46 protein-coding genes, 1 pseudogene and 1 other annotated feature are annotated in these 57,671 nt (G+C 65.8%); of the genes and pseudogenes, 31 read left to right on the top strand and 16 right to left on the bottom strand.

Annotation, left to right across the window (positions count from 1 at the left end):
- Nucleotides 1-9 precede the first annotated feature (9 nt).
- Nucleotides 10-846: an alpha/beta hydrolase fold domain-containing protein gene (locus ASE63_RS17515; protein ID WP_056804026.1), complete on the bottom strand. Its 837-nt coding sequence runs from the start codon at nt 844-846 to the stop codon at nt 10-12.
- Nucleotides 847-956: 110 nt separating this feature from the next.
- Between ASE63_RS17515 and ASE63_RS17510 the strand changes: the two genes are divergently transcribed.
- Nucleotides 957-1,934 carry a LysR family transcriptional regulator gene (locus ASE63_RS17510; protein ID WP_056804023.1) on the top strand — a complete coding sequence of 326 codons (978 nt, stop codon included), beginning with the start codon at nt 957-959 and terminating at the stop codon, nt 1,932-1,934.
- Between the two features lie 57 nt (nt 1,935-1,991).
- On the opposite strand, the gene ASE63_RS17505 is transcribed toward ASE63_RS17510, so the two are convergent.
- Together ASE63_RS17505 and ASE63_RS17500 are read right to left on the bottom strand one after the other, a co-directional pair.
- The gene (locus tag ASE63_RS17505; RefSeq protein WP_280137449.1) at nt 1,992-2,231 is read right to left on the bottom strand and encodes a hypothetical protein; all 240 of its coding nucleotides are present in this window, start codon (nt 2,229-2,231) and stop codon (nt 1,992-1,994) included.
- Entirely contained in the window at nt 2,197-3,498 is a 1,302-nt protein-coding gene (locus tag ASE63_RS17500) for an MFS transporter (protein WP_056804019.1), read from the bottom strand. The genes ASE63_RS17505 and ASE63_RS17500 overlap by 35 nt, the downstream gene beginning before the upstream one ends.
- A 391-nt stretch (nt 3,499-3,889) precedes the next feature.
- Here ASE63_RS17500 and ASE63_RS17495 point away from each other — a divergent pair, with 391 nt between their 5' ends.
- Both ASE63_RS17495 and ASE63_RS17485 read left to right on the top strand, forming a co-directional pair.
- On the top strand, nt 3,890-5,023 hold the full coding sequence (locus ASE63_RS17495; RefSeq protein ID WP_056804016.1) for an MlaD family protein: 1,134 nt from the start codon (nt 3,890-3,892) through the stop codon (nt 5,021-5,023).
- A gap of 551 nt (nt 5,024-5,574) precedes the next feature.
- Nucleotides 5,575-5,838: a PIN domain-containing protein gene (locus tag ASE63_RS17485; RefSeq protein ID WP_082610058.1), complete on the top strand. Its 264-nt coding sequence runs from the start codon at nt 5,575-5,577 to the stop codon at nt 5,836-5,838.
- A gap of 474 nt (nt 5,839-6,312) precedes the next feature.
- Here ASE63_RS17485 and ASE63_RS17480 read toward each other — a convergent pair whose 3' ends face one another.
- From ASE63_RS17480 to ASE63_RS17470, 3 genes are all read right to left on the bottom strand, one after another.
- Nucleotides 6,313-7,392 (bottom strand): YihY/virulence factor BrkB family protein, encoded by a 1,080-nt coding sequence (locus ASE63_RS17480; protein WP_082610057.1) that lies wholly within the window; start codon nt 7,390-7,392, stop codon nt 6,313-6,315.
- Between the two features lie 229 nt (nt 7,393-7,621).
- Nucleotides 7,622-8,236 (bottom strand): hypothetical protein, encoded by a 615-nt coding sequence (locus ASE63_RS17475; RefSeq protein WP_056804003.1) that lies wholly within the window; start codon nt 8,234-8,236, stop codon nt 7,622-7,624.
- A gap of 143 nt (nt 8,237-8,379) precedes the next feature.
- Entirely contained in the window at nt 8,380-9,435 is a 1,056-nt protein-coding gene (locus ASE63_RS17470) for a LacI family DNA-binding transcriptional regulator (RefSeq protein WP_056804000.1), read from the bottom strand.
- A gap of 145 nt (nt 9,436-9,580) precedes the next feature.
- On the opposite strand from ASE63_RS17470, the gene ASE63_RS17465 reads away from it, so the two are divergent.
- The 5 genes from ASE63_RS17465 to ASE63_RS17445 are packed head-to-tail and all read left to right on the top strand — an operon-like array spanning nt 9,581 to nt 15,679.
- The gene (locus ASE63_RS17465; RefSeq protein ID WP_056803997.1) at nt 9,581-10,441 is read left to right on the top strand and encodes an N-formylglutamate amidohydrolase; all 861 of its coding nucleotides are present in this window, start codon (nt 9,581-9,583) and stop codon (nt 10,439-10,441) included.
- Between the two features lie 35 nt (nt 10,442-10,476).
- Nucleotides 10,477-11,973 (top strand): ABC transporter substrate-binding protein, encoded by a 1,497-nt coding sequence (locus ASE63_RS17460; RefSeq protein ID WP_056804546.1) that lies wholly within the window; start codon nt 10,477-10,479, stop codon nt 11,971-11,973.
- Between the two features lie 31 nt (nt 11,974-12,004).
- Nucleotides 12,005-12,964 carry an ABC transporter permease gene (locus ASE63_RS17455; RefSeq protein WP_056803994.1) on the top strand — a complete coding sequence of 320 codons (960 nt, stop codon included), beginning with the start codon at nt 12,005-12,007 and terminating at the stop codon, nt 12,962-12,964.
- A complete protein-coding gene (locus ASE63_RS17450; RefSeq protein ID WP_056803991.1) occupies nt 12,942-13,796 on the top strand; it encodes an ABC transporter permease in 855 nt (284 codons plus the stop codon). Before ASE63_RS17455 ends, ASE63_RS17450 begins: the two co-directional genes overlap by 23 nt.
- A complete protein-coding gene (locus tag ASE63_RS17445) occupies nt 13,796-15,679 on the top strand; it encodes an ABC transporter ATP-binding protein (protein ID WP_056803988.1) in 1,884 nt (627 codons plus the stop codon). Before ASE63_RS17450 ends, ASE63_RS17445 begins: the two co-directional genes overlap by 1 nt.
- Before the next feature lie 118 nt (nt 15,680-15,797).
- Here ASE63_RS17445 and ASE63_RS17440 read toward each other — a convergent pair whose 3' ends face one another.
- The gene (locus ASE63_RS17440; RefSeq protein WP_162261795.1) at nt 15,798-16,874 is read right to left on the bottom strand and encodes a GntR family transcriptional regulator; all 1,077 of its coding nucleotides are present in this window, start codon (nt 16,872-16,874) and stop codon (nt 15,798-15,800) included.
- Between the two features lie 111 nt (nt 16,875-16,985).
- Here ASE63_RS17440 and ASE63_RS17435 point away from each other — a divergent pair, with 111 nt between their 5' ends.
- The 8 genes from ASE63_RS17435 to ASE63_RS17400 all read left to right on the top strand — a co-directional run bounded on the left by ASE63_RS17435 (nt 16,986) and on the right by ASE63_RS17400 (nt 23,533).
- Nucleotides 16,986-17,738, top strand: coding sequence for an SDR family oxidoreductase (locus tag ASE63_RS17435; protein ID WP_056803986.1), 753 nt, complete (start codon nt 16,986-16,988; stop codon nt 17,736-17,738).
- A 32-nt stretch (nt 17,739-17,770) separates the two neighbouring features.
- On the top strand, nt 17,771-18,769 hold the full coding sequence (locus ASE63_RS17430) for a C4-dicarboxylate TRAP transporter substrate-binding protein (RefSeq protein WP_056803983.1): 999 nt from the start codon (nt 17,771-17,773) through the stop codon (nt 18,767-18,769).
- 60 nt (nt 18,770-18,829) lie between these two features.
- Entirely contained in the window at nt 18,830-19,324 is a 495-nt protein-coding gene (locus tag ASE63_RS17425; RefSeq protein ID WP_056803978.1) for a TRAP transporter small permease, read from the top strand.
- Nucleotides 19,325-19,336: 12 nt separating this feature from the next.
- Entirely contained in the window at nt 19,337-20,620 is a 1,284-nt protein-coding gene (locus tag ASE63_RS17420; protein ID WP_056803975.1) for a TRAP transporter large permease, read from the top strand.
- Nucleotides 20,621-20,738: 118 nt separating this feature from the next.
- Nucleotides 20,739-21,380, top strand: coding sequence for a MarR family transcriptional regulator (locus ASE63_RS17415; RefSeq protein WP_056803971.1), 642 nt, complete (start codon nt 20,739-20,741; stop codon nt 21,378-21,380).
- Nucleotides 21,381-21,417: 37 nt separating this feature from the next.
- Complete coding sequence (locus ASE63_RS17410) at nt 21,418-22,134, top strand: hypothetical protein (protein WP_056803968.1); 717 nt, start codon at nt 21,418-21,420, stop codon at nt 22,132-22,134.
- 92 nt (nt 22,135-22,226) lie between these two features.
- The gene (locus ASE63_RS17405) at nt 22,227-22,829 is read left to right on the top strand and encodes a redoxin family protein (protein WP_156410436.1); all 603 of its coding nucleotides are present in this window, start codon (nt 22,227-22,229) and stop codon (nt 22,827-22,829) included.
- Nucleotides 22,826-23,533 carry a glutamine amidotransferase gene (locus ASE63_RS17400; RefSeq protein WP_056803964.1) on the top strand — a complete coding sequence of 236 codons (708 nt, stop codon included), beginning with the start codon at nt 22,826-22,828 and terminating at the stop codon, nt 23,531-23,533. The genes ASE63_RS17405 and ASE63_RS17400 overlap by 4 nt, the downstream gene beginning before the upstream one ends.
- Before the next feature lie 278 nt (nt 23,534-23,811).
- Here the strand turns inward: ASE63_RS17400 and ASE63_RS17395 are convergent, their stop codons facing one another.
- The 3 genes from ASE63_RS17395 to ASE63_RS17385 all read right to left on the bottom strand — a co-directional run bounded on the left by ASE63_RS17395 (nt 23,812) and on the right by ASE63_RS17385 (nt 26,313).
- Nucleotides 23,812-24,438: a ferric reductase-like transmembrane domain-containing protein gene (locus ASE63_RS17395; protein WP_056803962.1), complete on the bottom strand. Its 627-nt coding sequence runs from the start codon at nt 24,436-24,438 to the stop codon at nt 23,812-23,814.
- Nucleotides 24,439-24,443: 5 nt separating this feature from the next.
- Nucleotides 24,444-24,944 (bottom strand): hypothetical protein, encoded by a 501-nt coding sequence (locus tag ASE63_RS17390; protein WP_056803958.1) that lies wholly within the window; start codon nt 24,942-24,944, stop codon nt 24,444-24,446.
- A 478-nt stretch (nt 24,945-25,422) separates the two neighbouring features.
- Nucleotides 25,423-26,313: a LysR family transcriptional regulator gene (locus tag ASE63_RS17385; protein WP_056803956.1), complete on the bottom strand. Its 891-nt coding sequence runs from the start codon at nt 26,311-26,313 to the stop codon at nt 25,423-25,425.
- A gap of 114 nt (nt 26,314-26,427) precedes the next feature.
- Here ASE63_RS17385 and ASE63_RS17380 point away from each other — a divergent pair, with 114 nt between their 5' ends.
- The 10 genes from ASE63_RS17380 to ASE63_RS28465 all read left to right on the top strand — a co-directional run bounded on the left by ASE63_RS17380 (nt 26,428) and on the right by ASE63_RS28465 (nt 44,254).
- Nucleotides 26,428-27,273 carry an oxidoreductase gene (locus tag ASE63_RS17380; RefSeq protein ID WP_056803953.1) on the top strand — a complete coding sequence of 282 codons (846 nt, stop codon included), beginning with the start codon at nt 26,428-26,430 and terminating at the stop codon, nt 27,271-27,273.
- 28 nt (nt 27,274-27,301) lie between these two features.
- Nucleotides 27,302-27,703 (top strand): heme-binding protein, encoded by a 402-nt coding sequence (locus tag ASE63_RS17375; protein ID WP_056803951.1) that lies wholly within the window; start codon nt 27,302-27,304, stop codon nt 27,701-27,703.
- A 56-nt stretch (nt 27,704-27,759) separates the two neighbouring features.
- Nucleotides 27,760-28,566 carry an SDR family oxidoreductase gene (locus ASE63_RS17370; RefSeq protein ID WP_056803948.1) on the top strand — a complete coding sequence of 269 codons (807 nt, stop codon included), beginning with the start codon at nt 27,760-27,762 and terminating at the stop codon, nt 28,564-28,566.
- A gap of 305 nt (nt 28,567-28,871) precedes the next feature.
- Nucleotides 28,872-29,507: an aldehyde dehydrogenase iron-sulfur subunit PaoA gene (gene paoA / locus ASE63_RS17365; RefSeq protein WP_082610054.1), complete on the top strand. Its 636-nt coding sequence runs from the start codon at nt 28,872-28,874 to the stop codon at nt 29,505-29,507.
- Nucleotides 29,504-30,454: a xanthine dehydrogenase family protein subunit M gene (locus tag ASE63_RS17360; RefSeq protein WP_056803945.1), complete on the top strand. Its 951-nt coding sequence runs from the start codon at nt 29,504-29,506 to the stop codon at nt 30,452-30,454. The genes paoA and ASE63_RS17360 overlap by 4 nt, the downstream gene beginning before the upstream one ends.
- 3 nt (nt 30,455-30,457) lie before the next feature.
- Nucleotides 30,458-32,665, top strand: coding sequence for an aldehyde oxidoreductase molybdenum-binding subunit PaoC (gene paoC / locus ASE63_RS17355; RefSeq protein ID WP_056803942.1), 2,208 nt, complete (start codon nt 30,458-30,460; stop codon nt 32,663-32,665).
- An 8,302-nt stretch (nt 32,666-40,967) separates the two neighbouring features.
- Nucleotides 40,968-41,627, top strand: a complete 660-nt coding sequence (locus ASE63_RS28745) for an autotransporter outer membrane beta-barrel domain-containing protein (protein WP_056803936.1) — start codon at nt 40,968-40,970, stop codon at nt 41,625-41,627.
- The gene (locus ASE63_RS28740) at nt 41,546-42,115 is read left to right on the top strand and encodes an autotransporter domain-containing protein (protein WP_280137450.1); all 570 of its coding nucleotides are present in this window, start codon (nt 41,546-41,548) and stop codon (nt 42,113-42,115) included. Before ASE63_RS28745 ends, ASE63_RS28740 begins: the two co-directional genes overlap by 82 nt.
- A gap of 433 nt (nt 42,116-42,548) precedes the next feature.
- Complete coding sequence (locus tag ASE63_RS17335; protein WP_056803930.1) at nt 42,549-44,042, top strand: hypothetical protein; 1,494 nt, start codon at nt 42,549-42,551, stop codon at nt 44,040-44,042.
- Nucleotides 43,997-44,254 (top strand): hypothetical protein, encoded by a 258-nt coding sequence (locus ASE63_RS28465; RefSeq protein WP_056803927.1) that lies wholly within the window; start codon nt 43,997-43,999, stop codon nt 44,252-44,254. The genes ASE63_RS17335 and ASE63_RS28465 overlap by 46 nt, the downstream gene beginning before the upstream one ends.
- A gap of 40 nt (nt 44,255-44,294) precedes the next feature.
- Here ASE63_RS28465 and ASE63_RS17325 read toward each other — a convergent pair whose 3' ends face one another.
- The 6 genes and pseudogenes from ASE63_RS17325 to ASE63_RS26705 all read right to left on the bottom strand — a co-directional run.
- Nucleotides 44,295-44,864: a hypothetical protein gene (locus ASE63_RS17325; protein WP_156410435.1), complete on the bottom strand. Its 570-nt coding sequence runs from the start codon at nt 44,862-44,864 to the stop codon at nt 44,295-44,297.
- A complete protein-coding gene (locus tag ASE63_RS27350; protein ID WP_162261794.1) occupies nt 44,851-45,615 on the bottom strand; it encodes a carboxymuconolactone decarboxylase family protein in 765 nt (254 codons plus the stop codon). The genes ASE63_RS17325 and ASE63_RS27350 overlap by 14 nt, the downstream gene beginning before the upstream one ends.
- A gap of 12 nt (nt 45,616-45,627) precedes the next feature.
- Nucleotides 45,628-46,017: a VOC family protein gene (locus ASE63_RS17315; protein WP_056804532.1), complete on the bottom strand. Its 390-nt coding sequence runs from the start codon at nt 46,015-46,017 to the stop codon at nt 45,628-45,630.
- 84 nt (nt 46,018-46,101) lie between these two features.
- On the bottom strand, nt 46,102-47,271 hold the full coding sequence (locus ASE63_RS17310; RefSeq protein ID WP_244491437.1) for a 3-keto-5-aminohexanoate cleavage protein: 1,170 nt from the start codon (nt 47,269-47,271) through the stop codon (nt 46,102-46,104).
- Nucleotides 47,272-47,361: 90 nt separating this feature from the next.
- Nucleotides 47,362-47,661 (bottom strand): hypothetical protein, encoded by a 300-nt coding sequence (locus ASE63_RS17305; RefSeq protein ID WP_056803919.1) that lies wholly within the window; start codon nt 47,659-47,661, stop codon nt 47,362-47,364.
- A gap of 181 nt (nt 47,662-47,842) precedes the next feature.
- Nucleotides 47,843-48,416 (bottom strand): annotated as a pseudogene (locus ASE63_RS26705) (transposase); the annotation flags it as partial.
- Nucleotides 48,017-48,133, bottom strand: a sequence feature (AL1L pseudoknot). Its footprint overlaps the pseudogene before it by 117 nt.
- An 884-nt stretch (nt 48,417-49,300) precedes the next feature.
- Here ASE63_RS26705 and ASE63_RS17290 point away from each other — a divergent pair.
- The 5 genes from ASE63_RS17290 (at nt 49,301) to ASE63_RS17260 (ending at nt 57,421) form a co-directional block, all read left to right on the top strand.
- The gene (locus ASE63_RS17290) at nt 49,301-51,961 is read left to right on the top strand and encodes a glucosidase (protein WP_200962585.1); all 2,661 of its coding nucleotides are present in this window, start codon (nt 49,301-49,303) and stop codon (nt 51,959-51,961) included.
- Nucleotides 51,962-52,018: 57 nt separating this feature from the next.
- Complete coding sequence (locus tag ASE63_RS17285) at nt 52,019-52,786, top strand: glucose 1-dehydrogenase (protein ID WP_056803916.1); 768 nt, start codon at nt 52,019-52,021, stop codon at nt 52,784-52,786.
- A gap of 2 nt (nt 52,787-52,788) precedes the next feature.
- Nucleotides 52,789-53,679 carry a GMC family oxidoreductase gene (locus ASE63_RS17280; protein WP_200962584.1) on the top strand — a complete coding sequence of 297 codons (891 nt, stop codon included), beginning with the start codon at nt 52,789-52,791 and terminating at the stop codon, nt 53,677-53,679.
- A gap of 1,163 nt (nt 53,680-54,842) precedes the next feature.
- Nucleotides 54,843-56,027: an MFS transporter gene (locus ASE63_RS17265; RefSeq protein WP_056803906.1), complete on the top strand. Its 1,185-nt coding sequence runs from the start codon at nt 54,843-54,845 to the stop codon at nt 56,025-56,027.
- A 365-nt stretch (nt 56,028-56,392) separates the two neighbouring features.
- Nucleotides 56,393-57,421 carry an IS110 family transposase gene (locus ASE63_RS17260; RefSeq protein ID WP_056803903.1) on the top strand — a complete coding sequence of 343 codons (1,029 nt, stop codon included), beginning with the start codon at nt 56,393-56,395 and terminating at the stop codon, nt 57,419-57,421.
- The last annotated feature ends 250 nt before the right edge of the window (nt 57,422-57,671 follow it).

The raw sequence follows: 57,671 nt of genomic DNA, 5'->3' as shown, positions 1-57,671 counted from the left end.
CCGGTGGCGCTAGGGCGGCGCGGTCTGCGCGTAGAAGGCGGCAATTGCGCCGCGCGTGTCGCAGAGGCAGGAGCCTTCCCTCGCCGCTTCCGAATAGGCCTGCGGCCAGCGGGTTGGAGCGGCGAGTTCGACATGGCGGACGGCGACCCCGGCCTTGCCGAGGCGGGACGCATATTGCGCCGCCTCGTCGCGCATCGGGTCGTCCTGCCCGCTGATCAGCAAGGCCGGCGGCAGGCCGGCGAGCCGTGCGGCCTGGAGCGGAACCGCGTAGGGATGGGCGGCGCGCTCAGGGCTGCCGAGATAGTCCGCCCAGCCATCGGCCCAGCGGCAGCCGACCGGCCCGGCCTGTGCCTCGCGCAGCGAGGCGGTGCCGAGGCAGGCGTCGAGCATCGGCGAGAGCAGTATCTGGCCGGCCAGCAGCGGCCCGCCGCGATCGCGCGCCATCATCGCCAGAGCCGCAGCGAGATTGCCTCCGGCCTCTTCGCCCGCGACGTAGAGCGGCGCCTTGCGGGCGGTCCAGCGCGAGCGCCCCCTGTAAAGCGCCTCGAGCGCGTCATAGATGTTGTCGAGCGACTGCGGGAACCCTTGTTCCGGCGCGAGCGGATAGGCAAGCGAGAACACCACAGCGCCCGCTTCTGTCAGCGCCGTGGCAACGGCCTGCCCTTCCGCCGTGGATCCGCTGTTGAAGTGCCCGCCATGCAGATGCAGCACCAGCCCGGCGCTGTCCGGCACTTCGGCGGGAACGTAGAGGCGGCCCGCAAAGCTCTCTCCGCGCAGCGTCAGGCTCTCGTCCCGCCAGAAGACGGAGAGAACCGGCCGGAGTTTCTGCAGGGCGATGGCGGGCATGGCTACCCCTCGATGTTGCGTTGCGACATGGAGATAGGCAATGGCAATTCCGGAATAAATAGGTTATCCGCTCATTCATTATTCACAAACAGAAACAATCACGAGGCGAGATGGACCAGCTTTCCGCGATGCGCGCCTTCGTCAGAGTCGTCGAGACGGGGACCTTTAGCCGTGCCGCCGATCTGCTGGACATGCCGAAGCCGACGGTGACCAAGCTGATCCAGCAGCTCGAGGCGCATCTGCGTGCCCGGCTCCTGAACCGCACGACGCGCCGCGTCACGGTGACACTGGACGGCGCCGCCTATTATGAACGCGCGCTGCGCCTGCTCTCCGACCTCGATGAGCTCGACGGCAGCCTGACCTCGGCGCAGGCGCGCCCGAGCGGCCGCCTGCGGGTCGACTGCAGCTCCTCCCTGGCGATCACCGTGATCATTCCGGCCCTGCACGAGTTCCACGAGCGCTATCCCGACATCCAGCTCGATCTCGGGCTCAGCGACCGGCCGGCCGATCTCGTCGCGGAGAACCTGGACTGTGCGGTTCGGGCCGGCGAAATCGCCGACCAGAGCCTGATCGCGCGGCGCATCGGCGAGATGCAGATCATCACCTGTGCCGCGCCGGACTATCTCGCACGCCACGGCACGCCCCGCCATCCGCGTGAGATCGAGGACGGCCACCGGATCGTCGCCTACCGGCCGGCGCTGGGAGGGCGGGTGCTGCCGATGATCTACCAGAACCATACCGAGACGATCGAGATCGCCGGCAGTTACATCATCTCGCTGAGCGACGGCATGGGCTATCTGGCAGCCGGGCTGGCGGGCCACGGCATCCTGCAGCTACCGACCTTCATGGCCCGGCAGGCGATCGCCGATGGCAGGCTCGTGCCGATCCTTCTGGACTGGTGCGCGGGTCCAAAGCCGCTCCACATCGTCTATCCGCCGAACCGGCATCTCTCCAACAAGGTGCGCGTCTTCGTCGACTGGCTGGCTGAGCTGTTCGCCAAGGGCGGCCTCGACTTGACGCGCGCCACGCCCGAAGGGGCGTGCGCGATGACGCCGGTGCCGGGAGCGGCCGAAGCCAATGCCGCATGACAACGGCCCCAGTAGACAGGCTGCCGGGCCCCCCGCCCGCCGGGGCCCGGCAGCCGGCTATTCCGGGTGGCCTGAGGGAATATAGCTCGCGAGCTGTCCCATCTCCTCGGCGTCGCCCATCATCACCGCCACGTGCTGGTGGAGAGCGCTCGGCTCGACATCCAAGATAGGCTGACGACCGTCAGTCGCGATGCCACCGGCTTGCTCGACGATCATGGCGAGCGGGTTGCCCTCGTACATCAGGCGAAGCCATGAGCGCTGCCTATTCGCTCGTCGTCGCCAAAGCGGCGCGGTCATTCATCGACGGCCGATAATCTCGCGTCTCTGGCATCGCAACGAGGTAGATGACAAAGCCGGCGGCGGCGATCGCGGCCAGCGTCAGGAAGGCGGCCGAATAGCTGGCTTGGACGATGATGATGCCAGCGAGCGAGGCCGAGATCGAGGCGCCCAGGCCTTGGCATGTCGCGACCGCACCCTGGGTGACGTTGAAGCGCCCGGTGCCTCGGGTCAGATCGGCGACCACAATCGGAAACAGCGCCCCGAAAATGCCAGCACCGACGCCGTCGAGCATCTGCACTGCGACCAGCCAGAACGGATTGTCTGAAAGCACATACAGCGCGCCGCGCCCGGCCAGGACGCCGAAGGCGATCAGAAAGAGCGGCCTGCGGCCCCAGGCATCGACTTTCGCGCCAACCAACAGTGCCATCGGCACCATCACGCATTGTGCGGCGACGATGCACACCGCGACCAGCGAGGTTGCCTGCTCCTTTCCGACGACTCGGGTCAGCAGTTGGCCTACCGAGGTGAGCATCGCCGCATTGGCGAGATGGAATATGGCGCACAAGCACGCGAACAGCATCAGATGGCGGTTCTGCATCAGCGCCTTCAATCCGGAAGGCTTGTCATGATCGGCCGCATCGTCGAGCCCACGGGCGAGGTCGTCGTCGATCTCTTTCCCCGGCACCATCAGCATGGCGCCGATGCTGAATACGGCGAGCACCGCCATGAGCCAGAACACGACGACCGGTCCGAAGAAGTAGGCCGTGGCACCTGCAATGGCGGCCGAGGCGGCGTTGCCGAGGTGGTTGAACGCTTCGTTGCGGCCGATGCGCTTCGCGAACATCTTCGGTCCGACAAGACCGAGCGTGATCGCGGCCAGTACCGGGGGAAAAATAGCTCCGGCGATCGCGGCAGCCGACTGCGTACCGACCACGAGATAGAAATCGCTGATGAAAGGCAGCACCACGCAGGAGGCTGTCACGGCAAGCGCGGCCGCGATCAAGATGGCGGGCTTGTGACGGCCTCGGTCGATGAGCGCCCCAGCCGGGGTCTGCGCGAGGAGCCCTGCGATGCCGGCGATGGTCATGACCAGTCCGATCGTCGCCTCGTTCCACCCCTGCTCGGGGCCGCGCACGGCAATGAGGTAGATCGCAAGATAGGGTCCAAGGCCGTCGCGCACATCCGCCAGGAAGAAATTCAGAGCATCGAGCCCAAGAAGCGCCCGTCGGCTTGGTGAGCGTTGTCCTGATTTTGCTGCAATGGCTCTTTGGCTTCCCGATCGCATTGAGCGCTCTTCTCGATCAGAACGGAGGCTGCACGCGACAGCCAAGGGGATGCCCCATGCCACCGAAAGGTCTGGCGGGATTGATCTTCGCGCCGGGTCGGCCAAGAGCTCAATCGCTAGCCCCGCCTCAACATGGCGATCGCGCAATGGTTCCGATCAGCGCCACTTCCGGACGGTCGCGCGTTGCCGGACAGCGGACATCCTTGCCTTAGGCCGAGCTGTCAACTGCAGTGGTTTCGTTTAGCGCGAACACATGGACCGGCTCGACGACTACCTGAAGGGAACACTGGGAGGAACGGACCGGGTGGTCATCCCTCCCACCGTCCGGCTCTCGCGCAACGGGAGGACGACAGCCGGGGCCGATCAGCTCTTCTTGTGCTAGATATCAGGAATGGAATCGAGAGCTAAGCATGCACTGATTGGGTTATTCACGCTGGCAGCTCTCGCGGCGCTGCTCGGGTTCGCTTACTGGTTCAGCAGTGGCGGCAGCAGCACGGTCAATGTCCGGCTCATTTTCAACGACAAGGTGTCAGGTCTCGGCCGCGGCGCCAGCGTGCTCTTCAATGGTTTGCGCGTCGGCGAGGTGACGCAGATCGAAATGAACCCTGCCAATCCCCGCCAGATCCTTGCAGTCATCAAGGTCGACCGCTCGACGCCGTTACGCACCGATACAACCGCCCGCCTTGAAGGACAGGGATTGGCCGGAGTTGTTGTCGTTCAACTCCGCGGCGGCGACAATCAAGCAGCTGCCTTGACCCCACAGGCCGGCTCATCCTTGCCGACAATTATTGCCGAAGCGTCTCAAGACATCTTCGAAACCGTTCGCACCTTCACGAAGAATGCTGATGACGCGCTTGGCGGCATCGAAACGGCGCTCAAGCAGAATGCAGGCTCGATCGACGAAACGGTCAAAAACCTGGAACGGTTTTCGGGCTCGCTGAGCGACTATTCCAGCAGCGTCGACAAGCTGATGCAAAGCATCGGCACAGGCGCCGAATTTATCGCCCCCCTGACCGCCAAACTGGGTGTTTTCAGCCAGCAGCTTACCGAGACTATCCGCTCGGTCGACGAACAATATGTCATCGGCATCGTGGACAGCACCGAGAAATTCACTGCGACGTTGGGCGCTAAAAGCGGGGACGTTCGGAACGCAGTGAAGGACGTCGCCTCAATGAGCGAGAAGCTCAACAGGGCGGCCGAACAGGTGGAGGACGTACTGAAGGGCGCGCAAGCCTTTCTCAACACAGCTGCCGGCCAAGACGGCCGCAGTGCCTTCGACGATGTTGCCGATGTTGCAAAATCCATCCGCGTACTGGCAGACAATCTCGATAAGAGCACGCAAGGCATAACCGCGGAAATCAGCCGCTTCACGCGAAATGGCCTGCGCAGCATCCAAACCTTCACGACTGACGGCCAGCGCATTCTCAACGGCGTCGGACGCTCATTGCGGCAGGTGGAACGCAACCCTCAAGGGCTGATATTCGGCACCAAGCCCGCGCTCCCTCAATCCGATGTCCCACGCTAGCGCACGAGCACTGCAGGCGGAGCGCGGGACGTTAGGGGCATGTTGGGCGCAGAGCCGAACCTGGCCGAACTGGAGGCCTATGGGGTTTGCGCGATGGTGCTGCAGACTTCCGGGGCCAAGGGTGGGCGTCTGTCCGCAGACCGTAAGAAACCTGCGCCGGAGACGTGCAGCCCGGCCGTGAAGTGATTGAGAGCCAACCGCTTACATCGGGTTGGTCGGAAAGGCCGCCAAGGTGACGCGCCTTCGTCAGGCACCGCCGACTAATTCCGAGGGGGCGCCCTCCCCAGATCGTTCTCGCTCTGCGGGATACTCCGCGGATCAGGCTTGCCTGCCTGATCCTCGCGAAGCGATTTCGCCCCATCCATTGTCATGCCAAGGAACATCGCGACAGCCACCACCACCATGATAACGGCTATGATGGCTCCCGCCTTAGCGGCCCCTCGCGGAGCCTTTTCGTTCTCGGACATGATGGTTTCCATTGGCGCCACACTGATCAGCACAAACTTGGCGCCCGTCTTATCGTTCCCCCTTACAGCTTTGATACCGATTGATTGTTTTCAGAGCTGCGCTACGGGTGCGCCAAAGCAGGCTCCCTTCACTTCTTGGACGAGTTGAGGCCATCCCTGCCGCATTGCCGGTTCTTCCGTTGCATATTCGGCGGCCTCCGGGCCGAGCTCGAGGCCGCCGGGCGAACGATGGGGCACAACGACCTCTGGATCGCTGCTCATGCCTATACTCTGGGGCTGACGGTCGTGACTGCCGACAAGGCCTTCGAGCGCGTCCGCGGCCTTGTCGTGGAGAATTGGCTGACCTGACCCCATCGAGCTCGTAAACCCCAGAAGAAATCCGGCCTCTACGGCACCCGCGATGCTTGCGAAACGATACGTCCCCTCACGCGTTGATCCCTCAACTAGTCATCAAAGGGAGTAGACCGTGCTCAGAATCATTCTCCTCGGTGCCGCCGGCTATCTCCTGGCGACCCGCCCCGATCTGCGCCATCGGGTGTTTGCCACCGCCCGCGACGTCCTGGATCGTCTGACACTGCGATGATTGTTGAACAGTGATCCTCGCCGGCGCGGAGGACTAACGCGCTTCGTCACTCCCAGCGCTACGCTGGGGACCGCGACGTTTCGAGAGCATCTTACTCTGGCGTGTTGAGACGCTCATCAGGCTTTTGGCAACGAGATGGCGAGGTCGCCACGGTCACGCCTCCGCCAAGGCAGCGGGATCGCGGCTGCTGCCGGAGGAACTTCGCGACGGGTCCCGACGCGCTTCCTTTCCGGCGGGGGTCAGCCCTTCCTGTCGGCGGCGTCGGCTCCTCTTAACCCGATCGGCATGGGCATCCCCTTGGTGGTGTCCTCGTCCGTCTGCCTCTCCGCCTCGGAGTTCAGCTCGGCGCCGACGAGCACGATGGTCGCAGAAAGCCACAGCCACATCAGAAGGCCGATGACGGCGCCGATAGCGCCATAGGTCTTGTTGTAGTCCTCGAAGTTCGCGACGTACCAGGAGAACAACAGCGAGGCGATCAGCCACGCGATTGCCGCGAATATCGCGCCGGGACTTACCCAACTCCATTGTGCCTCGTCGCGGCTAGGCCCGAAGCGATAGAGCACGGAGAGGCCAAGCACCAGAACCGCGATCAGCGCAGGCCATCGTCCGAGAGACAAGAGGAGTTCTGTCGCGTCTCCGAGATACAGATATCCGAGAATGACGGGCATGACGGCAATCGCGCCGAGAGCCAGGACGGCAAAGACCAGAATCCCGGTGGTAAAGGCGAGCGAGACGAGGTTCAGCTTTACGAAGCCTCTCTTCTCGTCTTCCCCGTAAGCAACATTCAACGCGTCGAAGATGGCCTTGACGCCCGAATTGGCGCTCCAGATCGCGAGCGCGACGCTGATCAGCAGCGCCAGCCCGAGCTTGGTGTCGCCCCCACTGATGATGCGGGTGATCTGATCGCGCAGGAAGTTCATGGTCTCGGGCGGCAACAGACCATTCAACAGGGCAAGTTGATCCGAGATGGTCGCCGGGTCAGCCAACAGACCGTAAAGCGAAACGAATGCGGTCAGCGCTGGAAACAAGGCGAGCAGGCCGTAGAAGGTTACCCCAGCTGCGACGGCTTGAACGCGGTCTCGATCCACTTCGTGGTAAGTGCGCCGAGCGATATCGATCCAGCCGCGAGGCGGGATCTGATAGGGCTCATCGGCGAATTTGCCTTGCTGAGTCCGATGCCGGGATTTCGCTTCGAAGTTCGCCTCGCGCGCGTTGACCGAGGCCGGCATTAGTCTGGCCGCCAGCAAGGCTGACCCCAAGCCGAGAGCCAGGGCAAGCGCGAATTCTGCCAGCAATCGAGGTGGGCGGGTGACAGCCATATCGGATATTGTCCTTCTCTCGCAGTTGCGAAAGCCGAACCAGCGGCACCGCCCCATGTTCCAAATGAGAGACGGCGGCGGACCAGGGAACGCGCTTCCGAACCTCGGGCATCAGGAATGCTCCTTCGGGATCGGCCGCCCGCTTGCCGTCGGGTATTTGTGGGCGGATCGGCTCTTTGAAGATGAAACGGCGCCTCGTAAGACAGCGGCATCGAAACGCTTCTCGGTCTCATCGCAGCAGACCGTCCGCTTCGAAGTCGTCCCAGCCTGCCAGGCTTGGCGGCTCCTCATCCGTCATTTCGCTCGTCGTCGCGCTTGGCTCCGAAGTATTTTTGCGGTTCCGAGCGCGGACGGCCTTAGCCGCGGCACGCCGACGGTTTTCGGCGCTCCTGATCGCATCTTCTTCTCGCCAGATAGCGGGTAGGTCACCGTCGAGGATTGTCTCGATGTGTCGCGGATCGAAGATGTGGAAGGTCACGGCACGCGCGCGTCCCCGAAGCGTCACGGTGCGTGTCCCCGCACTTTGGAGGCGACCGTCCTCCAGCCATTTGTGGCGCTCGCGCGAGGAGATCGCAAGGACGTCTTCGACCTCACTCGGAAGCAAGGGCAGTTCCGCGATGCCTTCGATTGCGTCGCCAATACGGCTCGCAAGCGTGTGCAGGTCCTGGGGGTCCGGTACGGCCAGGATGACGTGTCCCGCCTCGACGGAAAGGTGCTTGCGCATCGGCCAGGGAAGACGACGCCGCAATTCGCGTTCAATGCCCTTCGCCCTGACGGATGAACCCAGCGTCGTGGAGGATGGAAGCTGCCATTTCCAAGTCGACAGGGATGGAGTGGATTTCATGCCGGACAACCCGTACCCGAATTCGGCCCTCGGGTCCTCGAATGAACCGTCAAGTGACGACCACGTTCCGGTCAGCCTTGCGGATCCTGGGGCAAGCTAGGTTGAACAGGAAGTTACCAACGCGGCATAAAGCTTGCGCCCACTTAAGGAATATTGGTGGATGCACGCGCCGTCGTTTCCCTGAGACTTAGGCCGATTGGCGCCAGACGTTCGCTCAACGGATGAGGGGCATTTTCGATGAGATCGATCAGCCGCAGCACGGCACGACGTCCAAGTTCCTCAAACGGATACTGAATTGCTGTGATCGCCGGCACCTGCATGACCGACAATGCGGCGTCAAGGAGCGCGATTACCGAAAGATCCGCCGGGACAGAAAGACCTAGAGATCTCGCTCTAGCGATGACCCCGGAGGCGACGATCGTGTTGGCCGCGCAGATCGCGGTGGGGCGATCGACCGAAGAGTGCAGGAGGCGCGACAAGGCGTCGCCTGCCTCGTACCAGCCATAGTTGCACTCTTCGACGAGCGCGGGATCGAATGTCAGGCTCGCTCTGGCAAGCCCGCGCCGGAAACCCTCCAACCGCTTGCGCCCGGTATACTGGCGCAAAGGCCCCGAAATGAGAGCAATGCGGCGGTGCCCGAGATCAGCAAGATGGGCGACCGCCTGCTCCGTGCCATCGATATAGTCGACGATGATCGAGTTCGGCTCGCTCTCGATCTCGCGGTTGACCAGCAGGTACTTTACCGACCGCCGGCGTAACTCGGCGACGAAGGCCGTATCGCTGACGGTCGTCACCAGCACGCCGTCGACGCGCGAGCCTTCGACGAGCCGGCGGTAGAGGTCAGCATCAGGCTGGTCCTTGTCTGCGAGCGAGATGAACAGCGAATAGCCGCGCTCGATGGCCGCCTTCTGGGCGCTGCGGATGATCGCGCCGAAGGCAGGATTGTCGATCTCCGGCACCACGATGCCCAGCGTGTAGGAGCGCTTCAGGCGCAGCGCCCTGCCACGTGTATCAGGACTATATCCGAGTTCAGATGCGGCCTTGAGGATGCGCTGCCGCGTCTCCTCGCGGATCGCCAGCGTTGCCTCGCCGCTCATCACTCGCGAGACCGTGGATTTCGCGACGCCCGCCCGCGTCGCCACGTCATCCAGCCGTGCGGGACCGCCTTGGCGGGGCGAAAAGGTGCTCGACTCGTCCATTGCGTCGCCGACTCCGCCCTACAGGATACCCGCCCAACGAAGAGCACGGAGGGGCTGCCCTTGACAAGCCGCGTATGCTGCCGATAGCGATTAAGGAAATCGTTTTCCTTCAGCAGTAAATCGTTTTCGTTCGCAGGATGCCGACATGACCGTATCGACCCATCTCGTTCCCGGCGTGATGCTGCGGCGCGATCCCGCGACGCCGGCCCCGGTCGTGTTCGACGTCTGCCGGAGCGGGACCTGGTACCCTTGCGATTTCAAGCCGGCGGCCACCTTCCAGGAGGTCCATCGCTCGACCTCGATGTATCTTGGCGAACTCTACGACATCGTCCCCAGCCAGGGCGCGACGCTGCTCTATGCGCTTTTCCCCAACGCCTATATCGACGCCAACCGGCATGAGACGGATGTCGATCCCGATCTCCTCGCCGACGCATGGGCCGGTCCGGGCACGCTCAATCCGACGGTCAAGTCGAAGCTCGGCATCGGCCTGATCCACAGCCTCGCCGGCAACAGCCCGCTCTATGCGGAGAAGCTCACGGCGGCCGATGTCCGCCAGCGCATCGAGGGCTACTACCTGCCCTACCACAACGAGCTGGCGCGCATCATCGACGCCCATCACGCGGTCAGGAAGGTCAGCTACCACATCAGCTGCCACAGCATGGCCTCGATCGGCGGCCGCTCGACGCTGGATGCCGGCTCGCCCCGTTCCGAGATCGATATCGGCGATCTCAACGGCAAAAGCTGCGGCCCGGAGCTGACGGCGCTCGTCGCCAGGACCTTCGCCGATGCCGGCTACCAGGTGACCTCGAACTTCCACTACGCCGGCGCCGAATGCTGCACGCGCCACGGCCGCCCGGCAGAAGGGCGTCACAGCCTGCAGATCGAGATCAATCGGAAACTCTACATGGACGAGCAGTCCTGCACGAAACACGAGGGCTTCGGAAAGCTCCAGGCGGTGATCGCGGAACTCGCCCGCGTCCTGGCCGCGGATCTCGCGGCCCGTTGAACGACCGCGTCCAGAACGACCAAAAGGGGAAAAACATGAAGATCTTGCTCGGCCTCGCCCTCACGGTATCGCTGGCTGCGATGACGCTCCCGGCCCAGGCGCAGAAGAAGGACGCGCTGGTCGCGACCCTGAACGCCAACGTCAACAGCCTCTATCCCGGCCGCGGCACGACCGCGGAGGAGTACAATGTCGGCATGCTGCTCTTCAATGGGCTGGTGCGCATCACCGAGGACCTGAAGCTCGAGCCGGAACTCGCGACCGAATGGTCGGCCAATGCCGATGCGACCGAGTGGACCTTCAAGCTGCGCGATGGCGTGAAGTTCCACAACGGCAAGGCTTTCTCGGCCGAGGACGTCGTCCACACCTTCGCCTGGCTCGCCGATCCGCAGCTGGCCTCGCGCGCCCGGTCCACCGCCGAGATGGTGAAGTCGATCGAGACGCCGGACCCGCTCACCGTCAAGTTCGTGCTGAAGCAGCCCTATGGCTCCTGGCCCGAGATGCTCATCGAGCGCCACCTCAAGATCGTCCCGAAGGGCGTCGCGATGGACGACATCCTGGTCAAGCCCGTCGGCACCGGCCCCTTCGTCTTCGAGAGCTACACCCCCGGCGACAAGCTGACCGCCACGCGCAACCCGGACTACTGGGAAGCAGGCCTGCCAAAGCTCTCGCGCGTCACTCTGCGCATCATGCCCGAGGACGCTGCCAAGATCGCTGCGCTGAACGCCGGCGACATCGACATCCTCTGGAACGTGCCGCTCGAGGCCATCAAGGAACTGTCCGACTCCAAGACGATCAAGCTCGACTCGGTGCCCACCGGCACCTGGGACGGCATCGTCATGAAGAACGACCTGAAGCCCTTCGACGACGTGCGCGTCCGCCGCGCCGTGCTGAAGGCGCTCGACAAGGCGCAGCTCGTGCAGTTCGCGCTGTTCGGCCAGGGCGCGCCGACCCATTCGCCGATCCCGCCGAACCACCCCTTCTTCGACAAGGACACCCCGCTGAAGGCGGACATCCCCGGCGCCCGCAAGCTGCTGGCCGAGGCCGGCTATCCCAAGGGCTTCGAGATCACGCTCAACGTCCCCGTGGGGCGGCCCACCCGTGAGCGCGCGGCGGTCGCCATCCAGCAGATGCTGCGCCCGGCCGGCATCAACGTGAAGCTCGAGCGCGTGCCCTACAGCCGCTGGAGCGCGACGGTGGCCGGAAAGGCGCCGTTCTACATGGATGGCTACCTGTCGCGTCCGACGGTCGATACCGCGACCTACCCCTGGTACCATAGCGGCGGCTCCTGGAACCGCCAGATGTGGAACTTCAAGAGCGAACGTATCGATGCCGTGCTGGATCGCGGCCGCCTCGCGACCTCCGAGGCCGAGCGCAAGGAGCAGTACAAGCTGTTCCAGAAATACGCGGTCGAGGACGTTCCGGGCGCGGTGATGTACGTCATCAACTTCGCCACCGCCTATCGCGACAGTCTGAAGGACTACCGCACCCATCCCTATTCCTGGATGGATCTGCGCAAGGCGAACTTCCAGTAAGCCCGCCAGGGGCGAGTTGAGGCGGGCTGCCATGACCGGCTATGTCATCAAGCGCATGCTTTCCATCGTTCTGACGATGGCGGTCATGTCCATACTGATCTTCTGGATCACGCAGGTCATGCCAGGCAATGTCGCCTACATGATCCTTGGCGACTTCGCGTCGCCCGAGGACGTGGCCACGCTCGAGAAGAAGCTCGGCCTCAACGACCCTACCTATGTCCAGTATTGGCGCTGGGCGTCAGGCATGCTGCAGGGCGATCTCGGGCGCTCGCTTGTGATGGATCGCCCGATCGCGCCGGTCCTTTGGGATGCGGTCTCGAAATCGGCGATCCTGGCCGGGATCTCGATCGGCCTCGTCGCGCTGTTCGGCATCGTGGTCGGCGTCTATGCCGGCGTACGCCACGGCTCGCGGGCCGACCACGTCGTCTCGGTCGCGACCTATGTGAACATCGCGATCCCCGAATTCCTCTTCGCCATCGTCATCATCATGCTGTTCGCCGGCTACCTGAACTGGTTCCCGGCAACCGGCTACAGCGACCTTTCAAATGGCGTCGGCACCTGGGCACGCCATCTCATCCTGCCCGTCTTCACCCTCGCTACCGGCCTGATGGCGCATGTCTCGCGCCTGACGCGCTCCAGCATGATCGACACCATGCAGACGCAGTACGTCCGCGCGGCCCGGGCGCGCGGCTTGCCGGAGCGCCTCGTCATCCGCCGCCATGCTCTGCCCAACGCCCTGCTGCCGACGATCACCGTGCTCGCCATCGACGTCGGCATCATGATGGGGGGCATCGTCGTGGTGGAGACGATCTTCTCCTATCCCGGTCTTGGCCGGCTGCTGATGTTCGCCATCCAGAACATGGACGTGCCGCTGCTCCAGGCCTGCATGATCGTGATCACCTTCGTCTATGCGGCAGCCAACCTGATGGCCGACCTGCTCTATGCCCTCCTCAACCCACGGGTGCGTTATGGCCGTAGCAGCAGCGAGTAACAGCCAGGCGCGCAGGCGCCCCCTGCCGGCTTCGCTGAAAGTCGGCGCGGCGCTGCTTTTTTCCATTGTCGTCCTCGCCGCGCTCGGGCCGAGCCTCTCGCCCTACGACCTCGACGCGATGCAACTCGATGTCCGGCTCGTTGCTCCGAACGCGCAGCATTGGCTGGGAACCGACGAGTTCGGCCGTGACGTGCTCAGCCGCGTCCTGAACGGCGCGCAGAGCTCGCTGCTGATGGGCTTCGGCGCGACCGCGGTCAGCCTGCTCTTCGGCGTACCGCTCGGGCTCGTCGCCGGCTATTACCGTGGCTGGGCCGACGAGACCATCATGCGCGCGGTCGATGTCATGATCTCGCTGCCGCCGATCATCCTGGGCCTGCTGATCCTCTCGGTGACGTCTCCCAGCCTGTGGAAGACCGTGCTCGCCGTGGGCTTCGTCTACATCCCGATCATCACCCGGCTGACCCGCAGCATCACGCTCGAGGTCACCGGCGAGGAATATATCCAGGCGGCCCGGGCCCGCGTCGAAAGCGGCTGGTACATCCTGTTCAGCGAGATCCTGCCCAACGCCTGGGCGCCGATCATCGTCGAGGCCGCGCTGCGCGTGACCTTCGCGATGCTGCTGGCCGCGGCGCTTAGCTTCCTCGGCCTCGGCGTCCAGCCGCCGGCCTCCGACTGGGGCCTGATGATTGCCGAGGCCCGGCCCTTCATCAACCAGGCGCCCTGGATCGTCTGCTCCGCGGGCGCCGCGCTCTGCATCACCGTCATCGCGATCAACCTGTTCGGCGATGGCCTGCGCGAGGCGCTCGACCCGCGCCTGTCCCGGAGGCGGTAATGACCGATCTTGCACTGAGCGTCGAAGGCCTTTCGGTCAGCTTCGAGGGCGATGGCGGTCGCGTCCGCGTCCTGCACGATGTCAGCATGAAGGTCGAGCGTGGCCGGGTGCTGGGTGTCGTCGGCGAGTCCGGCTCCGGCAAGAGCACTGCGGCGCTCGCCGTGCTCGGCCTGCTCGACAAGGGCGCCGCGATCGATGCGGGCAAGGTGCTGGTCGGCGGCCGCGATCTCTACGCCGCCACCGACGAGGAGCGCCGGCAGTTGCGCGGAGGCAAGGTCAGCCTGGTCTTCCAGGACCCCTTCACAACCCTCAACCCCGCTATCCGCGTCGGCAAGCAGATTGCCGAGCCGCTGATGATGCATCGCAGCATGGACGAGGCGCAGGCGGAAGCCGAGACGCTGCGGCTGCTGGCGGAAGTCGGCATCGCCGATCCCGCGCGCATGGCGGCGAGTTATCCCCACCAGCTCTCCGGCGGCATGAAGCAGCGCGCGCTGATCGCGAGCGCGCTCGGCTGCGATCCGGACCTGCTCATTCTCGACGAGCCCACCACGGCGCTCGACGTGACGATCGAGGCACAGATTCTCGACCTGCTCGAGGACCTGCGTCGCACGCGGCAATTGTCGATCCTGTTCATCAGCCATAATCTCGGCGTGGTCTCGCGCATCTGCGACGACATCTGCGTGCTTTATGCGGGCCGCGTCGTTGAGCAGGGCCCAACCGATGTCGTGCTCTCCCAGCCGCGTCACCCCTACACCAAGGGCCTGCTTGCCTCGCTGCCGTCCCTGTCGGTCGAGCGGCAGCGCCTGCAGCCGATTCCGGGGCGCCTGCCCGATACGCGCGCCCAGCTCAAGGGCTGCATCTTCGCGCCGCGCTGTCATTTCGCGCAACCGCGCTGCTCCAGCGAAATCCAGGAGCTTCACACGGCGCAGAACGGCACGCGGAACCGTTGCTGGCGCTCGGCCGAACTCGCCGACACCCCGTGGCGCGCCGAAGTGGGCGAGGAAGTCGCGCGCCGCGCTCCCCCCTCCTCCGATGCCCCGATCATCGTCGACGCCGTCGATGTCGAGCGGGAATTCCGCAGTGGCGGTGTCTTCGACGCGCTGACGCTGCGCTGGAACGGGTGGCGGCCCGAGATGGCGTACAGGCCGCGGGTCGTGAACGCCGTGGACCATGTCTCGCTGACGATCCGGGAGGGCGAGATCGTCGGCCTCGTCGGCGAGAGCGGCTCCGGAAAGACGACCCTCGGGCGCTGCATGATCGATTTGGTATCGCCGACGGGCGGCGAGGTCCGCATCGAGGGGCAGACGCTTCTCTCCGCCTCTCGCAGCCGCAAGCGCACCTTGCTGCGCAACGCCCAGATCATCTTCCAGAACCCGGATTCCTCGCTCAACCCACGCAAGACCGTGCGCGAGATCGTCGGGCGGCCGCTGGCCCAGATCGGTCTCGGCGGTGCCGAGCGGGACAAGCGCGTCGACGAGTTGCTGGAACTGGTGCGCCTCGGCAGCCGCTACGCGGAGCGCTATCCGCACCAGATGAGCGGCGGCGAGAAGCAGCGCGTCGGCATCGCGCGCGCGCTGGCGACGAAACCGAAGTTCATCGTCTGCGACGAGGCCGTCTCGGCGCTCGACGTCTCGGTGCAGGCGTCGATCCTCAACCTGCTGGTCGATCTGCGCGATGAGTTCGGGCTCGCCTATCTGTTCATCACGCATGACCTCTCGGTCGTCTCCTACATCGCCGACCGGATCTGCGTGATGAAGAACGGCAAGCTCGTCGAGCAGGGGCGAACCGAGGATATCCTGGAGGCTCCGCAGCATCCCTATACGGCTGCTCTGCTCGCCGCGGTGCCACGCGTCAACCAGCACAGGCGCGCGGCGGGAGCTTGAGAAATTCCTGTCAGTACGGAGCCTTCGCTCTACTTGCTGACGTTGGAGCTTTGTCGAGAAGCGGACATTCGTCCAGTTGACCGGAGTAATGGTCACTTGTTCCGGGATTTCAGCGGTGTCAGTCGCGGCTAATCGACAATGCGAGTTTATCAAGCCGATACATGTAAGGCAGATCCCGCACTTCGAGGCCGCGTGCGATCACGTCAACGCGGGCGATGGCACGAGCGCAGGCCCCCCGAAGATGCTTCGCCAATGCCTGCGCCGCTCCGGTAACATCACCCGATACCAGGTGCTCGACGACTTCCATATGCTCCGGCAGGAACGGCTCGCTCGGGAACTGGCTTGACGAGGCGTCGTAGAGGAATGTGTGTGCAACCAGCAGCGACTGGTAGAGGCGAAGGGCCTCGAGCAGCGTGCGGTTCGTGCAATGGCGCAGCAGCTCGACATGGAGCTCCGCCTCCAGTGCGTCGAGTTCGCGGCCGGTCAGTGACGCAGCCCGCGCGATTGCATCCTCGAGACTCGCATGCATGCGACGGATCAGTGCCGGCGGCGCTCGCTCGCTCGCCTGTAAGAGCGCCAGCGGCTCCAGCGTCCAGCGCAGCTCGTAGAGTTCGGAAATATAGTCGGCGGTCAGAGCCGGAGCGTACCAGCGACTCTTGTCGTCGCGCTTGACGAGGCCCCGCTGGTGCAGCCGCGCCATGACCTCGCGCGCGATGGTGCGGCTGACGCCGAAATGGCGCGCCAGATCGACCTCGACGATGCGCCAGCCCGCGACCGAGATCCGCTCGACGATGGCTTTCTCGACCGCATCGTAGATTGGCTGCCAGCTCGGCTTTACGGTCAGGGCCGGATCTAGGCCGGTGCGATCGTGGCCCGCGGCGTCGATGCGAACGAGGCCGGGCGGCTCGGCGACAAGGCCGCCGCTCACCACCACGAAGCCGCGGCCCTGCGCCCGCCGGATCAGCCCCTCGGCCGCGAGAGCGGCCAAGGCTTGCCGTACTGGCGCGCGACTGACGCCGAGCTCGAGCGCCAGCGGGCTTTCCATGAGCCTCGCCGCGCCCGGCAGGCTTCCGTCCAGGATGCGCCGGCGCAGCATCTGCAGGATGCGCGCATGCAGCCGCGGCGACGCGCCGACCGGCGCGGCATGCTCATCCTCCGGGCGCGCTTCACCAGGCATCAGTTCGCCTCCATCCACGTCCTCTAGCAGCTGCCGGGCAAGAAGACACCGCTTGCCTGATCCACTTCTATCGTCCAATGTATGCATTGTACAAATACCGACGCCAGATCGGTTCAGGGAGGAATTTGCGTGGCAGGATCGGCCCGGTCAGCACCGCGCCTCGCGGGCAAGCGCGCGATCGTCACCGGAGCTGGGCAGGGCATCGGCCGTGCGACCGCGTTCGCCTTCGCGGCGGAAGGGGCCGAGGTGCTCGCGATCAGCCGCAGCGGCGACAAGCTCGCGGCGTTGCGCGCGAGTGGCATCGAAATCCTGGCGCTGGACCTCACCCATGCCGCCGCGGCTGCCGAGCTCGGCGCTGCCGGTGCGGCGGACATCCTCTTCAACGGCGTCGGCTGGGTGCATGACGGGACCGTTCTCGACTGCGAACCCGCGGACTGGGAACGTAGCTTCGCCATCAACGTCAGCACCATGTTCACGACCATTCGCGCCGTGCTCCCGGGCATGGTCGCGCGCGGCCGCGGCTCGATCATCAACGTCGCCTCGGTGGCCTCCTCGCTAACCGGCGTGCCGCGCCGGGCCGCCTATGGCGCCAGCAAGGCCGCGGTGATCGGCCTGACCAAGGCCGTCGCGCGCGACGTCGTCACGACCGGCGTGCGCTGCAACGCGCTCTGCCCCGGCACCACCGAAACGCCCTCGCTGGACGACCGGATGCAGGCGCAGGCCGATCCGGAGGCGGCCCGGCGCGCCTTCGTCGCGCGCCAGCCCATGGGGCGGCTCGGGCGGGCCGAGGAGATGGCCGAGGCCGCGGTGTATCTCGCCAGCGATCTCAGCGCCTTCGCCACCGGAACGGTGCTGACCGTCGATGGCGGACAGACGCTTTGAAGCGGAAGAGAACAGGGATCGGGAGGAAGACGATGGGCAGGAACTGGTTCGGCGCGGCGACGGCTGCGCTCCTTGGCCTCAGCTTCGCGGTTGCGGCAAGCACGGCGGCGCAGGCTCGGAAGACCCACACGCTGCGCTTCAACCATGTGCTGGGTCCGAGCGAGCCGTTTCACAAGGGCTTCCAGAACTGGGCCAAGCGGGTGGAGGAGCGCACAAAGGGCGGCTTGAAGATCCAGATCTTCCATAGCGCCCAGCTCGGCGTCGAGGAAGACATCATCGAGCAACTGCGACAGGGCGCGAATATCGGCCAGAACACCGACGCTGCCCGGCTCGGCACCTATGTGAAGGGGCTAGCCGTGCTCAACGGGCCCTATTTCGCGGAAACGCTCGACGATGTCGCCAAGCTCGCCAAGGCGCCGAGCATCGTGAAATGGCAGGACGAGCTCGCCCAGAAGCACGGGCTCAAGGTCGTCTGCTTCGACTGGGTGCAGGGCTACCGGCATTTCTTCACCAATGCCCCGGTGCGCAAGCCGGACGATCTTAAGGGCCAGCGCATCCGCACCCCCCCGGCGCCGATCTGGCAGGAATCGATCCGTGCGCTGGGCGCCGCGCCGACCGCCATGGCATTCGGCGAGATGTATCCGGGACTGCAGCAGAAGGCGATCGACGGGGTCGAGCTCGTCTACAACAACATCCCCGGCGGGCGCTTCTACGAGGTGCTGAAATTCGCCAACGAGACCAAGCACATCATGCTGGTCAATTTCCAGATCGTCTCGACCGCCTTCTTCGACGGCCTGCCGCCCGAGTTCCAGGCGGCGCTGACCGAGGAATGCGCGACGGCCGGGCGCGAGACCTCGGAGGCCATCCTGGCCTCCGAAAAGACGGTCCGCGAGGATCTGAAGAAGCGCGGCATGACCATCGTCGAGGATGTCGACCTCCCCGCCTTCAAGGCGGCCGGGGAGAAGGCCTATCAGGCGCTCGGCCTGAGCGAGGCCAAGGCGGCGGTGCACAAGGAAATCGGCAAGAACTGAGCCGGAGATCGGACGGCGCAGGCGAACCCTGCGCCGTCGCGCGAGGATGCGAGCCTTCTGATGAAACGAGCCTATGACGCCTTCTGCCGCATCGAAGCCCTGATCGCCGGCTCGTTCCTCGTCCTGATGGTGCTGCTGATCTTCGGCGGCGGCATCGCGCGCATGCTGCGGATGCCGCAGAACTGGACGACCGAGGCCGCGACCTGCCTCTTCGCCTGGGCCTGCTTCCTCTGCGCCGACATCGCCTGGCGCCGCAACAGCCTGATGGCGATCGAGGTGTTCACCGACAGGCTGGCGCCGAACCTGCAGCAGATGCTGCGCCTCCTGAACTACGCGCTGATCGCGGCCTTCCTCGCCTATCTGATCTGGATGGGCTTCAAGCTCACCTGGACCAGCCGCTTCCGCACCTTCCAGGGCATTCCCGGCGTCAGTTATTCCTGGGTAACGGCGAGCCTGCCTTTCGGCGCCGTGCTGCTGCTGCTGACGACGGTTCGCAAGGTCCGGGCCGAGCTTCGCGGCGAGCACGAGGCCAACCGCGCCGTCGACGTGATCTGAGGGGGCGAAGCCATGCTGCTCGTCCTCCTCACCTTTGCCGTCCTGCTCGTCATCGGCATGCCGGTGGCCTTCGTGGTCGGCATTTCCGGGCTCGTCTTCTTCTTTCAGAATCCCGACCTGCCGCCGACGATCCCCGTCCAGCTCACCGTGACGGAGACACAGAATTTTGCTTTGCTCGCAGTGCCGCTCTTCATCCTGGCCGGCAACTTCCTCAACGGCTCGGGCATCACCGAGAACCTGCTGCGGCTGGCCTCCGTGCTGACGGGCCGGATGTGGGGTGGGCTGGCCCAGACCTCGATCGCGCTATCGACGCTGATGAGCGGCGTCACCGGCTCGTCGATCGCGGATGCGGCGATGAATGCGCGGATCATCGGCCTCAAGATGCTCGAACGCGGCTTCTCGCGCGGCTACACGGCTGGCGTCATCTCCTACGGCTCGCTGATGGCGCCGATCATCCCGCCCGGCATCGGCTTCATCCTCTACGGCACGGTGGGGCAGGTCTCGATCGGCCGGCTCTTCGCCGCCGGCATCATCCCCGGCATCATGCTCTGGGCCTCGCTCGCCGTCGCGATCTCGCTGACCGCCCGCAAGCGCGGCTATGGCCCGGAGCGCGAGCGGATGCCACGGCCAACCGAGATCGGCAGTGCGGTGATCGGCGGCATCTGGGCACTGCTCTTCCCGGTCATTTTGCTGCTCGGCCTCCGCATGGGCGTGTTCACGCCCTCCGAAATCGGCGCCTTCGCAGTGGTCTATGCGGTGGTGATCGGCTTCTTCGCCTACCGCATGCTGTCGGCGAAGGGCTTCGTCGCGGCGGTGGAGAGCAGCCTGGTCGATATCGGCGCGGTGATGTTCCTGCTCGCGCTCTCGGCCGTGTTCGGCTACGGCATCATCTTCGAGCAGGTACCCGATGCGATCGCGCAGTGGATGCTCGGCGTCACCGACCATCCGCAGCTCGCGATGGTGCTCATCGTCCTGTTCATCCTGGTCGCCGGCACCTTCATGGAAGGCTCGGTGCTGATCGTGATGCTGACGCCGATCTTCATGCCGCTGCTGAAGCAGTACGAGATCGATCCCGTCCATTTCGGGCTGGTCTTCATCATCGCGGCGACGATCGGCAACTACACGCCCCCTGTGGGCGGCGCGATGTTCGTGGTCTGCCAGATCCTGCGCTGCCCGATCGGCGAGTACACGCGGGAATCGGTGCCGTTCCTGCTCGCGGTCTCGGCTGTCAGCCTGCTGCTGATCTTCCTGCCCGGCATTGTGCTGCTCATGCCGAATTGGCTCTTTGGCCCATGACAAGGCGAACCGCGCCCGAGGAGGCTGCGGTACGGTTGCGGCGAGAACGCCTGCCGAGCGGCCAGGATAGTGGATGCGTGCTCCTTGAATAAACATAGGAGTCCTATATATTGGGGTCATGGAAACACCGCAGGACCCCTCCCCGATCGAGCATCGCCTTCGCGAAGGGCTGTCGCGCCTGGCGCTCGTCCTGCGCGCCGACGACTGGAACCGCGCGCGGCATGTCGGGCTGACGCCGACCCAGCTCGCGATCCTCGAGATGTTGGAGGCGCGAGCCGGGCTGACGGTCAAAGAGATCGCTTCGCATCTTGGCGTCTCGCAGCCGACCGTTACGGATTCGATTGCTGCCCTCGAACGCAAGACAGCGGCCGTCAGGCGTACTGGCGAAGCTGACCGGCGCAGCACCATCGTCGTCGCCACGCCTGCCGGAATCGGGATGCTTCAGGCGAGCCGCGCCATCGACGGGGAAACCGGGCGCGCCGCCGGAACCTTGGCCTCCGACGAGCAGGAGGCCCTGCTCGTCACGCTGGTCCGCCTGATCACATCGCTGCAGGAGCAGCAGGCGATCCCGATCCAGCGCATGTGCGCGAGCTGCCGCTACTTCGCGCCCTTCGCCCATGACGACCAGGCGAAGCCGCATCACTGCCGCTTCGTCGACGCCGCCTTCGGCCAGCGCGAGCTGCGCATCGACTGCCGCGACCATGACACTGCCGATCCCGCTTCCCGGGCTGCCACCTGGGAAGCATTTCAAGCGGGATAGACCCGCCCCTCCAGGCAAGCAGAGAAGGAAAAAGACCATGTTCAGGAGCTTGATGGCCGCGGCCCTCGCCGCCGGCACGGCCGCGTTGTGGCTCGCGCCCGCCGCGGCGCATTCGGTGAAGGCGAAGCCCTCCGAAGCGGCGCAGGCTTCGTTCGACATCATCGAGACGACGATCGTGACGAGGGGCGACAAGGCCGTCTTCACCACGCGCGTGCGTGGAGAGGCCGGCAAGGACAAGCCCGACGCGACGGGCAAGTTCGAGGGCTCGAGCGTTTATGCCTATGTCTGGCCGACGACGCTCAACAGCGCCGAGATCGGCTTCGAGAAGGACCAGGGCATCGTCGCGCTCGCGGTGACCTTCCACCCCGATTTCGACGATGCGGCCTATGGCGCCAGGAACCGGCACATCTGGCACCCGCACCGGGTCGTGCTGGCGCAGGAGAAGGCCTGCGGCGCCGGGCTCAAGGTCATCGACATTCCCGCCGGCGCCAAGCCGAAGGTGCCGCCGACCTGGCCCAACGTGCCTCTGCTGATCGACAGCCCGGAATACCCGACGACCTTCAAGGGCGACAGCGTCGATGTCGAGATCCCGCTGGCGCTGATCGGCGGCATCAAGGGCGCGTCCTTCGACGGCGTCACCGCGGGGCTCAAGGTCAACGGCAACCTGCATGCGCCGCTGCTCTGCGTCAGCGACGTCTTCAAGGTCGCATCGGGCGATCTCAGTCTGCCCGGTAAGGTCGCGCCGGCGAAGTGAGCGCGGTCTGAAGCGCAAAGCGTTGCCGGTTCGCCGACTGCCATCGGCGAACCCGCCTATTCCTCCCCTCCAGGCAATCGAAGAGAAAGAACATGGACAGACCTAGCTTGAGTGTTCCAGGCAGGGCAAGCCTAGCGCCGCTGGCGCCAGAGCTCGCCGTCTCCGAATGGTTCAACACACCGGCCCCTCTAAGCCTGGCAGCCCTGCGCGGCCGACCGGTGCTGCTGCACGCCTTCCAGCTGCTCTGCCCGGGCTGCGTCGCGCAGGCGATCCCGCAGGTCCAGCGCATCGAGCGCGTCTTTGCCGGCACGGACCTGCAGATCATCGGTCTGCACACCGTGTTCGAGCATCATGCGGCGATGACTCCGGTGACGCTGCGTGCGTTCCTTCACGAATACCGGTTGAAGTCGCCCGTGGCGGTAGACCTCGCCGAAGAGGGCAGCGAGACCCCCGTCACGATGCGGCGCTATCGGTTGCGCGGCACGCCCTCAACCGTGCTGATCGGGCGCGACGGGCGCGTCGCTCATCACGCCTTCGGCGTCGAGGACGATATCGCGGTCGGCGCACGGATCGCGACGGTATTGGCGAGCCCCCGCCCGCTGCATGAGACGCAGGGCGACGAGGTCGGCGAAGCCTGCACGAGCGGGCGCTGCGCGCTGCCGGCCGGCGTCATGGCGGCGGAGCAGAGACCATGACCAGGACCTGTCTCGCGCTTCGCCATGTCCATTTCGAGGATCTCGGGACCTTCGCAGCCCCGCTGGCCCAGGCTGGCTACTCGCTCGCCTACAGCGATGTCGGCGAGCCGGATTTTTGCGCCGGCGATCCCCTGGCGCCAGACCTGCTTGTGGTGCTCGGGGGCCCTGTCGGCGTCTACGAGGAACAAGCCTATCCGTTCCTCGCTCGCGAGCGCACCTTCATCGCAACGCGGTTGGCCGCTGGGCTTCCCACACTCGGCATCTGCCTCGGAGCGCAGCTGGTCGCTGCGGCACTCGGGAGCCGGATCTTCCCGACGGGGATCAAGGAGATCGGCTTCGCTGCGCTCACGCTCACAGCGCAAGGAGAGGCCAGCCCGCTGCGCCACCTCGCCGGCATACCCGTACTGCACTGGCATGGCGACACCTACGCGCTGCCGCCGGGCGCGCAGAACCTCGCCTCGTCGTCGATGGTCGAACAGCAGGCTTTCGCCATCGGCAGCAACGTGCTCGCCCTGCAGTTCCACCCCGAGGCGGGGCTTGCCAAAGCTGAGCAATGGCTGGTGGGTCACGCGGCCGAGCTCGCCGCCGCCGAGATCGATCTTGCTAGGCTTCGCCAAGACTGGACTCAACGCGGACACGACCTAGCGACCGCTGCAGAAGCGGTTGTTGGCGAGTGGCTCGCGCAACTGAACCAAGGGAAGTAGCGCCACTTCCCGACGTTCGCCCAAAGCCGGAGAACGGACTTTAAGCAACTCGCTTCGAGCGACCGTCGCGCGACTTCACCTGACTGATACCCGGTGACTTTGGCTGAATGCTCCGACTGCCAAGGCGGCATCCGAACACGATTCGCGGCTTTCAGCGTCAGACCACGGCGACAGTCACGCGCGCTCATCGCCTGGGCCCCTCGCGCTGCCGCGCACGCGCCCGACGGGGTGGCTGGAGAGCCGTCAACCTGCTGCGCGCTCCCTGGGAGCCGCGAGGATCACAGGTGCCGGTCCTGCGGCTTTGGCCGTGTCAGAAGCATCGCGGCGCGAAGATCGAACAGCGCGACCGCAGTTGCCGCGACGACGAGCGCACAGAGCACGAGCTTGGAGACGCTCCCCATCGTCCCCTCGATCAGCAGCGCGTGGACGACTCCGCAGAGCACGACCAACACCACGAGCACGGCATGGCCGAGACGCCAGAGCCGCGGCCTGATACGCAGGGGCCGGCGCAGCGCGGCGAGCAGCGCCGCTGCGAAGGCGGCCCACATGGCGACGACCCCCCAGGCCGAAAACGGCGTTGGCGAGTCGAAGAGAAGCGCGTCGACGACGTCGGGCGGGCTGGTCAGCCACAGCCCGGCGACGTGAATGATGATCGCCGCGACGAGCGCAGCTCCGACCCAGCGATGCACCCGACGCCCACGCGGGACCGGGAGCCCCGGCAGGTATCCGGCCGCGAGCAGAGGCTGCAGCAGGACAAGCGCCAGCGCCAAGACGCCGGCGAAACCGGCCACAACATAGACTGGCCCTCGCCAAGCGAGCAGCGGGCTGGTTGCAGCAACGGCGAGCGACACGACGATCGCACCCGCGACCACGGCCCAGATCAGGGCCGCCCTCATCCACGGCATGCGGTTCACGCCGACTGGAGCACGAAGTCAGCCTTCAGACTCTTGTCTCGGGAACTCTGCATCACCGGGCGCAGGAACACGGTCTGGAAGGCGTCGTCGTCATAGGCGAGATGGCCGTGCGCCTGTCCGAAGGCCGGGATGATCTGCGGCATCTCGAGACGGAAGACGCCGTTGGCGTCGGTCAGCGTTGCGCCGTGGCTGTGCGCATCGGTCTCGTAGCCCTCCGTGGTATGGGCCCAAATCTGGATGCGGATTCCAGGCAACGGCGCGCCATCTACGGCCCGGCGCACCGTCCCGGACATCCAGAAGCCGCCATTGCCGATGCGCTGCACGATCGGCGCGTTGGGACGGTAATTGTTGGCGCCGCCGCGCATCGAACCCGTCGGCGCCAATCCCTGTGCCTGTGCCGGCTGAATGATCGTCGGCGCTCCCTCAGTCAGCACCGTCGCGCCAAAGGCGGCCCCGGCAGCCAGCAGGCCGCGGCGTGTCGTGGAAATGGACAGCATCGCTTGCTCCGTGGATCGAGGTGACAGCCCGTCGGCCAAGGCGATGAGCCTCCCGTTCAACCGCAGTCCTACTGAAGCTATTCGGCGAAATCTCGTCGGCCAGCGGGGCACACGACTTCGTGACGACCGTTGCCGAGGGACGCCCTGCGCTCCGACTCTCGGCATGGCGTGGCCGCGCACGCAGCTTGCTGTCGATTGCGAGATTGGACATCGCCAGATCTTGCACGCGCCGGTCGTGCTGTAGCCGTGTCCGGATGGCCCAGATGTGGCGCGGCGTCAGCGGCGGCTTTGGCCGATGATGTGCCCGGCATTCCAAGCCAGGCGATGATGAATTTGTCGAGCTTCGACAAGCATGACGCACCCTCCATCGGGATGCCGCATCCGAAGCAACTATAACTCATCCACTCCATCGCTAGGCGCCAATAGCGGACTGCCGCGGAGCAGACATTCCCGCATCGGGGGCGTCTGCGAAATTGCACTACGGTGCGATGCGTTCGCCTCGAACGAAGTCGATAAAGGCCCGCAGCGTCGAGGGCATCTGGCGCCGGCTGGGGTAATAGAGGTGGAAGCCCGGATAGTAGGGACACCATTCTTCGAGCACGCGGACGAGCCGGCCCTCGGCCAGGTGCTGCTCGACCTGGCTCTCGAAGAGATAGGCGATGCCCGCGCCTGCCAGTGCGGCTTGCAGGAGATGACCTTGGTCGCTCAGGACGAGCGGGCCTTGCACTGCGACCTTGAACTCGATGCCGCCGCGCTCGAACTCCCAGTCGTAGAATCGGCCGCTGCCGAACCGCAGCCGCAGGCAAGGCAGGCCGCGCAGTTGCTCGGGCGCGGCGGGCATGCCGTGGCGAGCGAAGAGACCCGGTGTCGCCACCACGACCGAGCGCTGGCGCGGGCCGATCGGCACCGCGATCATGTCCTGCGCGACAGTCTCGCCGAAGCGCAAGCCGGCGTCGAAGCCCTCGGAGACCATATCGATCAGGGCATTGTCCGAGACGATTTCGATCGTCACCGTCGGGTGGCGTTCGAGGAAGCGTGTGACATAGGGCAACAGCAGGATTTCGGTCGCGAGATGGGCCGCGTTCAGGCGCAGGTTCCCGATCGGCTGGTCGCGGTAGCTGTTGAGATCGTCGAGCGCATCCGTGATGTCGCGGAACGCCGGTCCGATGCGACCGAACAGCCCCTGCCCGGCCTCGGTCAGCGCGACGCTGCGCGTGGTGCGATTGACCAGCCTTACCTGAAGCCGTTCCTCCAGCGCACGCAAACCGTGGCTGACCGCCGACGGCGTGCAGCCGAGTTCGTCCGCGGCACGCCGGAAGCTGAGATGCCGGGCCACGGCCATAAAGAGCGCGAGCGCGCCTTGATCCATTGCTGAGATAAACTCATCAAGTCGTTGAAGACTGCGTGGATACTCTCATCTGACGGACATGACTACCCTCCTTTCATCGGCATCGGGGCCGAGCGATTTGAAGGAGACGAGATCATGCAGACCTGGTTCATCACCGGCGCGTCGCGCGGCTTTGGGGCCCTTGTCGCGAAGCTGGCTTTGGAAAAGGGCGACGCCGTCGTCGCCACTGCGCGGGACCCGCGCAGCGTTACGGCTGGTCTTGGCGAGCATCCCAACCTGCTGGCGGTGGCGCTCGACGTCACCGACGAGGCGCAGGCCTATGCCGCCGCCAAGGAGGCGATCCGTCGCTTCGGCAAGATCGATGTGCTGCTGAACAATGCCGGCTTCGGGCTGCTGGGTGCCGTCGAGGAGGCGACCGCGACCGAGGTCGAGGCGCTCTATCGCACCAATGTCTTCGGCGTCCTCAACGTCGTTCGGGCCGTCCTGCCCCATATGCGGCGCGCCCGCAGCGGCCATATCCTCAACATCTCGTCGATCGGCGGATATCGAAGCGGCGCGGGCTTCGGCGTCTATTGCTCGACCAAGTTCGCCGTCGAAGGGCTGACCGAGGCGCTGGCCGAGGAACTGGCACCGCTCGGGATCAAGGCCACGATCGTCGAGCCGGGCTATTTCCGCACCGACTTCCTCGACGCACGCTCGCTGAGCGTCAGCAACGGCCAGATCGCCGACTATGCCGGAACCGCCGGGATGGTGCGCGAGCATGCTGCACAACTCAGCCATCGGCAGCCCGGCGACCCCGCCAGACTGGCCGCCGCGCTGATTGCACTCGGCGGCAATCCGGATGCGCCGCTGCGCATGCCCTATGGCAGCGACACGGTTGCGGCGATCGAAGCCAAGAACGCTTTCGTGGCGGAGGAGCTCGCCGCCTGGCGGCAGGTCGCCGTCAGCACCGACTTTCCCGAAACCAGCGCGGCAGCCTGAGCTGTCCGCCTCTCGCGGGAGAGAGCCCATGATCACCACCGAACAGGCCCGCCGGATCCTCACGGCCGGCGAGGCACAGGCCAACGCCGTCGGCATTTCCGTCAACATCGCGGTGCTGGACGCAGGCGCCCATCTCAAGGCGTTCAGCCGGATGGATGGCGCCGTCCTGGGCTCGATCGACGTTGCGACGGGCAAGGCACGCACCTCCGTCCTCTTCCAGGCCGCCAGTGAAGCGGTGTGGGACTACTGCAAGCCGGGCGCTCCGGCGCCGGGCCTGGAACTCAGCAATGGCGGATTGATGACCTTCGCCGGCGGCATTCCGCTGTTCGGTCCCGACGGCCTGCTGATCGGCGCCGTCGGCGTCTCCGGCGGAGCCGTCGCTCAGGACCGTGAGATCGCCCAGGCCGCCGCGCAAGCGCTCGGCGGCTGACATCCCCACCACCTCCACGCCTCCCCAACCCATCACATCCGGCAAAGGAACACGTCATGACCAAAACCATCCTCATCACCGGCGCAGGCTCGGGCTTCGGCAAGGGCGCCGCCATCGGCATGGCTCGCAACGGCCACAACATCATCGCCACCGTGCATGTCTCGTCGCAGGTCACGCCCCTGCGCGAGGAGGTGGCCGCGCTCGGGCTCGCCGACAGGATCCGCGTCGAGCGGCTCGACCTGACCGACGCCTACGACGTCAGACAGGCGCTGAAATGGGATTTCGACATCCTCTGGAACAATGCCGGCATGGGCGAGGCCGGCCCAGTCTGGGAGATCCCGATCGAGCTCGTCCGCAACAACTACGAGATCAACGTCTTCCTGCCGCTGGTGCTGACACAAGGCGTCGTCCAGAAATGGGTCCGCGCCGGCAAGAAGGGCAAGGTCGTCTTCACCTCCTCGATGGGCGGCCTGTTCACCCCGGCGAACTGGGGCACCTATGTCTCGACCAAGCATGCGCTGGAATCGATCGCCGAGGCGCTGCAGCAGGAACTTGCGGCCTACGGCATCAAGATCCAGACGATCAATCCCGGCGCCTACTACACCGGCTACAACGAGACGATGGCGGACAACCCCTTCCGCTGGCTCGACGACGACGTGAACGTCACCAGGCGCGCCGATCTCAGGAAGGGCTTCAACGACTTCTTCGCCACGCCCGAAGGCAAGATGGACCCGCAGGAGATGATCGACCGCATGATCGAGATAGTCCCAGCCGATGACGGCAAGTTCCGCAATGTCGTGCCGCTGGTGATCGAGGACATGCTCAAGAGCCATCAGCTCCAGGCCTGGGACAACCGGATCTGATCCAAGGTAATAGCGGTGGCCGAAAACGGCCGCCGCTGGACCGCGTCATGATAATTGTCGGGTGGCAGCCGGCGAAATGCACCACAAGCTGACATTAGACCATCGCCGGACAGCGGACGTTCCCGATGGGCCGAGCCTCCCGCTTTCATCCTTTGATCGGAAGATTCAGAAGCGCGCTGACGATCTCGTGTGTGCGGCATTTTAGAATGAGAATGAACTAGCCGCCGCTTCGGTCGTTCTCCTTCGCAACGCAGCTGGCTCGGGAGCGAGTTACCAGCTGCGATTAGTCGAAATCGGAGGCGGATATGCCAACTCCCAGAGAACTGGAAATGAACCGGCGTGACCTGATGGTCGTCGCTGGCGCCTGCGCCGCCTTTTCCACGACGGCTGCGGGCGCGCGCGCCCAGCCGGCACCCGTCGGAAAGCCGGTGCTGAGCGAGGTCTCGTTCACAGTGAACGGGCGCAGCCACAAGCTCGAACTCGACACCCGCACGACCTTGCTGGACGCGCTGCGCGAGCAGCTTCACCTGACCGGCACCAAGAAGGGTTGCGATCATGGCCAGTGTGGCGCCTGCACGGTGCTGGTCGACGGGCAGCGGATCAATTCCTGCCTGACCCTGGCGATCATGAATGCAGGTGCGGAGATCACTACGATCGAGGGGCTCGGCGGCGTCGACAACCTTCACCCGATGCAGGCGGCCTTCGTGAAGCATGACGGCTTCCAGTGCGGTTACTGCACGCCCGGCCAGATCTGCTCCGGCGTCGCGGTCCTCGACGAGATCAAGGCCGGTATCCCGAGCCATGTCAGCGCCGACCTCACCGGCGCCATGGCGCCGACCGAGGCCGAGATCCGCGAGCGCATGAGCGGCAACATCTGCCGCTGCGGCGCCTATTCCAACATCGTCGAGGCGATGACCGAGGTGGCGGGGAGGCAGGGATGAGAGCATTCTCCTATGAAAAGGCGAGCTCGCCGGCTGAGGCCGCAGCCGCCGCGGCCAGGAGCCCCGACGCGAAATTCATCGCCGGCGGCACCAACCTGCTCGACCTGATGAAGCTGCAGATCGAGGCACCGACGCATCTGATCGACGTCAACGGGCTCGGCATCGACAAGATCGAGCCATCATCCGATGGCGGGCTGCGCATCGGGGCGCTGGTTCGCAACACCGCGCTAGCGGTGGATGAGCGCGTCCGGCGCGATTATGCGGTGCTGTCGCGGGCGCTGCTGGCGGGTGCGTCCGGCCAGTTGCGCAACCGCGCCACCACGGCCGGGAACCTGCTGCAGCGGACGCGCTGCCCGTATTTCTACGACACGGCACAGCCCTGCAACAAACGCCAGCCCGGCAGCGGCTGCTCGGCGCTCGGCGGCTTCTCGCGCCAACTCGGCGTGGTCGGCATCAGCGACGCCTGCATCGCGACGCATCCTTCCGACATGGCCGTGGCGATGCGGGCGCTCGACGCCACGGTCGAGACGGTGAAGCCCGATCGATCGACCCGCTCGATCCCTGTCGCCGAGCTGCATCGGCTGCCGGGCAAGACCCCGCATGTCGAGACCGTGCTGGACCAGGGCGAACTCATCACGGCCGTGACGCTGCCGAAGCCTGTCGGCGGCACGCAGATCTACCGCAAGGTGCGGGACCGCGCGTCCTACGCCTTCGCGCTGGTCTCGGTCGCGGCCATCGTGCAGCGCGACGGCAGCGGCCGGATCGCGCTCGGTGGCGTGGCGCCCAAGCCATGGCGCGTCGAGACGGCGGAGGCGGAGCTGCCCCGCGGTGCTAAAGCCGCCGCGGAAGCCATTCTCGCCGACGCCAAGCCGACCCATGAGAACGCATTCAAGCTGCCGCTGATCGAGCGCACGCTCGGCGCGGTGCTGACGCAAGCGAGGGGCTGAGCCATGAAATTCGACAAGCCGGCAACCGACAATCCGATCGACCGCCTGCAGGTGGTCGGACAGCCGCATGATCGCATCGACGGCGCCCGCAAGGTCACCGGCGCGGCCCGCTACGCCTATGAGCAGCACGATGTCGTGGCGAACCAGGCCTATGGTCATGTGCTCGGTGCGGGCATCGCCAAGGGTCGCATCACTTCGATCGAGCTTGACGCAGCGCGAAATGCGCCGGGCGTCCTCGCGGTGGTGACGGCCAGAGAGGCCGGCGATCTGAAGAAGGGCCCGCGCAACACCGCCCGCCTGCTCGCAGGGCCGGAGGTGGAGCACTATCACCAGGCTGTCGCGCTGGTGGTGGCCGAGAGTTTCGAGCAGGCGCGCGCGGCGGCCAGCCTGATCAAGGTGGAGTATGCGGCCGCCCAGGGCGCCTTCGACCTCAAGGCGGCGAAGGACAAGGCCGCGAAGCCCACGGGCAACGATCCCAGCCTCGACGACACCCATGTCGGAGATTTCGCGGGCGCCTTCGCGAGCGCGTCGGTCAGCCTCGACGAGACCTATACGACGCCCGACGAAAGCCATGCGATGATGGAGCCGCATGCGACGCTGGCCGCCTGGGAAGGCGACAAGCTGACGCTCTGGACCGCCAACCAGATGGTCGCCTGGGGCGTCACCGACATGGCGACGACGCTCGGCATTCCCAAGCAGAACATCCGGATCGTCTCGCCCTTCATCGGCGGCGGCTTCGGCGGCAAGCTGTTCCTGCGCGCCGACGTGCTGCTGGCGGCGCTGGGCGCGCGCCTGGCGAAGCGACCGGTCAAGGTTGCGCTGACGCGCCCGCTGATGATCAACAACACGACGCACAGGCCGGCGACGATCCAGCGCATCCGGCTGGGTGCGACGAAAGAGGGCAAGATCACCGCGATCGGCCATGAGAGCTGGTCGGGCGATCTCAAGGGCGGCGGGCCGGAGGTCGCCGTGCAGCAGACGCGGCTGCTCTATGCCGGCGCCAACCGGATGACGGCGATGCGTCTCGCCGAGCTCGACCTGCCGGAAGGCAACGCCATGCGCGCGCCCGGCGAGGCACCGGGCCTGATGGCGCTGGAAATGGCGATGGACGAAATGGCCGAGAAGCTCGGGATGGACCCGATCGCCTTCCGGCTGCTGAACGACACGCAGGTCGACCCGGAGAAGCCGAAGAGGCCCTTCTCGATGCGGCGCTTCGACGAGTGCTTCAGGGTCGGCGCGGAGCGTTTCGGCTGGTCGCGGCGCGCGGAGCAGCCGGGCCGGATGCGCGAGGGCAACTGGCTGATCGGCCTCGGCGTCGCGGCAGCCTTCCGCAATAACCTCGTGATGAAATCGGGGGCGCGCGTCAGCCTCGATGCCAAGGGGATCGTCACCGTCGAGACCGACATGACCGACATCGGCACGGGCAGCTACACCATCATCGGCCAGACAGCCGCCGAGATGCTGGGCGTCGATCTCGACAAGGTGGTTGTGAAGCTGGGCGATTCCGCCTTCCCCGTCTCGGCCGGCTCCGGCGGGCAATGGGGCGGCAACAGCTCGACGGCCGGTGTCTACGCCGCTTGCGTGAAGCTGCGCGAGGCCGTCGCGCAGAAGCTCGGCATCAACTCGAACGAGGCCGTCTTCACGGGCGGCGAGGTCAAGGCGGGCAACCGCAGTCTGTCGCTGGCGAGCGCGGCCGAGGCCGGGTCGCTGACGGCCGAGGACACCATCGAATATGGCGACCTCGACGAGACGCACCAGCAATCCACCTTCGGCGCGCATTTCGTGGAGGTCGGCGTCGACGCGGCGACGGCCGAGACGCGGGTCAGGCGCATGCTGGCGGTTTGCGCGGCCGGGCGCATCCTCAACCCGAAGACGGCGCGCAGCCAGGTCATCGGCGCGATGACTATGGGGGTGGGCGCGGCGCTGATGGAGGAACTGGCGGTCGACAAGCGCCGAGGCTTCTTCGTCAACCACGATCTGGCCTCCTACGAGGTGCCGGTGCATGCCGACATCCCGCATCAGGAGGTGGTCTTCCTCGACGAGACGGACCCGATGTCCTCGCCGATGAAGGCGAAGGGCGTGGGCGAGCTCGGCATCTGCGGGGTCGGAGCTGCCGTGGCCAACGCCGTCTACAACGCGACCGGCGTGCGCGTGCGCGACTATCCACTCACGCTCGACAAGCTGCTGGCGCGGATGCCGGATGCGGCTTGAGTGACTTCAGCCATTCCTACAGTCGCCGAGCCAATCGTTGCCTGTAACCGATGCCGGAGGAAGCAGCGGCAGGCGCCACTACCCGACATTGGGCACTGGCCCAGAGCCGGACACTGGTTTCATCGCGCCCCCATGACCGCAAAACGATCTTAGTGAGCCTGGATATCGGGACGCGATGGTCGGTTGCTTGCCGAAGGGACCTGACGGGCTTGTCTTGCCCTCGATGTAGGCCAGCCGTTTTGCCGATGGCACCGGCAGGGCCACGGGTAATCCAGAAAAACCCGCTACGCTGCTGTAGCTTCTGTGCTAACCAGTCATATGGACCGTATTGTCGAGATGAGCAGCGGCGATCGATCGTGTCGGCTCGACGTAGGTGGTGGGCTCGCAGCGTGACGTAAAGGTCGATTTGGTCCAGCGCCAGTTTCGCATCAGCGGTTGTTTTGCGTTCCACCTTTCGATAGGTCCAGATATCGCGCCGGGAGGGCGCGGGACGCATCGCCGGATAAGATTGACCATGCGCTATCCAATTCGTCCGCTCAAGGCGACGCTGCTTACCGGCACCGCGCTGCAGCTTTTCCTGCTGATCGGACAGCCCGAGGCCATGGCCGCCTGCCCGGACGGCAACCACGCCTCTGGACAGACTGCCGGTACGGGCTGCGGCGCCGGAGGACCAGGCGGAGAGGGCGGCGCGATCATCGGTCCGGGAATCAGCGCCGGCGGCGGTGGTGGCGGCGGCGTCGGCGCCGACGGCTTCGGCGGCGGCGGCGGCGGCGGCGGCGGCGTGTCTTCCGGCGGAATTCCCGGGTTTATCAATGGCGGCGCCGGCGGTGGCGGCTCGTTTGGAACTTTCGGCGGCGGCGGCGGCGGCGGCGGCGGTCGATTGCTCGGCGTCAATACGGGGCAGACGATAGCGCCAAACCTCTCCGGCGGCCGTGGCGGCAACGGCGGCGCGGCCGGCACTGCGACGGTCTCCGGCGGGGTCGGCGGCGGCGGCGGCGGCGGCGGTGGCGGCGCGGCTCTCATGATCGGAGGTACGTCCCAAGTCTATACGACGACCGGAGTCATGACCGGCGGCGCCGGCGGTTCCGGCGGCGCGGGTGGCACTTCATTTTTTGGGGTCGGCGGTACCGGTGGTGCCGGCGGTGCCGGCGCTTTCGCCGTTGGGATCTCCAACGGCGATCTCACCGTCCTGAACACGATTGCGGGCGGCACAGGTGGTCTCGGCGGCGCTGGCGGAAGCTCCCCGAACGCCGGCGCGGGGGGCGTCGGCGCTGGCGGCGGTAGCGGGGGGGCCGGTCTGGTCTCCGCGAACAGTACGCTGACGATCCGGTCCGGCGTGACTGGCGGCGCGGGTGGCGCCGGGGGTGTGGGCGGCATCGCGCAAGCAGCTGACCAGGTCGGTGGAACCGGCGGCCGAGGCGCGACCGGCGGCACCGGCATTGTCCTGACCGGTGGGAGCCTGGTGCTCGAACAGGCGGGCGCCACTATCCGCGGTGGTGCTGGCGGGGCTGGCGGCGCCGGCGGCAGCGCGATCACAGTCGGCGGAGACGGCGGAGAGGGCGGCTCCGGTGGCATCGGCATCCAACTCACCGGAGCGACCCTCACGATCGGGGCCGGAACGTTTGTCCTCGGCGGGGACGGCAGCTCGGGCGGCGCCGGTGGGGCAGCCAGCGCTTTCGGCAGCTTTGGGCTGCTCGGGCTGGGCGGGGTCGGCATCGTCGCCAACAACTCCACGATCACCCTGGCAGGCACGGTCAGAAGCGGCAGCGGCGCCGTCGCCGATGCGATCACTTTCTCCGGCACGGACAACCGGCTCGTGCTCGAAAGCGGCTACAGCATCCTGGGCAATGTTGTTGGCGGCGGTGCCACCACGCTCGCGCTGGGCGGGGCGACCGATGGGTCTTTCGACGTCTCGGCCGTCAACAGCGCCGGCGGGCAATTCTCCGGCATCACCGCTCTGACGAAGGAAGGCAGTGGCACCTGGAGCTTGACGGGTGCGTCGTCCTCGATGCCGGCCTGGACGGTGACCGGCGGCACGCTCTCGATCGCCTCGGATGCCAGCCTCGGCCCCATCAGCAACGCCCTCACGCTGAACGGCGGGACGCTGCGCACCACGGCGGCCATCAGCACCACGCGCAGCGTCATATTGGGCGCGAGCGGCGGCACCATCTGGACCGATGCGAACCTCAACCTCTCCGGCATTTCGGGGACAGGCAGCTTCACCAAGACCGGACCGGGCACGCTCTCGCTGGGCGGCCCGCTCAACGCGAGCCAGACCCTGATCAGCGGCGGCTCGCTTACCACGCTGTCCGGCGGCCTGCTGAGCAATGCCGGCACCATCTCTATCGCGGGCGGCACGCTCGATCTCGGAGGCTTTGCCCACGCGGTCGCTTCAATCTCCCTTTCCGGCGGCACGCTGACCAACGGTGCGCTCGGCGGTCCGATCAACTCGACGGGTGGGTCGATATCGGGATTGTCGGGCACGGCCTCGCTCAGGATCAGTAGCGGCACGACGACGCTGAGCGGCACGAACAGCTATGCCGGTACGACGACCATTGCCGGCGTGAACTTGCGGGCCGGCACCGCCGACGCCTTCAGCACCGGCAGTGCGACACAGGTCTCTCCGGGGGGCACGATCGATCTCGGCGGCTTCGCGCAGAGGATCGACGCGGTAGCCCTCGTCGGCGGCTCGCTGACCAACGGAGCGCTGGCCGGGTCAATCAACTCGATAATGGGTTGGATATCGGACTTGTCGGGCACCGCTTCGCTCACGATCACCGACGGCACGACGGTGGTGTTCGGAACGAACGCGTATACCGGCGATACGACCATTTCCGGCGGCGAGCTGACGGTCGCCTATGGCCACGAGAACGCCTTCAGTGCCGTCAGCGCCACCACCGTCGGGACGGGCGGGACGCTCAATCTAAGAGGCCACGCGCAGACGATCAACGCCGTCACCCTCGCCGGCGGCAGGCTGACCGACGGTTCCCTGACTGGCGCGATCGCCTCTGAGGGCGGCGAGATCGCGGGGTTGTCGGGCACGGCCACGCTCACGATCACCGCCGGCACGACGACGCTGACGGGGACGAACAGCTATAGCGGCGCGACGAGCGTTTCCGGCGGAACCTTGCGGGCTGGTGCCGCCAACACCCTCAGCGCTGTCAGCGCAACCACTGTGGCGACGGGCGGGACGCTCAATCTCGGCGGTTTCGCGCAGACGATCAACGCGGTCATCCTTGCAGGCGGGGCGCTGATCAACGGCTCGCTGGCCGGAACGATCAGCGCTACGGGCGGCGCGATATCCGGCCTGGGCGGCACCGCGTCGCTCTCGGTCAGCGCCGGCACGACGACGCTCAGCGGTTCGAACAGCTACAGCGGTGCGACGACCGTCACCGGCGGTACGCTGACGGCCGGGGGCAGCAATGCGTTCAGCCGCATCAGCGCGACCTCGGTCGGGCCCGGCGGCACGCTCGACCTCGGCGGCTTGGCGCAGACGATCGATGCCGTCAGCCTCGCCGGGGGCAGGCTGACCAATGGCATGCTGTCGGGCGCGATCAGTTCGACAGGCGGCACGATTTCCGGCCTCGGTGGCGCGGCGTCGCTGTCCGCGAGCTCCGGCACGACCGACCTGTCCGGCACGAACAGCCATACGGGCAGCACCGCCGTGACAACCGGCGGCGTCCTGCGCGTCCTGGGCTCGCTGCAGAACAGCAATGTCAGCGTCGGCAGCGGCGCTGTGCTGGGGGTCAGCGGGACCATGGCCGCCAACCTGACGACCATCAATGGGGGCGGCGTACTGTACGGAACGGGCTCGCTCGCGCAGGTGGTGAGCGATGGCGGCACGCTGTCCGGCGCCGCCGGCGGCGTGCTGACCATGGCTTCGCTGACGCTCGATGCCGCCTCCAGGATGCTTATCGAGGTGGGCGCCATGTCCTCCCCCGGCGCGCCGTTCAGCGTGACCGGCAACCTGACCCTCGACGGCACGCTCAACATCGTGAATGCGGCGCCGTTCGGCCCCGGCATCGCCCGCGTGTTCGACCATGGCGGCGCGCTCACCAATAACGGGCTCGACATCGGGCAGATCCCGGCGGGGATGAACCTCGCCGATCTGAGCGTGCAGACGGGCGTGGCGGGGCAGGTCAATCTCGTCAACAGCGGCGGTCTCGCCCTCGCCTTCTGGAACGGCGCCGCGACGGGTGGCCCCGGGACGGGGACGGTCAATGGCGGCTCGGGCAGCTGGACACGGACGAACACCAACTGGACGGATGCCAACGGCACCTTCAACGCGCCGGCGACCTATCCGAGCTTCGCTATTTTCCAGGGCGCACACGGCGTGGTGACGGTGGACGATGCGGCCGGCGCCCTCACGGTAGCCGGCATGCAGTTCGCGGTGAACGGCTATTCGATCACAGGCGATGCGATTACGCTGGCGGAGCCGCAGACCCTTTTGCGCGTCGGCGACGGCACGCTGGCCGGCACCGGCTACACGGTCACCATCGCCTCGGCCCTCGTGGGGACGGGCGGCCTCCACAAGACCGATCTCGGCCGGCTGGTGCTTGCCGGTGCCAACAGCTATGCCGGTGCCACGGTCATCGACCAGGGCACTGTTATGGCGGCCGCGGTGAACGGTCTCAGCCAGGCCAGCGCCACCACGGTGAATGCCGGCGCGACGCTCGATCTCGGCGGCTTCCGTCAGGCGGTCGACAGCGTGACGCTGAACGGCGGCACGCTGGCCAATGGCATGCTGACGGGCGCGGTCGGCTCGACGGGCGGGACGATAGTGGGCCTGTCCGGCGCCGCGTCGCTGTCCGCGAGCGCCGGCACGACGACCCTGACCGGCGCGAATGCCTATTCCGGCGCGACGTCGATCACGGGCGCCACCCTGCTGGCGGGAGGCACTCAAGCTTTCAGTGCGGCGAGCGCCACGACCGTCGGCGCCGGCGGCACGCTTGATCTCGGCGGCGCCGCGCAGACGATCAACAGCCTCAGCCTCGACGGCGGCACGCTCACCAACGGCTCGCTGGCCGGCGCGATCGGCTCGTCCGGCGGCGCCATAGCGGGCCTGTCGGGGACCGCCTCGCTTTCGGTCACCGCCGGCACGACGACACTGACCGGGACGAATGCCTATACGGGAGCGACATCGGTCAGCGGCGGAACGCTGGCGGCCGGCGCCGCCAACGCGTTCAGTGCCGGGAGCGCCACGACGGTCTCGGCCGGTGGCACGCTCGATCTCGGCGGCTTCGCGCAGACGATCAACAGCGTCAGCCTTGCCGGCGGCACGCTGACCAACGGCTCGCTGACCAGCGCGATCAGTTCGACCGGCGGCACCATAGCGAGCCTGGCCGGCGCCGCATCGCTGTCGGTCAGCTCCGGCACGACCGCGCTTTCCGGGGCGAACGGCTACACCGGGGTGACAACGATCAATGGCGGCACGCTGGCGGCTGGCGCCGCCAATGCGTTCAGCGCGGGAAGCGCAACGACGGTCGCGGCCGGCGGAACGCTCGATCTCGGCGGCTTCGCCCAGACGATCAACAGCGTCAGTCTCGCCGGCGGCACGCTGACCAACGGCTCGCTGACCGGCGCGATCGGCTCGACCGGCGGCGCGATCTCCGGCTTGTCGGGCTCCGCCTCGCTCAGCATCACCGCCGGCACGACGACGCTGACCGGGACGAACGCCTTTTCCGGCGCCACCTCGATCAATGGCGGCACGCTGCTGCTCGAGGGCTCGCTCGGCAGTTTCGCGGTGATCGTTTCATCGGGGGCGACGCTCGCCGGCTCGGGCAGCATCGGCGGGGACGTCATGGTGGCCGATGGCGGGCGGTTGGCGCCCGGCGGCAGCCTCGGTACGCTGACGCTCGGCTCGCTCACCCTCAACCAGGCCTCGCAGCTCGACTTCAAGCCCGGCGCGCCGGGAGGGCAGGATCTCGTCAGCGTCACCGGCTCGCTCGCGCTCGACGGCGTGGTCGACCTGACGCCGCAGGCCGGCTTCGGCGCCGGCCGCTACCGGTTGTTCAACTATGGCTCGCTGACCGATGGCGGCCTTGTCTTCGGTGCCGTGCCGGCCGGCTACACGCTCGGCTTCGATGTCGCGACGGCAGGCCAGGTCGATCTCGTCGTCTCCGATGTGGGCCTGCAGTTCTGGAACGGCACGCAGACCGTGGCGGACGGCACGGTCCATGGCGGCAGCGGGACCTGGAACGCCGTCGACACGAACTGGACCAGCGGCAACGGCATCGGCGCGCATGCCTGGAGCGACCTGACCGCGGTCTTCGGCGGCCCGGCCGGGGGCACCGTGACGCTCGCGAGCGACCGGCAGATCCAGGGCCTGCAGTTCGCCACCGGCGGCTATGTGCTGGACGGGGCGGGCGCGCTGCTCGTCGCGGCACCCGGCGCCGAGCTGCGCATCGATCCGGGGCTGAGCGCGACGATCGATGCCGTGATCGCGGGCGCGGGCGGGCTGACCAAGACCGGCGCCGGCACCATCGTGCTCGCCGGCATCAACAGCTATGCCGGCGGCACCACGATCAATGCCGGCACGCTCCAGATCGCCTCCGACGCCAATCTCGGCGCGGCCGGCGGCGGGCTGACCTTCAACGGTGGCACACTGGCGACGACGACGGGCTTCACCACGGCGCGCGCCGTCGCGCTCGCCGGCATCGGCAGCTTCGCTGTCGCGGGCGGCACGACCTTGCGGCTCGACGGTGCGGTCTCGGGCGCGGGCAGCCTGAGCAAGGATGGCGCGGGCGGGCTGATCCTGAGCGGCGATGCCAGCTATACGGGCGGCACGACGATCCTGGCCGGCACGCTGCAGCTCGGCACCGGCGGCACGACCGGTTCGATCAGCGGCGATGTCGTCAATCACGGCGGGCTCGTCTTCGCGCGCTCGGACGCGCTGAGCTTCGCCGGCGCGATCTCGGGCAGCGGTGTCGTGATCCAGTCGGGCAATGGCACGACGACGCTGGGCGGCCTCAACAGCCATAGCGGCGGCACCGCGATCAATGCCGGCACGCTGGTGGGCTCGGCGACGAGCTTCGGCAGCGGTTCGATCGGCAACAATGCCGCGCTGGTCATCGACCAGCCGGTCGATGCGGCCTTCGCCAATGCGATCTCCGGCAACGGCACGCTGGCCAAGCGCGGCGCCGGCCGGCTCAACCTGACCGGCACCTCGGCGCTGACCGGCGCGACTACGGTCGAGGCCGGCACGCTTGCGGTCAACGGCTCGCTCGCAGCCTCCGCCGTGACGGTGCTGGCCGGCGCGACGCTCGCCGGCTCGGGCACGGTCGGCGCGACCACGGTCCAGTCCGGCGCCACGATCGCGCCCGGCAACTCGATCGGCACGCTCACCGTCGCCGGCAATCTCGTGCTGGCGCCGGGCTNCGGTCGGCGCGACCACGGTCCAGTCCGGCGCCACGATCGCGCCCGGCAACTCGATCGGCACGCTCACCGTCGCCGGCAATCTCGTGCTGGCGCCGGGCGCGACCTATGCGGCCGAGATCGCCGGCAATGGCGGCTCCGACCTGATCGCGGTCTCGGGCAGTGCGACGGTGGCCGGCGCCAATCTCAGCATCGGCGCGCTCGATCCGCAGGTGAGCTACCAGAGCGGGCAGCGCTACACGCTGCTGACCGCGGCGGGCGGGATCAGCGGCAGCTTCGCCGCCCCGACGACCAGCTCGGCCTTCCTCGACCTCTCGCTGTCCTCCGGCGCGRGCGGGGTCGACCTCAGCATTCAGGTCAAGGGCAGCCAGCCGGGTCCCGGTCCGGGTCCCGGTCCCAATCCGGACCCCGGCCCCGGTCCCGCGCCAACACCGGCCGTCTTCGGTTCCGTGGCGCAGACGCACAATCAGTTCGCCACCGCAGCTCGCCGGTTCGGGCACGGTCGGCGCGACCACGGTCCAGTCCGGCGCCACGATCGCGCCCGGCAACTCGATCGGCACGCTCACCGTCGCCGGCAATCTCGTGCTGGCGCCGGGCTCGACCTATGCCGCCGAGATCGCCGGCAACGGCTCGTCCGACCTGATAGCGGTCTCGGGCAGCGCGACGGTGGCCGGCGCCAATCTCAGCATCGGCGCGCTCGATCCGCAGGTGAGCTACCAGTCCGGCCAGCGCTACACGCTGCTGACCGCGGCGGGCGGGGTCATCGGCAGCTTCGCCGCCCCGACGACCAGCTCGGCCTTCCTCGACCTCTCGCTGTCCTCCGGCGCGGGCGGGGTCGACCTCAGCATTCAGGTCAAGGGCACCGGGTCCCGGTCCCAATCCGGACCCCGGCCCCGGTCCCGCGCCAACACCGGCCGTCTTCGGTTCCGTGGCGCAGACGCACAATCAGTTCGCCACCGCAAGCGCACTCGACACGCTGCCGCAGATCGGCGGGACGCTCGCCCTCTACAACAGCCTCCTGATGCTCGACGCCGCCTCGGCSCGGTCCGCCTTCGACGCGCTMTCCGGCGAGRTCCACGCSTCGGMGAAGACGGCCCTGGTCGAGGAGAGCGGCCAGCTCCGGACGGCCGCGATCGATCGCCTGCGCTCGGCCTTCGGCGCCGTCGGCGCCGCGCCGATGCCGACGCTGAGCTACGGTTTTGCCGCCGACAAGGCGCTTCCCGCCACCGGGCCGATGCCGGCGCTGCGGCAGGAGCGTTTTGCGGTCTGGGGCCAGGGCTACGGCTCCTGGGGCCGCAGCGACGGCAACGCTAGCGCCGCCAGGCTGACGCGCTCGAGCGGCGGCTTCCTGCTGGGCGCCGATGTCGCCGCCTTCGACACCCTGCGCTTCGGCCTGCTCGCCGGCTACAGCCGCTCGGAGTTCAAGGTGAATCGCCGGCTGTCCTCGGCGAGAGCGACAACTACCATCTCGGCCTCTATGGCGGCGGCCAGTGGGGCGCGCTCGGGCTGCGTCTGGGCGCGAGCTATACCTGGCACGATGTCGAGACACGCCGCACCGTCAGCTTCGCCGGCTTCGGCGACCGCCTGACCAGCGACTACCGGGCCGGCACGGCCCAGATCTTCGGCGAGCTCGGCTACCGGATCGACCTCGCCCGGATCGCGCTCGAGCCCTTCGCCGGCCTCGCCTATGTCAACCTCCGCACGGATGGCTTCCGCGAGATCGGCGGGGCGGCGGCACTCTCGGCCCGCAGCCAGAACACCGCTGTCGGCCACGCGACACTGGGCGTGCGCGCCGCGACCTCGTTCGCGCTCTCCGGCATGGACCTGACGCTGCGCGGTGCGCTGGCCTGGCGCCATGCCTTCGGCGACGTCGATCCACAGACGACGCTCGCCTTCGCCGGCAGCGCCCCGTTCAGCACCGCCGGCGTCCCGATCGCGAAGAATGCGGCGCTCCTCGAAGCCGGGCTCGACCTCGCCATCAGCCGGAGCGCGACGCTCGGCGTCTCCTACACCGGCCAGCTCGCAACCGACGCCCAGGACCACGCCTTCAAGGCAAACCTCGCCGTCAGGTTCTGAGACGAACTGGTATAGCTATGGCGCGCCACTGCCGGACATTGGCTCGCCGCCCGAAACCGGACATTCCGCTGAGTGTTTACGCTCCGCCGATGCTTTTCCCAGTCTCGCAACATCAGCGCTCTCGGCAGTGCGGTTGGGTGCGAGACGGGGCGCTAGGTGGCGGCCCCAACCACGGGCTTCTGCCCCCGGTTTGGGGCTACCTGGCCAATGAGGCCAAACGGCTGCATTTCAGGCTACTTTATCGCCACACAAGAGCGTCGTAGCCCGCCGCCTCAGCGCGAACGTTGATCGACTTGCATGTCGGGCTGGAAGTTCCATACTAATTTATAACAGTTCGATTTTCGGCGTGTGTCCTCGGGGGAGGAGCATCGTGCGAGAGCGGAGCATAATGGGGTCCCCGCCGTTCACTTCGGCCATGGGCACACCGTTAGAGATGGGCGGCTCCGCTAATCCCGAAGCTGAAAGCGTCAGGGCTCAGCTTTATCGCATCGTGAAAAGCCCGGACTTCGATGCGACGGAGCGGTCGCGGAAATTTCTGACCTATATTGTCGAGGAGGTCATCGCGGGTCGGGCCGACCGCATCAAGGCGTATGCGATCGCGGTCGAGGTCTTCGGGCGAGACGAATCGTTCGACGCACATTCCGACCCGGTCGTCCGCATCGAGGCGGGGCACCTTAGGCGCGCGTTGAATCTCTACTATGTCACCGTCGGCGTTTCGGATGAGATCGTCATATCGATCCCGAAGGGGAGCTATGTCCCCAAATTCGACGTGCGGCCAGTGCCGACGCCTCCCGTCCCGGTGGCCAGGCGAGCGCGTTGGCAGCGCGCGTTTCCCTTCGCGATCGCATGCCTGATGGCACTTGCCATGCTGCCTTGGCTGGCCGTGAACCGGGGCGGCGGCGAGCGCCTGCAGACTCCGGCCCTGCCTCGGCTGTTGGTGAGGCATTTCGATGACCTGACCAATGCAGGTAACTCGCAAGCGATCGCACGCGGCTTGACGCAGGAGATCATCGGGCAGATCGCGAAGTTCAAGGACATCGTGACGGTGGAAGGCGACCCGCGCGATGAGAAGGGCGCCTCCACGGCAGGGTCCTCGACCTCCGATCCGCGCTACGTTCTCGCGGGCGACATCAACGTCATCGACAACGAGTTCCGGCTTCGCGCCCGCGTCCTCAACCGTGTCGACAACTCTGTGATCTGGGCAAGCAGCTACACCGGCGATCTGCAGCCTTCCAAGCTCATCGCGACCGTGACGGACATCGCCCGGCAGGTCGCAACGTCGCTCGGGCAGCCCTATGGCGTGATCTATCGGGCCGACGCATCGCAGCGGCCTCAGTCGGCGCCGGACGATTGGCAGGCCTATGCCTGCACACTGGCCTATTACGCCTACCGCGCCAGCCTCGACGGCAAAAAACATCCGTCGGTCCGCAAATGCCTCGAGGATGCGGTCCGGCGTTTTCCGAACTATGCGACAGCCTGGGCGCTTCTCTCGCAAGCCTATGTCGACGAGATCCGTTTTCGCTATCCGATAGACCCGTCATCGTCCCCGGCTTCGATCGACAGGGCGCTCGACGCCGCTCGCCGTGCCGTCGAACTCGACTCGGAAAACATTCGCGCCCTTCAGGCCCAGATGTTCGCCTTGTATTTCCACGGCGAGGCCGATGCCGCGCTGAAGATCGGCGAGCAGGCGCTCAGCCTCAATCCTAACGATACCGAACTCGTCGGCGAGTACGGCTACCGTCTCGCGCTGGCCGGCAACTGGGAGCGTGGCTGCGCCCTCATGAGCGAGGCGCGCAAGCGAAATCCCGGGCCGCTAGCCTATTATGAATCGGGTCTCGCCCTCTGCAGCTATTTCAAGGGAGACCTGCGGGAAGCCGCCATGTGGATCACAAGACGCCGGCGTCGGAGAACCCCAACTATCATCTGATCGCCGCTGCGATCTACGGCGAGGCCGGCCAAGCCGCCGAAGCCGCGCGCGAGCGCGCATGGCTTGAGGCCCATGCGCCTCGGCTCATCGCCAATACTCGATCAGAACTGGCGCTGCGCATCGTGCGCCGGGAGGACGTCGATCATTTGATGCAGTCCTTGCGCAAGGCTGGCATCGCACCGCCCGACGAGGACCGGCCGAAATCCAACTAGGAGAAGCGAGCGCCGAGAAGTTCAACAGTCCGAAGCGACACTACGACCCGGCCTGATCCCGCGTGGCCATCTTGAACAGCATCGCTTCGATCCGGCCCGGACCGAGCGCGCGATTGAAGTTCTGGAAGGCGAAGAACGGGATGAGTGCAAAGAACAGGATCGCGGCGACGCACAGGACGCCGGCCACGCCGCCGCCGCCGATCGCCGGAATGCTGCTGGTGGCGGATTCGCCCTTGAACAAGCCGATAATGATCTCTTCGAGGACGTGGAAGGCGACGAACAAAATCGAAAACAGGAATGATCCATACAGGATCGGATAGATCAGAGGCCGACGATCGAGCCATCTGCTCAAATTGAGATCATCCAGGACAAGCATGACTTTCGCGAGAATAAGAGCGTTGAAGATCGCGAAGCCCTGAGAAGCAAAACCAATTCCGTGTTCACGGTGTATGATCCGCTCGTTCAGCACGAACAAACCGAACAGTATCCAGAGGTACAGGAACAATACGAAGAACCGCCTTGCTTCGTCGAGGACGCGCACCTCCAGTTTTCGCGTTCGGTCTTTTGGCGCGTCTGCGATCTCTCGTTCTCCGGGATCAGCTTTCGTCATCGCGTGTATCCCTGCTTCCGTGGCTCGAACGGTTTGCCAGTTCCTCAGCCAGGATCGGAACAGCGAGGTTGCAGGCCTGCACGCCCTGCGCGGTGCACAGCTTCAGCACCTCCATGACCTCCTCGGCCGTCGCCCCCAGCGCCAATGCGGCCTTGATGTGCCGGCGGATGCCGGGTGCATACATGTGGGTGAAGGACGCATCGAACGCGATACTGAGAAGCTCCATCTCCTTCGAACTGAAGATGCCGCTGCCGTAGATCCCGGCGCCCGTCGCCATGAACTGGTCGGTCCAATGCGGAGCGAGCTCGAAAAACGGATTCCAGGCCTGATTCCACTGGCCGATGCCCTTCATCCTGTCGCAGGCGGGCGTCGCGACCGGAGGCCTGGCCGCCGAATGCGCTCCCGACGCCTGCATCTCTTCGACGAGGATTGGTGCACCCAAGCTGCAAGAGTGGATGGACATCACGGTCGCCATCTTGATGACCGTCAGAAGTTCGTCACGTGTCGCTCCCGCATCGAGGGCCGCGCAGATGTGACGGCGCGTGCCTTCCCGGTTGAGATTGGTACAGGCTGCATTGATCCCGACGGCGATCAACTCAACGAATTTGCGTGGAAGGACCGTGCCGCCCCAGGGATTTGCGCTCATCGCCTGGCAAGCCTTCGCCCAGACCTGATCCCATCTCTCGACTTGGGCGAGCGCATCGACATCCCACGGCCCGAGCGCGCCGATTTCATGCACATGGCTGTCCATTTGAAGCATCCTTCAGTCGGGTTCCGGCATCGGGAAGGCCGTGACATCCGGTTGCCAGACCGCGAACATGTTTCCGGACGGATCGGCGAGAACGGCGACCCATGCAGTGCGCGGAACCGCCGTCTTGGACCGCACGACCTTGGCCCCCATGCGCTCCGCGAGAGCGATCGAATCGTCGAGCGACTCGACATGTACGAATTGCAGCCAGCCCTTCGGGTCGGTCTTCGGTCGGTAAGTAAGCCCGCCACCGACAGCTTCGGCGTCGGTCGGGTTCAGGTGCATGCGCCAATAGTCAAGGCCTTCCATGCGCTCCATTCGCCAACCGAAGAGCGCGCCGTAGAACTCGGAGAGTTGCTCCGGTTGGTCGCCATAGATCTCAAAATGGGTTATCTGGCCCGTCACGATCCCGCTCCCGCGCTCGTTGTCGAAAGACCGGCCTGCGCCGGAGCGCAGGCCACCCAAAAAGGCTGCAGCGACTGCCCTCGGCTAAGTCGCCGCGATCTGCAATTTTGCCTGTGCGGCCCGGACGGGCGCCGGTGCGATCATGCATGCCGCGATCGGGTGCGAGTCGCCTCCCACGACTGTCGGCTTGATCTTCCCGTCTGTCGGCCAGGTCAGGAAGCCCGGGTTGAAATCACTCGGGCTGGGCGGCATGCCGAGGTTTTGCAGCGTCTCGTCGACGCTGTCGTACCAGGTGCCGACCTTCATGATTTTACGTGCCTCTTCGGCGGTCGCGAGCTTGCGGCCGAACTCCTTGCAGAGGCGTACTACACCCTGGATTTGCTCGACCGTGGTCTTGCGTTTGCGGTCTGCGCCCCAGATGTTGTCCTCGATGCCCACCCGCACATGCTGACCGAGAACCAAGGCCATTGCGGAGATGGAAATCAGCCCTCTCATGCTGGTCCAGAAGGTGTTGACCGACCCCTGCGGCACGCGTTGCAGGAAATGCATCCAGTCGAACGGATTCCGATACATCGTTCCGCCGCCATAGCCGCACAGCGCCATGTTCAGCGGGCCCATATAGATGCCGGCGCGGATGCAGCGCTCGATGAGGTCCCATTGCGCCGGGCCGCAGGGAACGAAGTAGGGCTGGATACCATTCTTCCGAAGACGCTTGAGGTGCTCGACGTAAAAGGCGGGCGTGGAATCCACGACCATGCCGGCCCACGCCGCCTGCACCTTCGGGTCTTCCATATGCGTGCCCCTAATGTCCTCCGGCGTGAACGTCGAGGCGATGTCCCAAAGCGAAGTGCCTGTCGTGACCGTCACGAACTCCGGCTTCGGGTCCAGCTCCGTGAGCATGTGGCGCGTGTCGTAGTCGAGCCACTTCGCCTGGGCGTCGTCGGTATGCGGCGAGAACGAGATCGAGCCGCCGACCTGAATGATCATGTCCGGCACGGCTTCCTTCACACGCTTCAGCAGGTAATTGTATTCGTCGAAGTTGATCGAGCCCATGCCGGTGGCCGGATTGCGGACGTGGAAGTGCAGCACGGTCGCGCCGGCATTGTAGCAGTCCACAGCGACCTGGACCTGCTCGTCCCAGGTCAGGGGGATGTCGCTCGTATCGCCGGGCAACCATTGGGGGCCGTAAGGTGCTGCCGTGATGATCAGCGGCGCCATGTTTTCCGGCAGTATCGAGGTGTCTGTGTAATACATGCGTGTTCTCCCTCGGTTTGGCTCTCCAGGGCTCTCGCGGCCCCATAATTCTCGCGGGATCGGCTCGACCCCAGCGAATTGGGGGGCCAGTCAGTGGCTCTTCGGCTGCTTGGCCCGGCTGATCGGAACCACGTTCGCCAACCTCAATGCCCTATCGATTGCGGCTGCGAGCCGATCGATAAGAGTGACCCATTCCGCCGTTCTCTCATCGCGGATGTGAGCTGGTAGCATCTGGGCCGCGCGCATCGCCTGCTCCGCATCGGCGAGTTCCTCGCACATGTCACAGAAGTCCTCGCTCCGCGCCGCGAGCTGCTCAATCGTCTGACGCTCCGTCGGAAACCGCTGCAGCACGGCGGATACGCTCGACTTCCTCTGTTCATCGTTGGGCATCGACGCTGATCCCATCGTCGCGTCGCTCTTGCTTCGAGGCGGATCATAAGCGGATCGGTCGAGAATCTGCGTAACCTACGCAGAAGACACAGGGGTCACACAGCAGCGATGACGAGATGGCGCCACAACCATAACTTGGTGCCAAGCCGAAAAGCGGACGTTTGTCGTGAATTACGACATGGGCGACGTAGAACCCCTCCCGCAACATCTGTCGCCAGACCTTGCGCGCGCCATAGACTTCGAAGTTCTCGCCGAACACGCGCTCGATCTGCGGCTTCAGCTCCAGATCCCGTTTCGCCCGAGCCGACTGCTTCCCCGGATCGATCCGCCTGGCGACATGCTCATGGTAGGTCGACGGGGCGATCGGCAGCGCCTTGCAGATCGGCTCGACCCCATAGGCCCCGCGGTGATCGTCGATGAAGCCGATCATGACCGGTGTCGGCGGTCGAGCTCCGCCTGGGCAAAATACGCCGATGCCTTGCGCAGGATCTCGTTCGCCTGCCGCAGCTCCCGATTCTCGCGTTCGAGAGCCTTGAGCTTGGCCGCCATATCCGTCGTCAGCCCGGCTTGCGGCCGCCGTCGATCTCGGCCTTCTTAACCCACTCGCTCAGCGTCTGCGCCGTGCAACCGATCTTGCCCGAAATCGACGTGATCGCCGCCCAGCACGACGGATGCTCGGCCTCGTGATCCAACACCATCCGCACCGCGCGGGCACGCACCTCAGGCGAGAGCTTGTTCGTCGTCCTGCTCGTCATGGCTCCACCTTCTCAGGAGTTGGAGCCTCCGACAGACCCGGGGCGGTTCACTCATCGACCAGCTGAGCTACCGGAGTGCCGGGCTCCATATCCATGACGGCTCGTGGGCGTTTCGAGGAATTCGCATCCCGTTCCCTCGGAGGGGCCGGATGGCCCATTTTGGGCGCGCGCAAAGGCCGGGCTCTGAGCCGTGAAATCGAGATATCCGGATAAATCCGGGCTGTCGGAACTATATCCGATGCCACGGCGCGTCGGCTATCTACCGGGCGAGGCGCGGGCGAATGGAAGTACGGGGACGGGACCTCGTCGCGCGCGCTCACACGCGATTGGCGAAAGAGCCTGCGCTGGCGGGCGATGTCGTTTGTAATGCGAAAGCGCAGCCCGATTAGGGGGTGTTGCTCGTCAAAAGCCCTGGATCGCGGGATCAGCCAATTGGCACCGAGGCCCTCGGTAACCGTGAGCGAGACGTTGACAGTTTCAACGACCGCACCGACGGCCAATTCCGGCGGCTTGAGGCCGGTGGAGGTTGCTAGACTGTTCCGCAAGGGTAGGCCAAGGCCGCTCCACCATTTTTTTGAGAGCGCATATTCGAAAGGCGCCAGAACCGGAAGTTCGCCGTCCGCCAGAATGCAGACATTGGTGGCTCTCGGTCCTGCACGCTCAGTGCCGCGTTCCGATGGGGTCGGCTTTGACGTAGCAGCGCTGAAATGGTCTGCCACGATATGCTTGACCTGCTGACCTGAATGTCAGCTCAATAGATCATATGGAGCGGAAATCGGCCCGAACGATATGGGTTGGCTCGTCGGTGCAGGCCTGTTCTGGGGTGTGCACATTGCAGCCTAGCCTGATCTAAAGGCGGCTCGCTCGCCTGGCCAGGAATGAAGATGCCGGCTCCCCTCGATCCCGAACGACTTCGCCTGCGTGCGACACGCGACCGGACCGAGCATTGGCGGCGCTGGGGGCCTTATGTCAGCGAGCGGCAATGGGGCACGGTTCGCGAGGATTACAGCGCGGACGGCGACGCCTGGAACTACCTCAAGCATGAGCAGGCCCGCAGCCGGGCCTATCGCTGGGGCGAAGACGGCATTGCCGGCTTCTGCGACGATCGCCAGTTGCTCTGCCTTTCGCTGGCGCTCTGGAACGGCAAGGATCCGATGCTCAAGGAGCGGCTCTTCGGCCTGACCAATGAGCAGGGCAATCACGGAGAGGACGTCAAGGAACTCTATTACTACCTGGATGCCATCCCGAGCCATGCCTATGGCCTGATGCGCTACAAGCTCACGCAGGCCGCCTATCCCTATCAGTTGCTGCTCGACGAAAACGCCCGCCGCAAGGGCCATGGCGAGCGCGAGTTCGAGCTGATCGATACCGGTCTGTTCGACGAAGACCGCTATTTCGACGTCGACATCGAATATGCGAAGGCCGCGCAGGAAGACATCCTGATGCGCGTCACCGTGCATAATTGCGGCTCGGAGACCGCGCCGATCCATATCCTGCCGCAGGCCTACTTCCGCAATATCTGGAGCTGGTCCGACGATGTCGCCCGCCCACACATGAGCGAGCAGCTGCGCGGCGAGGTGCAGGGCGAGCATGACGTGCTCGGCCGCTTCGCGCTGAGCTTCGAGAAGCCCGACCGGCTGCTCTTCTGCGACAACGACACGAATGTCGCCAAGATCTTCGGCGGTGCCGGCACAGCCGGCTATTTCAAGGACGGCATCAACGATTTCGTCGTCGATGGGCGCACTGATGCTGTCAATCCGGCGAGCCGGGGCACCAAGGTCGCGGGGCTGTACAGGCGCGACGTGCCCGCCGGGGGATCGGTCACCGTGCATGTGCGGCTCTGCATCGGCACAGATGTGACGGCGGGCTTCGCCGATTTCGACGCGGTGATGGAGCTGCGCAAGGCCGAGGCCGACGGCTTCTATGCCGTGCTGCAGGAGAATATCACTGACGCGGATACGCGCCTCGTGCAGCGCCAGGCACTTGCCGGCATGCTCTGGAGCAAGCAGTTCTACTGCTACGACGTCGCCGAATGGCTCGACGGTGATCCGCGCCAGCCGAAGCCGCCCGAGGCACGTAAGCATGGGCGCAACATCGCCTGGCGGCATTTGAGCGCCGCCGACATCATCTCGATGCCGGACAAGTGGGAATATCCCTGGTTCGCCGCCTGGGACCTCTCCTTCCATTGCATCGGCCTTGCGCTGGTCGATCCCGATTTCGCCAAGCGCCAGCTCTTGCTGCTCTGCGAGGTCTGGATGATGCATCCCAATGGCGAGTTGCCGGCCTATGAATGGGCCTTTGGCGACGTCAACCCACCAGTCCAGGCCTGGGCGGCGCTGCATCTCTACGATCTCGACAAGCGCTGGAACGCCGGCATCGGTGATGTCGAGTTCCTGGAGCGCATCTTCCAGAAGCTGCTGATGAACTTCACCTGGTGGGTGAACCGGAAGGATGCGCGGGGCCTCAACATCTTCGAAGGCGGCTTCCTCGGCCTCGACAACATCGGCCTGTTCGACCGCTCGAAGCCGCTACCCGGTGGCGGCTATATCGAGCAGTCGGACGGCACCGCCTGGATGGCGATGTACTGCCTCAACATGTTCCACATCGCCGTCGAACTTGGCCAACACGACAAGGCCTATGATGACATGGCCTCGAAGTTCTTCGACCATTTCCTGCACATCGCCTCGGCGATGACTGGGCGCGGTGGCGAAGGCAGTGGCCTCTGGGACGGCACCGACAATTTCTATTACGACCAGCTCTGCCTGCCGGACGGCTCGGTGCAGCCTCTGCGCATCCGCTCGATGGTCGGGCTCATCCCGCTCTTCGCCGTCGCCGTGGTGGATGGCGAGGATCTGCGCAAGCTGCCCGGCCTGCTCGAGCGCATGGCCTATTTTCACGAACAACGCAGCGATCTTGCGCTGCTGGTGTCGCGCTGGAACGCTCCGGGCGCGGATGGCCGCCACCTGCTTTCGCTCGCGCGCCAGTTCCGAATGGTCAAGCTGCTCGAACGCATGCTGGACGAGAGCGAGTTCCTGTCGCCGCATGGGGTGCGGGCGCTGTCGCGCGCTTATGGCGACGAGCCCTGCGTCTTCGAACTCGAGGGCACGCGCTACGAGGTCAAGTACCTGCCGGCGGAGTCGACGATCGGCATGTTCGGTGGCAACTCGAACTGGCGCGGCCCTGTCTGGATGCCGGTCAATCTGCTGCTGGTGGAGAGCCTGCGGCGCTTCCACAACTACTACGGGCCGAGCCTGACGGTGGAGGCTCCGACCGGCTCCGGTGTCCAGCTGACGCTAGACGAGGTGGCCGATGATCTCAGCCGGCGTCTGATCGGGCTCTTTCTGCGCGACAAGGATGGGCAGCGGCCAGTCTTCGGCGACAATGCCAAGCTACAGAACGACCCATATTTCCGCGATCTCGTGCTGTTCCACGAATATTTCGACGGCGACACCGGCCGAGGTCTCGGTGCCTCGCACCAGACGGGCTGGACCGGACTCGTCGCCAGCCTGATCGATCAACTGGCGAGCAAGCCGCCGCCGAGCTGACAGGATGGCCGGCAAGTCCTGCAACGCGTTCCACAGCTGCGATCGGAAGGACGGACGATGTCATTGAAGGGCAAAGTTGCGATCGTCACCGGCGGCAATAGCGGCATCGGCAGGGCGATCGCCCTTGGCCTCGCCAAGGCCGGCGCCAATATCGTCGTCGACTTCATATCCGACGTCGCGGCGACCGAGACGCTCAAGCAGGAGATCGCCACGCTCGGAGCGGAGGCGATCGGGGTCGAGGCCGATGTCAGCCATGTCGATCAGTTGCAGGGCCTGATCGACGCCGGGGTGGCGAAGTTCGGCCACATTGACATCATGGTCAACAATGCCGGGGTTGAGACGCGCACCTCGGTACTGGAGACGACCGAGGCGCAGTACGACAAGGTGCTCTCGATCAACCTGAAGAGCGCCTTCTTCGGCACCCAGATCGCAGCACGGCAAATGATCAAGCAGGGAACGCCGGGCCGGATCATCAACATCACCTCGGTGCACGAGGACTGGCCGATGCCCGGCAACACCGCCTATTGCCTGGCCAAGGGCGGCATGCGGATGCTGACGCGCACGGCCGGCGTCGAGCTTGCGCCCCATGGCATCCTCGTGGCCGGCGTCGGCCCCGGCGCGGTCGCGACCCCGATCAACCTCTCGACCATGAAGGATCCTGCGCTGATGGCGAAGCTCGACGCGGCGATTCCGGTAGGTCGCATGGCCGAGCCGGGCGAAATCGCCAATGTCGTGGTCTTCCTCGCCGGCGAAGGCGCGAGCTACGTGACGGCGACGACGATCTTCGCCGATGGCGGGATCATGCAAAGCAGCGTCGGGCTTTAGCTGTGGCCGACGGGCATTACGACGTCATCATCATCGGCAGCGGCGCCGGGGGCGGCACGCTCGCCCATCGTCTGGCACCGTCGGGTAAGAGGATTCTCATCTTGGAGCGTGGCGACTGGCTGCCGCGCGAGCCGCAGAACTGGGATGTCGAGGCTGTCTTCAAACAGAACCGCTATATCTCGCCGGAGACCTGGTACTTGCCGGACGGCACGCCGTTCCAGCCGCAAGTGCATTACTTCGTCGGCGGCGCAACAAAACTATTCGGGGCGGCGCTCTACCGGCTCCGTGAGCAGGATTTTGCCGAGACGCKGCATTATGACGGCGTCTCGCCGGCTTGGCCGGTCGGCTATGACGAGTTCGAGCCGTATTATACGCAGGCCGAGCGGCTCTATCAGGTCCATGGCGAGCGCGGCGGCGATCCGACCGAGCCGCGCGCAAGCGCGCCCTATCCTGCGCCTGCGGTCTCGCACGAGCCGCGCATCAGGAAGCTGGCTGACGATCTGACGGCCGCCGGCTACCATCCGTTTCATGCACCGGCTGCGGTGAGGTTGAATGAGGCCGACATGGCCCACAGCAGCTGCATCCGCTGCCAGACCTGCGATGGCTTTCCCTGCCTGATCCATGCGAAGGGCGATGCCGAAATCTCGGCCGTCCGCCCCGCGCTCGAGCATGCCGTGAGCAGGATTTTGCCGAGACGCTGCATTATGACGGCGTCTCGCCGGCTTGGCCGGTCGGCTATGACGAGTTCGAGCCGTATTATACGCAGGCCGAGCGGCTCTATCAGGTCCATGGCGAGCGCGGCGGCGATCCGACCGAGCCGCGGGCAAGCTCGCCCTATCCCGCGCCTGCGGTCTCGCACGAGCCGCGCATCAGGAAGCTGGCTGACGATCTGACGGCCGCCGGCTAYCATCCGTTTCATGCRCCGGCTGCGGTGAGGTTGAATGAGGCCGACATGGCCCACAGCAGCTGCATCCGCTGCCAGACCTGCGATGGCTTTCCCTGCCTGATCCATGCGAAGGGCGATGCCGAAATCTCGGCCGTCCGCCCCGCGCTCGAGCATGSCAACGTCRCCCTGCTGCGCAACGCACTCGTACAGAGGCTCGAAACCGACGCATCCGGCCGGACGGTCACCGGCGTGCTCGCCGAGATCGAAGGGGCGCCCGCCCGCTTTTCGGCGGATATCGTCGTGGTCTCCTGCGGGGCGGCGAACTCGGCGGCGCTGCTGCTGCGCTCGGCCAATGATCGGCACCCCGCCGGTCTCGCCAACGGCTCCGGCCAGGTCGGGCGCAACTACATGTTCCATAACAGCCAGGCCGTGCTGGCTCTGTCGCTGACCCCNTGATCGGCACCCCGCCGGTCTCGCCAACGGCTCCGGCCAGGTCGGGCGCAACTACATGTTCCATAACAGCCAGGCCGTGCTGGCTCTGTCGCTGACCCCAAACGACACGATGTTCCAGAAGACGCTGGCACTGAACGATTTTTATTTCGGCGCGCCGGATTTCCTATTTCCGATGGGCAATATCCAGATGATCGGCAAGACGCTCGGCGGCATGTACCGCGCCGAGAAGCCGATTCTGACCGCCCTGATGCCGGATAGCGCATTGAGCGAGATCGCCCGCCATGCCGTCGATTTCTGGCTGACCACCGAGGACCTGCCCGATCCGGACAATCGCGTCACCGTCGATCGCGATGGCCGCCTGACGCTCAGCTACACGCCGAACAACCAAGTTCCGAAGCGCAGGCTCTATGACAAGCTGCACAGCATGCTGGGCGAAATCGGCGTCGCGCCGCACCATCTGGTCCAGCGCGACATCTACATGCAGAGCGACATCCCGCTTGCCGGCTGCGCGCATCAGGCCGGCACCTGCCGGTTCGGGATCGATCCGGCCAGTTCCGTGCTCGACCGCGACTGCAAGGCGCATGAGCTCGACAATCTCTATGTCGTCGATACCAGCTTCTTCGTCAGCCTCGGCGCGGTGAACCCCTCGCTCACGGCTTTTGCGAATGCGCTGCGGGTGGGCGACCACTTGCTGCAACGCCTCGGATAGGCCCAGCCATGGTGCAGACTGCAAGCCGGTTCGAGATCGGCCTGCTCTACGTGATTGGCGTCGTGCAGGGCCTCGCCCTGGTGACGTTCCCCGCCGCCAGCGCGATCTTCACCAGCCCGGGCGGCTTTGCCCTGTCGGGTACGCAATACGGGGCGATGTTCATCCCCCAGGTCGTGCTGGCGATCCTGAGCGCGGCGCTCGGGGGGGCGCTGGCGAGCCGGCTCGGCCTGCGCGCGGTGCTGCAGCTCGGCCTCTGCGCCAACCTGGTCTCGATGCTGCTGCTCGCTGCCGCCCCGCTGCTGATGGGTTCGCTGTTCGCCTATATCGTCCTTTGCCTTGCGACCGGGGCGCTCGGCCTCGGGTTCGGCGCCACGACCATGGCGCTGAATACACTCGTGCAAGGTTTCGCCGGCCCGCGCCAGGATGTGGCGATGCTGACGTTGAACGCGCTGCTCGGCCTCGGCACTGCGCTGGCGCCGCTGCTCGTCACTTTCTTCAGCTGGCTCGGTGCCTGGTGGGTGCTGCCGGTGCTGATGAGCCTGTCCGTCGCCGCGCTGCTGCTCGCCACGCTGCATGCGCCGCTGCGCCTGCCTTATGACGTCACCGCTGCCGCAGGAGGGCTACCGGCGCGCTTCTGGGTTTATGCCGCCGCCGTGCTGCTCTACGGTGTCGCCGAGACGCTGACCGGCAACTGGACGGCGCTCTACCTCACGACACAGCGACAGGTTTCTCCTGACGATGCCGCCTTCGCGCTCACCGCCTTCTGGATCATGCTGACGCTGGGCCGCATTCTCTTTGCGGTGCTGGCGCGGCTGCTGCCGGTGACTCTGGTCTATGTCGGTCTGCCGATCTTGCTCGCGATCGCTTTCCAACTGGTCGCGCGGGCGGGTGGGGCGGCATCAGCCATCGCCGCCTTCGCGCTGGTCGGCGTGGCCTGCTCGGCTATCCTGCCGCTCAGCCTGAGCTTCGCCGGAAAGGAATTTGCGGCTCGGTCGGCGACCATGCTCGGAGCGCTGATTGCGTTCTACCAGCTCGGATATGGTGTCGCCGCCTTTGGCGGCGGTCCGCTGGTCGAAAGAGTTGGCCTTGCTTACTCGACTGTATTTTCGTTCGGCAGCCTGGTTGCGCTCGCCCTGGCCGCCGTGGCGCTTTTTGTTGTCCGTCGCGATGAGAACCCGCGGCCGGGACGATGAAATTGTCGCGGCTGTGGTCGAATACCTGTCCATCCTGCGATATCGCCGTGCGGCTCAAACCAACGCTCGATCTCCTTTTCTAAAGCCACCTCGCACGCCTCATCGCGAGACAGTTTGAGAAGGCCCACCGCTTCCGTAGGCAGCAGCGCCTCGGTCGCTCTTGCGCCATAAGCGCCTCGGTCGCTCTTGCGCCAGAAGCATGCGTAATCGGGCGGACCCGCGAGGGGTCAAGCTCCCGTTAGGATCTCGACAGATCCAAGAGGGAGGAAGTCGCGATGTTCTACGAAGCATGCGTAATCGGGCGGACCCGCGAGGGGTCAAGCTCCCGTTAGGATCTCGACAGATCCAAGAGGGAGGAAGTCGCGATGTTCTACGCTGCGCTGGATGTGTCGCTGCGCTCGGTGGCGATCTGCATCATCGACCATGACGGGAAGATTTGCCTTGAGCGCTCGGTGCGCTCGGAGGTGCCCGATGTCCTTCTTTGCCTCGCGGGGTTCGATCAGCCGATCCACCAGGTCGGGTTTGAGGCCGGTGCGCTGACACAGCCCATCACCTACGGACTGACGGAGGCTGGCTACGACGTCGTCTGCATGGAAGCGCGTCAGGTCGCGGCTGCGCTTTCGGCCATGCGGAACAAGACAGACAGGCACGACGCCCGTGGCATCGCCCAGATTCTCCGATCGGGGTGGTACAGCCGGGTGCATGTGAAGAGCGTCGAGAGCCACCACATGCGAGCGCTGCTGACGAGCCGCAAGGTGATACAGCGCAAGTGCATCGACCTCGAGAACGAGATCCGTGGCCTGTTGCGGATTTTCGGCGTCGTCCTGCCTCTGCGGCTCTCCCGAGGCGCTTTCGATACCGCTGTTCGCGAGACGATCGAGACCGATCCCGCGCTCAGCCATGCGCTCCTGCCAATGCTGGAGGCGCGAGCGATGCTCTTCGAGACCTTCACCGAGCTTGATCGGCGGGTGAAGCGGGCCGCCCGCGAAGATACGATCTGCCGGCGCTTCATGACAGTGCCGGGCGTTGGCGAGATCACCGCCCTCAGCTTCAAGGCTGGCGTGGACGATCCTGCCCGCTTCAAGAGCTCTCGCACGGTCGGAGCCCACTTCGGGCTGACGCCCAGGCGCTTCCAGTCCGGCGAGACGGACAATCCAGGTCGGATCTCCCATGCCGGAGACGTCGACGTTCGTGCTGCGCTCTATGCGGCCGCAAACGCCATGTTGATGCGCTCGATCACCTGGTCGAGTCTCAAAGCCTGGGGTGTGCGGCTGATGAAGACGAAGGGTCGCCGGCGCGCCATCGTCGCGGTGGCGCGCAAGATCGCCGTCGTGCTCCATCGTATGTGGGCCGATGGTACCGACTTCCGCCTGGGATCGGAGGYTGCGGCATGACCTGACCACAGCTCTCAGCGATCCTGGCCGGGATCGTCCCACGCGGACGAAGGAATGGATGAAGCCGAAGATGTCTGCTGCGCTTCAAAGCGCGTCCAAAAGCGAGGCTCTCCAGACCCACTCCGATGCATGCGTGCAGCGGCTTCGCTCGACAGAAGCCACCAGACTGCGAAGAGAAGCGTGACCCGCGTGAACGAGCCCCGGCACAGGCTGCAATCCGAGCTTGACCCAACTGCCCGATTAGAGAAGC

The organism is Allobosea sp. Root381 (assembly GCF_001429395.1).
In the GTDB taxonomy this organism is placed as follows: Bacteria; Pseudomonadota; Alphaproteobacteria; order Rhizobiales; family Beijerinckiaceae; genus Allobosea.
The sequence above is the reverse complement of the archived record's forward strand: the minus strand, read 5'-3'. Positions and strand labels throughout refer to the sequence as shown.

Coding starts and splice junctions, on each gene's coding strand:
- ASE63_RS17515 (WP_056804026.1), bottom strand. CDS start 846: ATGCCCGCCATCGCCCTGCAGAAACTCCGGCCGGTTCTCTCCGTCTTC.
- ASE63_RS17510 (WP_056804023.1), top strand. CDS start 957: ATGGACCAGCTTTCCGCGATGCGCGCCTTCGTCAGAGTCGTCGAGACG.
- ASE63_RS17505 (WP_280137449.1), bottom strand. CDS start 2,231: ATGACCGCGCCGCTTTGGCGACGACGAGCGAATAGGCAGCGCTCATGG.
- ASE63_RS17500 (WP_056804019.1), bottom strand. CDS start 3,498: ATGCGATCGGGAAGCCAAAGAGCCATTGCAGCAAAATCAGGACAACGC.
- ASE63_RS17495 (WP_056804016.1), top strand. CDS start 3,890: ATGGAATCGAGAGCTAAGCATGCACTGATTGGGTTATTCACGCTGGCA.
- ASE63_RS17480 (WP_082610057.1), bottom strand. CDS start 7,392: ATGGCTGTCACCCGCCCACCTCGATTGCTGGCAGAATTCGCGCTTGCC.
- ASE63_RS17475 (WP_056804003.1), bottom strand. CDS start 8,236: ATGAAATCCACTCCATCCCTGTCGACTTGGAAATGGCAGCTTCCATCC.
- ASE63_RS17470 (WP_056804000.1), bottom strand. CDS start 9,435: ATGGACGAGTCGAGCACCTTTTCGCCCCGCCAAGGCGGTCCCGCACGG.
- ASE63_RS17465 (WP_056803997.1), top strand. CDS start 9,581: ATGACCGTATCGACCCATCTCGTTCCCGGCGTGATGCTGCGGCGCGAT.
- ASE63_RS17460 (WP_056804546.1), top strand. CDS start 10,477: ATGAAGATCTTGCTCGGCCTCGCCCTCACGGTATCGCTGGCTGCGATG.
- ASE63_RS17455 (WP_056803994.1), top strand. CDS start 12,005: ATGACCGGCTATGTCATCAAGCGCATGCTTTCCATCGTTCTGACGATG.
- ASE63_RS17450 (WP_056803991.1), top strand. CDS start 12,942: ATGGCCGTAGCAGCAGCGAGTAACAGCCAGGCGCGCAGGCGCCCCCTG.
- ASE63_RS17445 (WP_056803988.1), top strand. CDS start 13,796: ATGACCGATCTTGCACTGAGCGTCGAAGGCCTTTCGGTCAGCTTCGAG.
- ASE63_RS17430 (WP_056803983.1), top strand. CDS start 17,771: ATGGGCAGGAACTGGTTCGGCGCGGCGACGGCTGCGCTCCTTGGCCTC.
- ASE63_RS17425 (WP_056803978.1), top strand. CDS start 18,830: ATGAAACGAGCCTATGACGCCTTCTGCCGCATCGAAGCCCTGATCGCC.
- ASE63_RS17420 (WP_056803975.1), top strand. CDS start 19,337: ATGCTGCTCGTCCTCCTCACCTTTGCCGTCCTGCTCGTCATCGGCATG.
- ASE63_RS17415 (WP_056803971.1), top strand. CDS start 20,739: ATGGAAACACCGCAGGACCCCTCCCCGATCGAGCATCGCCTTCGCGAA.
- ASE63_RS17410 (WP_056803968.1), top strand. CDS start 21,418: ATGTTCAGGAGCTTGATGGCCGCGGCCCTCGCCGCCGGCACGGCCGCG.
- ASE63_RS17405 (WP_156410436.1), top strand. CDS start 22,227: ATGGACAGACCTAGCTTGAGTGTTCCAGGCAGGGCAAGCCTAGCGCCG.
- ASE63_RS17400 (WP_056803964.1), top strand. CDS start 22,826: ATGACCAGGACCTGTCTCGCGCTTCGCCATGTCCATTTCGAGGATCTC.
- ASE63_RS17395 (WP_056803962.1), bottom strand. CDS start 24,438: ATGCCGTGGATGAGGGCGGCCCTGATCTGGGCCGTGGTCGCGGGTGCG.
- ASE63_RS17390 (WP_056803958.1), bottom strand. CDS start 24,944: ATGCTGTCCATTTCCACGACACGCCGCGGCCTGCTGGCTGCCGGGGCC.
- ASE63_RS17385 (WP_056803956.1), bottom strand. CDS start 26,313: ATGGATCAAGGCGCGCTCGCGCTCTTTATGGCCGTGGCCCGGCATCTC.
- ASE63_RS17380 (WP_056803953.1), top strand. CDS start 26,428: ATGCAGACCTGGTTCATCACCGGCGCGTCGCGCGGCTTTGGGGCCCTT.
- ASE63_RS17375 (WP_056803951.1), top strand. CDS start 27,302: ATGATCACCACCGAACAGGCCCGCCGGATCCTCACGGCCGGCGAGGCA.
- ASE63_RS17370 (WP_056803948.1), top strand. CDS start 27,760: ATGACCAAAACCATCCTCATCACCGGCGCAGGCTCGGGCTTCGGCAAG.
- paoA (WP_082610054.1), top strand. CDS start 28,872: ATGCCAACTCCCAGAGAACTGGAAATGAACCGGCGTGACCTGATGGTC.
- ASE63_RS17360 (WP_056803945.1), top strand. CDS start 29,504: ATGAGAGCATTCTCCTATGAAAAGGCGAGCTCGCCGGCTGAGGCCGCA.
- paoC (WP_056803942.1), top strand. CDS start 30,458: ATGAAATTCGACAAGCCGGCAACCGACAATCCGATCGACCGCCTGCAG.
- ASE63_RS17335 (WP_056803930.1), top strand. CDS start 42,549: ATGGGCGGCTCCGCTAATCCCGAAGCTGAAAGCGTCAGGGCTCAGCTT.
- ASE63_RS17325 (WP_156410435.1), bottom strand. CDS start 44,864: ATGACGAAAGCTGATCCCGGAGAACGAGAGATCGCAGACGCGCCAAAA.
- ASE63_RS27350 (WP_162261794.1), bottom strand. CDS start 45,615: ATGGACAGCCATGTGCATGAAATCGGCGCGCTCGGGCCGTGGGATGTC.
- ASE63_RS17310 (WP_244491437.1), bottom strand. CDS start 47,271: ATGTATTACACAGACACCTCGATACTGCCGGAAAACATGGCGCCGCTG.
- ASE63_RS17305 (WP_056803919.1), bottom strand. CDS start 47,661: ATGCCCAACGATGAACAGAGGAAGTCGAGCGTATCCGCCGTGCTGCAG.
- ASE63_RS17290 (WP_200962585.1), top strand. CDS start 49,301: ATGCCGGCTCCCCTCGATCCCGAACGACTTCGCCTGCGTGCGACACGC.
- ASE63_RS17285 (WP_056803916.1), top strand. CDS start 52,019: ATGTCATTGAAGGGCAAAGTTGCGATCGTCACCGGCGGCAATAGCGGC.
- ASE63_RS17265 (WP_056803906.1), top strand. CDS start 54,843: ATGGTGCAGACTGCAAGCCGGTTCGAGATCGGCCTGCTCTACGTGATT.